This is a genomic window from Paractinoplanes hotanensis (assembly GCF_023717965.1).
GTDB lineage: Bacteria > Actinomycetota > Actinomycetes > Mycobacteriales > Micromonosporaceae > Actinoplanes > Actinoplanes polyasparticus.
In genome coordinates, this window is record NZ_JAMQOL010000042.1 from 1 (window position 1) to 56503 (window position 56503).

General features: G+C 70.5%; 56 protein-coding genes and 3 tRNA genes. 21 read left to right on the plus strand and 38 right to left on the minus strand.

The window, feature by feature from the left end:
• Positions 1-339: 339 nt before the first annotated feature.
• Positions 340-1176, minus strand: a complete 837-nt coding sequence (locus LXN57_RS29160) for a Rieske (2Fe-2S) protein (protein ID WP_251801419.1) — start codon at positions 1174-1176, stop codon at positions 340-342.
• Between the two features lie 70 nt (positions 1177-1246).
• Here LXN57_RS29160 and LXN57_RS29165 point away from each other — a divergent pair, with 70 nt between their 5' ends.
• Positions 1247-2263: a serine hydrolase domain-containing protein gene (locus LXN57_RS29165; RefSeq protein ID WP_251801420.1), complete on the plus strand. Its 1017-nt coding sequence runs from the start codon at positions 1247-1249 to the stop codon at positions 2261-2263.
• A 273-nt stretch (positions 2264-2536) separates the two neighbouring features.
• On the opposite strand, the gene LXN57_RS29170 is transcribed toward LXN57_RS29165, so the two are convergent.
• The 7 genes from LXN57_RS29170 to LXN57_RS29200 all read right to left on the minus strand — a co-directional run bounded on the left by LXN57_RS29170 (position 2537) and on the right by LXN57_RS29200 (position 7122).
• A tRNA-Phe gene (locus LXN57_RS29170) sits at positions 2537-2613 on the minus strand.
• A 14-nt stretch (positions 2614-2627) separates the two neighbouring features.
• Positions 2628-2701 (minus strand) — tRNA-Asp (locus tag LXN57_RS29175).
• A gap of 88 nt (positions 2702-2789) precedes the next feature.
• Positions 2790-2862: transfer RNA gene (locus LXN57_RS29180), tRNA-Glu, on the minus strand.
• Positions 2863-3011: 149 nt separating this feature from the next.
• Entirely contained in the window at positions 3012-3911 is a 900-nt protein-coding gene (locus tag LXN57_RS29185) for a MerR family transcriptional regulator (protein ID WP_251801421.1), read from the minus strand.
• Positions 3901-4461, minus strand: coding sequence for an isopentenyl-diphosphate Delta-isomerase (idi, locus tag LXN57_RS29190; protein ID WP_251801422.1), 561 nt, complete (start codon positions 4459-4461; stop codon positions 3901-3903). The genes LXN57_RS29185 and idi overlap by 11 nt, the downstream gene beginning before the upstream one ends.
• On the minus strand, positions 4458-5939 hold the full coding sequence (gene crtI, locus LXN57_RS29195; RefSeq protein ID WP_251801423.1) for a phytoene desaturase family protein: 1482 nt from the start codon (positions 5937-5939) through the stop codon (positions 4458-4460). Before crtI ends, idi begins: the two co-directional genes overlap by 4 nt.
• Before the next feature lie 22 nt (positions 5940-5961).
• Complete coding sequence (locus tag LXN57_RS29200) at positions 5962-7122, minus strand: polyprenyl synthetase family protein (RefSeq protein ID WP_251801424.1); 1161 nt, start codon at positions 7120-7122, stop codon at positions 5962-5964.
• 68 nt (positions 7123-7190) lie between these two features.
• Between LXN57_RS29200 and LXN57_RS29205 the strand changes: the two genes are divergently transcribed.
• On the plus strand, positions 7191-8078 hold the full coding sequence (locus tag LXN57_RS29205) for a phytoene/squalene synthase family protein (RefSeq protein WP_251801425.1): 888 nt from the start codon (positions 7191-7193) through the stop codon (positions 8076-8078).
• 1 nt (position 8079) lies between these two features.
• On the plus strand, positions 8080-9405 hold the full coding sequence (locus LXN57_RS29210; protein WP_251801426.1) for a cryptochrome/photolyase family protein: 1326 nt from the start codon (positions 8080-8082) through the stop codon (positions 9403-9405).
• 132 nt (positions 9406-9537) lie between these two features.
• On the opposite strand, the gene LXN57_RS29215 is transcribed toward LXN57_RS29210, so the two are convergent.
• Positions 9538-10725 carry an RNA polymerase sigma factor gene (locus LXN57_RS29215; RefSeq protein WP_251801427.1) on the minus strand — a complete coding sequence of 396 codons (1188 nt, stop codon included), beginning with the start codon at positions 10723-10725 and terminating at the stop codon, positions 9538-9540.
• Entirely contained in the window at positions 10713-11084 is a 372-nt protein-coding gene (locus LXN57_RS29220; RefSeq protein ID WP_251801428.1) for a YciI family protein, read from the minus strand. Before LXN57_RS29220 ends, LXN57_RS29215 begins: the two co-directional genes overlap by 13 nt.
• Before the next feature lie 91 nt (positions 11085-11175).
• Here LXN57_RS29220 and LXN57_RS29225 point away from each other — a divergent pair, with 91 nt between their 5' ends.
• Complete coding sequence (locus LXN57_RS29225) at positions 11176-11598, plus strand: YybH family protein (RefSeq protein ID WP_251801429.1); 423 nt, start codon at positions 11176-11178, stop codon at positions 11596-11598.
• A gap of 13 nt (positions 11599-11611) precedes the next feature.
• Here LXN57_RS29225 and LXN57_RS29230 read toward each other — a convergent pair whose 3' ends face one another.
• The gene (locus tag LXN57_RS29230; RefSeq protein ID WP_251801430.1) at positions 11612-12508 is read right to left on the minus strand and encodes a LysR family transcriptional regulator; all 897 of its coding nucleotides are present in this window, start codon (positions 12506-12508) and stop codon (positions 11612-11614) included.
• A gap of 70 nt (positions 12509-12578) precedes the next feature.
• Here LXN57_RS29230 and LXN57_RS29235 point away from each other — a divergent pair, with 70 nt between their 5' ends.
• Entirely contained in the window at positions 12579-13607 is a 1029-nt protein-coding gene (locus tag LXN57_RS29235) for a TDT family transporter (RefSeq protein ID WP_251801431.1), read from the plus strand.
• Here LXN57_RS29235 and LXN57_RS29240 read toward each other — a convergent pair whose 3' ends face one another.
• Positions 13608-14237, minus strand: coding sequence for an HAD family hydrolase (locus tag LXN57_RS29240; protein WP_251801432.1), 630 nt, complete (start codon positions 14235-14237; stop codon positions 13608-13610). It abuts the gene before it with no gap.
• Between the two features lie 193 nt (positions 14238-14430).
• Here LXN57_RS29240 and LXN57_RS29245 point away from each other — a divergent pair, with 193 nt between their 5' ends.
• Entirely contained in the window at positions 14431-14745 is a 315-nt protein-coding gene (locus LXN57_RS29245; RefSeq protein WP_221380808.1) for a hypothetical protein, read from the plus strand.
• Here LXN57_RS29245 and LXN57_RS29250 read toward each other — a convergent pair.
• The gene (locus LXN57_RS29250; protein WP_221380809.1) at positions 14742-15131 is read right to left on the minus strand and encodes a hypothetical protein; all 390 of its coding nucleotides are present in this window, start codon (positions 15129-15131) and stop codon (positions 14742-14744) included. The genes LXN57_RS29245 and LXN57_RS29250 overlap by 4 nt on opposite strands.
• A gap of 52 nt (positions 15132-15183) precedes the next feature.
• On the minus strand, positions 15184-15600 hold the full coding sequence (locus LXN57_RS29255; RefSeq protein ID WP_251801433.1) for a PaaI family thioesterase: 417 nt from the start codon (positions 15598-15600) through the stop codon (positions 15184-15186).
• Positions 15601-15694: 94 nt separating this feature from the next.
• Between LXN57_RS29255 and LXN57_RS29260 the strand changes: the two genes are divergently transcribed.
• Positions 15695-15943 carry a hypothetical protein gene (locus LXN57_RS29260; protein ID WP_251801434.1) on the plus strand — a complete coding sequence of 83 codons (249 nt, stop codon included), beginning with the start codon at positions 15695-15697 and terminating at the stop codon, positions 15941-15943.
• On the opposite strand, the gene LXN57_RS29265 is transcribed toward LXN57_RS29260, so the two are convergent.
• From LXN57_RS29265 to LXN57_RS29280, 4 genes are read right to left on the minus strand one after another with little or no spacing between them, the layout of a single operon-like run.
• Complete coding sequence (locus LXN57_RS29265; RefSeq protein WP_251801435.1) at positions 15940-17193, minus strand: PrsW family intramembrane metalloprotease; 1254 nt, start codon at positions 17191-17193, stop codon at positions 15940-15942. The two genes, LXN57_RS29260 and LXN57_RS29265, sit on opposite strands and share 4 nt — an antisense overlap.
• Positions 17190-17756, minus strand: coding sequence for a hypothetical protein (locus LXN57_RS29270; protein ID WP_251801436.1), 567 nt, complete (start codon positions 17754-17756; stop codon positions 17190-17192). Before LXN57_RS29270 ends, LXN57_RS29265 begins: the two co-directional genes overlap by 4 nt.
• A gap of 60 nt (positions 17757-17816) precedes the next feature.
• Positions 17817-18380 (minus strand): RNA 2'-phosphotransferase, encoded by a 564-nt coding sequence (locus LXN57_RS29275; RefSeq protein ID WP_251801437.1) that lies wholly within the window; start codon positions 18378-18380, stop codon positions 17817-17819.
• Entirely contained in the window at positions 18377-19153 is a 777-nt protein-coding gene (locus LXN57_RS29280; RefSeq protein ID WP_251801438.1) for a class I SAM-dependent methyltransferase, read from the minus strand. The genes LXN57_RS29275 and LXN57_RS29280 overlap by 4 nt, the downstream gene beginning before the upstream one ends.
• Positions 19154-19171: 18 nt before the next feature.
• Here LXN57_RS29280 and LXN57_RS29285 point away from each other — a divergent pair, with 18 nt between their 5' ends.
• A complete protein-coding gene (locus LXN57_RS29285) occupies positions 19172-19549 on the plus strand; it encodes a PPOX class F420-dependent oxidoreductase (protein WP_251801439.1) in 378 nt (125 codons plus the stop codon).
• Positions 19550-19741: 192 nt separating this feature from the next.
• On the opposite strand, the gene LXN57_RS29290 is transcribed toward LXN57_RS29285, so the two are convergent.
• Positions 19742-19951 (minus strand): BldC family transcriptional regulator, encoded by a 210-nt coding sequence (locus LXN57_RS29290; RefSeq protein ID WP_014687221.1) that lies wholly within the window; start codon positions 19949-19951, stop codon positions 19742-19744.
• Between the two features lie 271 nt (positions 19952-20222).
• Positions 20223-21062: a DUF8083 family protein gene (locus tag LXN57_RS29295; RefSeq protein WP_221380816.1), complete on the minus strand. Its 840-nt coding sequence runs from the start codon at positions 21060-21062 to the stop codon at positions 20223-20225.
• 153 nt (positions 21063-21215) lie between these two features.
• Here LXN57_RS29295 and LXN57_RS29300 point away from each other — a divergent pair, with 153 nt between their 5' ends.
• Both LXN57_RS29300 and LXN57_RS29305 read left to right on the plus strand, forming a co-directional pair.
• Entirely contained in the window at positions 21216-22295 is a 1080-nt protein-coding gene (locus LXN57_RS29300) for a Glu/Leu/Phe/Val family dehydrogenase (RefSeq protein ID WP_251801440.1), read from the plus strand.
• 239 nt (positions 22296-22534) lie between these two features.
• Complete coding sequence (locus tag LXN57_RS29305) at positions 22535-22747, plus strand: DUF3073 domain-containing protein (protein ID WP_221380818.1); 213 nt, start codon at positions 22535-22537, stop codon at positions 22745-22747.
• Between the two features lie 352 nt (positions 22748-23099).
• Here LXN57_RS29305 and amcA read toward each other — a convergent pair whose 3' ends face one another.
• From amcA to LXN57_RS29330, 5 genes are all read right to left on the minus strand, one after another.
• The gene (gene amcA / locus LXN57_RS29310) at positions 23100-23324 is read right to left on the minus strand and encodes a multiple cyclophane-containing RiPP AmcA (protein WP_251801441.1); all 225 of its coding nucleotides are present in this window, start codon (positions 23322-23324) and stop codon (positions 23100-23102) included.
• Positions 23290-24396 carry a cyclophane-forming radical SAM peptide maturase AmcB gene (gene amcB / locus LXN57_RS29315; protein ID WP_251801442.1) on the minus strand — a complete coding sequence of 369 codons (1107 nt, stop codon included), beginning with the start codon at positions 24394-24396 and terminating at the stop codon, positions 23290-23292. Before amcB ends, amcA begins: the two co-directional genes overlap by 35 nt.
• A gap of 151 nt (positions 24397-24547) precedes the next feature.
• Positions 24548-25699, minus strand: coding sequence for a phosphoribosylformylglycinamidine cyclo-ligase (gene purM, locus LXN57_RS29320; protein ID WP_251801443.1), 1152 nt, complete (start codon positions 25697-25699; stop codon positions 24548-24550).
• Between the two features lie 34 nt (positions 25700-25733).
• Positions 25734-27293, minus strand: coding sequence for an amidophosphoribosyltransferase (gene purF / locus LXN57_RS29325; protein ID WP_251801444.1), 1560 nt, complete (start codon positions 27291-27293; stop codon positions 25734-25736).
• A gap of 98 nt (positions 27294-27391) precedes the next feature.
• Positions 27392-27763: a sterol carrier family protein gene (locus LXN57_RS29330; protein WP_251801445.1), complete on the minus strand. Its 372-nt coding sequence runs from the start codon at positions 27761-27763 to the stop codon at positions 27392-27394.
• Between the two features lie 157 nt (positions 27764-27920).
• On the opposite strand from LXN57_RS29330, the gene LXN57_RS29335 reads away from it, so the two are divergent.
• Complete coding sequence (locus tag LXN57_RS29335) at positions 27921-29843, plus strand: carboxypeptidase-like regulatory domain-containing protein (RefSeq protein ID WP_251801446.1); 1923 nt, start codon at positions 27921-27923, stop codon at positions 29841-29843.
• 67 nt (positions 29844-29910) lie between these two features.
• On the opposite strand, the gene purL is transcribed toward LXN57_RS29335, so the two are convergent.
• The 6 genes from purL to LXN57_RS29365 form a co-directional block, all read right to left on the minus strand.
• Entirely contained in the window at positions 29911-32472 is a 2562-nt protein-coding gene (gene purL / locus LXN57_RS29340; protein WP_251801447.1) for a phosphoribosylformylglycinamidine synthase subunit PurL, read from the minus strand.
• Entirely contained in the window at positions 32472-33176 is a 705-nt protein-coding gene (gene purQ, locus LXN57_RS29345; protein ID WP_251801555.1) for a phosphoribosylformylglycinamidine synthase subunit PurQ, read from the minus strand. Before purQ ends, purL begins: the two co-directional genes overlap by 1 nt.
• Positions 33173-33430, minus strand: coding sequence for a phosphoribosylformylglycinamidine synthase subunit PurS (purS, locus tag LXN57_RS29350; protein ID WP_221380825.1), 258 nt, complete (start codon positions 33428-33430; stop codon positions 33173-33175). The genes purQ and purS overlap by 4 nt, the downstream gene beginning before the upstream one ends.
• A gap of 335 nt (positions 33431-33765) precedes the next feature.
• Complete coding sequence (gene purB, locus LXN57_RS29355) at positions 33766-35187, minus strand: adenylosuccinate lyase (protein ID WP_251801448.1); 1422 nt, start codon at positions 35185-35187, stop codon at positions 33766-33768.
• Positions 35184-36488 carry an MFS transporter gene (locus LXN57_RS29360; RefSeq protein WP_251801449.1) on the minus strand — a complete coding sequence of 435 codons (1305 nt, stop codon included), beginning with the start codon at positions 36486-36488 and terminating at the stop codon, positions 35184-35186. The genes purB and LXN57_RS29360 overlap by 4 nt, the downstream gene beginning before the upstream one ends.
• Positions 36485-37018 (minus strand): ArsR/SmtB family transcription factor, encoded by a 534-nt coding sequence (locus tag LXN57_RS29365; protein WP_251801450.1) that lies wholly within the window; start codon positions 37016-37018, stop codon positions 36485-36487. The genes LXN57_RS29360 and LXN57_RS29365 overlap by 4 nt, the downstream gene beginning before the upstream one ends.
• 130 nt (positions 37019-37148) lie before the next feature.
• On the opposite strand from LXN57_RS29365, the gene LXN57_RS29370 reads away from it, so the two are divergent.
• A complete protein-coding gene (locus LXN57_RS29370; protein ID WP_251801451.1) occupies positions 37149-37601 on the plus strand; it encodes an SCP2 sterol-binding domain-containing protein in 453 nt (150 codons plus the stop codon).
• Between the two features lie 154 nt (positions 37602-37755).
• Here LXN57_RS29370 and purD read toward each other — a convergent pair whose 3' ends face one another.
• Positions 37756-38997 (minus strand): phosphoribosylamine--glycine ligase, encoded by a 1242-nt coding sequence (gene purD / locus LXN57_RS29375; RefSeq protein WP_251801452.1) that lies wholly within the window; start codon positions 38995-38997, stop codon positions 37756-37758.
• 119 nt (positions 38998-39116) lie between these two features.
• Between purD and LXN57_RS29380 the strand changes: the two genes are divergently transcribed.
• From LXN57_RS29380 to LXN57_RS29390, 3 genes are all read left to right on the plus strand, one after another.
• A complete protein-coding gene (locus LXN57_RS29380; protein WP_251801453.1) occupies positions 39117-40409 on the plus strand; it encodes an adenylosuccinate synthase in 1293 nt (430 codons plus the stop codon).
• Position 40410: 1 nt separating this feature from the next.
• Positions 40411-41370, plus strand: a complete 960-nt coding sequence (locus LXN57_RS29385; RefSeq protein ID WP_251801454.1) for a diacylglycerol kinase family protein — start codon at positions 40411-40413, stop codon at positions 41368-41370.
• Positions 41371-41437: 67 nt separating this feature from the next.
• The gene (locus LXN57_RS29390; RefSeq protein WP_251801556.1) at positions 41438-43207 is read left to right on the plus strand and encodes a chromosome partitioning protein; all 1770 of its coding nucleotides are present in this window, start codon (positions 41438-41440) and stop codon (positions 43205-43207) included.
• A gap of 4 nt (positions 43208-43211) precedes the next feature.
• On the opposite strand, the gene LXN57_RS29395 is transcribed toward LXN57_RS29390, so the two are convergent.
• Together LXN57_RS29395 and LXN57_RS29400 are read right to left on the minus strand one after the other, a co-directional pair.
• On the minus strand, positions 43212-43634 hold the full coding sequence (locus tag LXN57_RS29395; protein WP_221380832.1) for a DUF3151 domain-containing protein: 423 nt from the start codon (positions 43632-43634) through the stop codon (positions 43212-43214).
• 90 nt (positions 43635-43724) lie between these two features.
• A complete protein-coding gene (locus tag LXN57_RS29400; protein ID WP_251801455.1) occupies positions 43725-44714 on the minus strand; it encodes an ADP-ribosylglycohydrolase family protein in 990 nt (329 codons plus the stop codon).
• A gap of 18 nt (positions 44715-44732) precedes the next feature.
• Here LXN57_RS29400 and LXN57_RS29405 point away from each other — a divergent pair, with 18 nt between their 5' ends.
• Positions 44733-45971, plus strand: coding sequence for an LOG family protein (locus LXN57_RS29405; protein WP_251801456.1), 1239 nt, complete (start codon positions 44733-44735; stop codon positions 45969-45971).
• Here the strand turns inward: LXN57_RS29405 and LXN57_RS29410 are convergent.
• Positions 45933-46448 carry a hypothetical protein gene (locus tag LXN57_RS29410; RefSeq protein WP_251801457.1) on the minus strand — a complete coding sequence of 172 codons (516 nt, stop codon included), beginning with the start codon at positions 46446-46448 and terminating at the stop codon, positions 45933-45935. The genes LXN57_RS29405 and LXN57_RS29410 overlap by 39 nt on opposite strands.
• A gap of 123 nt (positions 46449-46571) precedes the next feature.
• Positions 46572-47597, minus strand: a complete 1026-nt coding sequence (gene fbaA, locus LXN57_RS29415; protein ID WP_251801458.1) for a class II fructose-bisphosphate aldolase — start codon at positions 47595-47597, stop codon at positions 46572-46574.
• Positions 47598-47759: 162 nt separating this feature from the next.
• Between fbaA and LXN57_RS29420 the strand changes: the two genes are divergently transcribed.
• From LXN57_RS29420 to LXN57_RS29440, 5 genes are all read left to right on the plus strand, one after another.
• The gene (locus tag LXN57_RS29420; protein ID WP_251801459.1) at positions 47760-49364 is read left to right on the plus strand and encodes a hypothetical protein; all 1605 of its coding nucleotides are present in this window, start codon (positions 47760-47762) and stop codon (positions 49362-49364) included.
• A 5-nt stretch (positions 49365-49369) separates the two neighbouring features.
• Complete coding sequence (locus LXN57_RS29425; protein ID WP_251801460.1) at positions 49370-49543, plus strand: hypothetical protein; 174 nt, start codon at positions 49370-49372, stop codon at positions 49541-49543.
• Positions 49544-49657: 114 nt separating this feature from the next.
• Positions 49658-51034 (plus strand): 3' terminal RNA ribose 2'-O-methyltransferase Hen1, encoded by a 1377-nt coding sequence (locus LXN57_RS29430; protein WP_251801461.1) that lies wholly within the window; start codon positions 49658-49660, stop codon positions 51032-51034.
• Positions 51031-53520, plus strand: a complete 2490-nt coding sequence (locus tag LXN57_RS29435; RefSeq protein ID WP_251801462.1) for a polynucleotide kinase-phosphatase — start codon at positions 51031-51033, stop codon at positions 53518-53520. Before LXN57_RS29430 ends, LXN57_RS29435 begins: the two co-directional genes overlap by 4 nt.
• Positions 53521-53686: 166 nt before the next feature.
• The gene (locus LXN57_RS29440) at positions 53687-54496 is read left to right on the plus strand and encodes a DedA family protein (protein ID WP_251801463.1); all 810 of its coding nucleotides are present in this window, start codon (positions 53687-53689) and stop codon (positions 54494-54496) included.
• 208 nt (positions 54497-54704) lie between these two features.
• On the opposite strand, the gene LXN57_RS29445 is transcribed toward LXN57_RS29440, so the two are convergent.
• A complete protein-coding gene (locus tag LXN57_RS29445; RefSeq protein ID WP_221380842.1) occupies positions 54705-55379 on the minus strand; it encodes a class II aldolase/adducin family protein in 675 nt (224 codons plus the stop codon).
• Between the two features lie 109 nt (positions 55380-55488).
• On the minus strand, positions 55489-55866 hold the full coding sequence (locus tag LXN57_RS29450) for an ArsR/SmtB family transcription factor (RefSeq protein WP_014440216.1): 378 nt from the start codon (positions 55864-55866) through the stop codon (positions 55489-55491).
• Positions 55867-56503: the final 637 nt, after the last annotated feature.

The following is a 56503-nucleotide window of genomic DNA, read 5'->3' on the forward strand; positions in this document are numbered from 1 at the left end:
TAATTGGCACTGGCTTATCAAGCACCCTGTTGAGTTCTCAAAGAACAACCACACCCGGCCAACCGCTCCGGGGCACTCGCTCAACTTTACTAGGTCTTCCTGGCATTGTCAACCGGTTTATCCCGGTTGGTGCCGCTTCGTCCCAGTAACCCCGCGTCCTGAAGCGCGCAGCAACGCTGCGATCCGCAGTTCGAAGGATTTGGCAGGACGTCCGCTTGCGAATCTCTCCGCTGCCGCGTCCGTTTCCCTGCCGGCTCGCAAAACACTACACGCGCGTTCCCTGGGCTCCAAATCGGGTACCAGTCTGACGCGTATGGGCAGGTCAGCGCAGGGAAACCGTCAAGGTTGCGCCACTTCGACCTGGCCCGCCTCGACCCGCACGCGCAACAGGGGTTGGTGGTTTGCCGCCGGCCCGTGCACCACAACTCCGTCCCGGAGCCGGAACGTGCTGCCGTGCCAGGGGCACACCACGCAGGCGTCTTTCCCGGTTCCGACCACGTCGCCCTCGCCCAGGGGGCCGGTCTCGTGCCCGCACCGCTCGAGCATGGCGGTCACCGAGCTGCCCTCGCGCCACAGCAGCACCGGGATGTCTCCCACAGTTCGTACGGCCGGCTTGCCCTCGGGCAGCGACGCGAGCGAACCCACGGACGTCCACTCCGCCGGCACCCGATTCAGATCGGGCGCCGCCTGGTTCATCCCGCCCCCTCGGGAGTACGAGATGTGACCGCCCAGATAGGCGCCCAGCCCGGCCACCGACAAGCCGGCGTAGCTCAGCGCCCGCCCCGAGCGTCCGCGCAAGCGGGCGACCAGCGACGCCGTGTACAGCCCGACCGCCGCCACGTTCGCCGCCGCGTGGACGAGACCGACGCGCTGCTTGTCCTTGGTCATCTGCGACCAGTCGGTCCATCCGGCTGCGACCGCCGGCGCCACTCCCGCCGTGCCGACCGCGATGAGCACGGTCGAGGCCCGGCGCTGACCGGGAAGGAGATCGAGCACGCCGGCCGAGATGAACGCCCCCACCGGCACCTGTACCAGCACCGGATGGAGGGCATGGCCGATCCATACCCCGTGCAGCGTGTCCCGCAGGCGCTCGGGCGTCTTGAGGATCGCCGCCTGCACCTTGTCGATCACACCGTCGAACGAACGGGTCGTCTCCAGCCGGTTCAGTAGCTGCATGACCCGAGGGGTTCCCGCTGAGAGGTCCGTGAAACGCCGGAAGGGCCCGGAAGGGCATAGCGTGCCGGTCATGAATGGCTTGATCGCACCCGGATTCGAGGCTGTCGGCGACGCGTTCGCCATCGATCCGCGCGGAGGGTCGGCGCTGACGATCCTGCGCGGCGGCGAACCGGTCGTCGAACTGGTCGAGGGCTGGCGTGATGCCGCCCGCACCGATCCCTGGCAGCCCGACACACTGGTCAACGTCTATTCGACCGGCAAGCCCGTCATCGCCATGGCGGTGGTGCTGCTGGCCGACCGCGGCCTGGTCGATCTCGACGCGCCGATGTCCCGCTACTGGCCGTCGTTCCGCACCCCGGCGTCCGTACGCCAGGTCCTTTCCCACACAGCCGGCCTCCCCTCGTTCCCCGTGCCCCGCCCCACGTCGGCCTACAGCGACTGGGACCTGCTCTGCGGTGACCTGGCAACGGCCACACCCGAGTACGAGCCCGGCAGCGTGGCCGCCGAGCACGCGCTGACGTACGGCCACCTGCTCGGTGAACTGGTACGCCGCGTCGACGGCAGATCGCCGGCCCGGTTCATCGCCGACGAGCTCCCGTACGACTTCGGCTTCGCCCTGTCCGATGAGGACATCGCCCGCTGCGCCGAGCTGGAGTTCGACGCTCCCGACTGGCCGGAGCGCAACGCCGGTGTCCCCGGCTCCCCGAAGAGCCGCGCGATCAGCAACCCACCCGGCGCGCGCGACCTGGCTGTCATCAACAGCACGGCCTGGCGCCGAGCGTCGGTGCCCGCGGTGAACCTGCACGCCACCGCGACCGGCATCGCCCGCTTCTACGCCGACCTGCTGGCCGGCAAGCTGCCCTCCCTCGCGATTCCGCAGTACACCGGTCCCGACCTCTTCATCGGCGAGGAGACCACGTGGGGCCTGGGCGTCCAGCTCGAGCCCGACGGCACCTGGGGGCACGGCGGCCTGGGCGGCTCGGCCGGCTATGCCGACCCGTCCCGCAATCTGGCGATCGCCTACGTGAGCCGCCGCCTCACCGACTTCGCCGTGCTCGACCGGGTCGACGCAGCACTACCGCGCTGAGATTTCTCAAGCAACGGCCACCCCGACCGATTCTGAGCTGTCGCGGAATGAGGGTTCACACGGAGATGGTCGCGAGGGAGCGGTGGCGGACCGGGCTGGTGCCCGCCACACTCACGGCCGTTTCCGCTTGCCGGTGCCCGCGACGTCGCCGAAGACCCGGCGTCGCGGGCACCGTCACAGCTGGGCGCGGGAAAACGAGAATCGGGCCCGGAAAGCAAAACGCCCACCGTGCGTTTCCGCAGGTGGACGGTGCTCAGAGCCCGGCGAGAGGCCTGGTGGCCAGGGGCGGGGTCGAACCGCCGACCTTCCGATTTTCAGTCGGACGCTCGTACCAACTGAGCTACCTGGCCTTGCTGGTGCATTGCGGTCCTGACGGGACTTGAACCCGCGACCTCCGCCTTGACAGGGCGGCGAGCACTCCAACTGCTCCACAGGACCTTGCTATTCAAAAAACCTTGCTTTCCAACTGCTTGCTTTCCAACTGCTCGGTCAGTCTAGCGAACCGTGCTGGTCGCTAACCTACCAGTACCCCCAACGGGATTCGAACCCGTGCTACCGCCTTGAAAGGGCGGCGTCCTGGGCCACTAGACGATGAGGGCAACGCCATCAGTATTGCACGTCTGCAATGCTGTTCGGCTTTGACCCCAACCGGGCCCCCGCTTGAGGCTTGGAAAGCATACGTGATCCACCGCCCCGCCTCCAAACCGGTATTCCCTTTCGGGCGGCGGTGCCCTGACCAGCACAAACGTCAGCGGGTGGCGGCTACGACGGTGTTGACGGCGTCTTCCAGGCTGGTGAGCTGGACCACGCCCTCGGGCAGTTCGTCCGGCCAGCCGGGGCCGGCGGCGGCGGTCAGCATGGGTGGATGGGGCGCCGCGGCCACCTGTGCCAGCTGGTCGGGATCGGAAGAGGTGGATGTCTGCGACCAGAGCACCACCACCGTGGGGCCGGTGCGGTCGATCGCGTCGGCCAGGGCTTTCGGTGGCACGCGGGCGCCCAGCAGGCGGCTGGGGACGCCCGCTTCGGCCAGAGCGGCGGCCAGAGCCTCCAGCGGCAGCGTGTGCTGTTCCTCGTCGGCTGCGGCCAGCAGCACCCGGGGAGAGGCCGAGCCATCGGGGCGCGGCACCGAACTCAAAACCTCGGTGACCGTACGGGAAAGCATGTGTTCGACCTCGATGAAGCGGCGCGTGGCCTCGTAACGCTCGCCGATCCCGATGAGCACCGGCATGGCCACCTCTTCCCAGGCCCGGACCACGCCGTACTGGGTCACCACCATCTCGAGGATGTCGCGCATGGCCGGCCCGTCCAGGCGCATGGCGGCGCGAGCCAGCCCCCGGGCCGCGGGGGTGACGGAGCCGAGCGCGATGGCGTGCCCGCCGCCGTCGCGGGTGCGCGGCAACTCGACCTCGTCGGTGGTGAGCGGCGTCCGTTGCGCCCACGCGGCAGCTTCGGCCGGGGCGACTCCCTGGGCGGTGAGCCGCCGCATCACCTGGAGGCGGTCGAGATCCTGTTCCGTGTAGCGCCGGTGATGCCCCGGCAGGTGTTCGCTCGGGCCCAGCCCGTATCGCTGGTGCCACGTCCGCAATGTGGTGACCGCCACCCCGAGGCGACGGGCCACGGCCCCTGCGGTGAGTCCGTCACCGGCCATCGGGCTGGGCCGGCCTGGCTTCGAGCGCTAGGCGCTGGGTGACGCCGAGGAGCCAGGGCGCGTACGACCGGGGGTCGCTCTCGGCCTCGGCCAGGAGCACCGGCACCGAGACCCACCGCAGGCCGGCGACCTCGTCCGGGTCGGGCGACGGCCGTACGCCGGAAGGCAGATCCCCGACGAGCACGTGGTCGTACTCGTATTCGACACGACCGGTGGCCGGATCCTCCGCGTAGTACGCGTAGACGCCCACCTCGGTGAGCTCCACGCCGTCGACCCCGAGCTCTTCGACCAGACGCCGCGCGGCCGCGACGGGCAACGCCTCGCCCGGCAGCGGATGGCCGCAACACGTGTTCGCCCAGCGCAGCGGGAACCGCGTCTTCACCGCCGCCCGCTGCTGCAACAGCACCTGCCCGAACTCGTCGCGCAGGAAGACCGAGAACGCCCGGTGCAGCCGGCCCGGCGCCTGGTGCGATTCGGCGACCGTGGCCGTGCCGAGGGCCCGCCCCTCGGCGTCGACCAGTTCGACCAGGTGGGCCTCGCGCGCGGTCACGACGTCGCCCGGGTGACGCGGGCCGCGGCCAGTTTGCCGCTGATCAGCACCATCGGCACACCCACGCCGGGCTGGGTGCCGGAGCCGGTGAAGACCACGTTGTCGAGGCCGGGGTGCAGGTTGGCCGGCCGGAAGGGGCCGGTTTGGGCGAACGTGTGCGCGGCCGCGAACGGCGTGCCGGCGGCCATGCCCTGCTCCTCCCAGTCGGCCGGTGTGATGATCTGCTGCACCTCGATGCCGTCGCCGAAGCCGACATAGCCGCGCTTCTCCAGGGTGCGGACCAGCGACGACGCGTACCGCTCGGCGAGACCGCCGCGCCAGTCCATCGGTCCGGAGATCAGATTCGGGGTGGGGGCGAGCACGTAGTAGCTCTGTCGTCCCGAGGGCGCGGCCGACGGATCGGTGTGCGTCGGGTTGGTCACCAGGAGCGAGGGGTCGCTCATCAACAGCCCCTTGCCGATGACCTCCTGGAACGTGCCGCGCCACTTCGATCCGAAGTGGATGTTGTGGTGCGCGATCTTGCTGTACTGCCGGCTCGAACCGATGTGCAGAACCACGCAGGAGGGTGAGTACTTCAGGTTGCGCTGGCGCCGCGGGGGAAGCAGGTCGCGCTTCGCGATGGGCAGGTCCGGGTTCAGTACGACCACGTCGGCCGGGATCCGCGAGCCGTCCTCCGTGATCACCGCGGTCGCCCGGCCGTTGACCGTCTCGACCTCGGTCACCGTGGTCTCGTAGCGGAACGTCACGCCGTGCTTCTCGGCCGCGCCGGCCAGCGCCCGGGGGACGGCGTGCATGCCGCCCTTCGGAAAGAAGACGCCGGCGACGGAGTCGAGATAGGCGATCACGGCGTAGATGGCCAGCGCGTCGTGCGGCGCGAGACCCGCGTACATCGCCTGGAACGAGAAGATCCGCTGGGTCCGGGGATCGCGGAAGTACTGGTTGATCTTCGGTTGCAGCCGCCGGAACCCGCCCAGGCCGAGCAGCTTCAGCAGGTTGAGGTTGACCAGGTCGAGCGGGGTGTCGAGGTTGCGGTCGATGAAGTGGTTGCGTTCCAGCTGCCACAGCTGCCGCGCGAAATCGACGAACCGCAGGTAGCCGTCGGCCTCCCGCGGCCCGCAGACCCGGCTGATCTCGGCCGCCATCCGTACCGTGTCGGTGCGGACGTCCAGCGTGGACCCGTCGGGATAGAAGGCCCGGTAGGCCGGGTCGAGCGGCGTCAGCTCGAGCCAGTCGGACAGGTTCTCGCCGACGGCGTTGAGCGGCTCGGCGATCAGCTCGGGCATGGTCAGCACGGTCGGTCCGGTGTCGAACTCGTACCCCCGCAGGCTGAGCCGACCGGCACGCCCGCCGGGCACGGCCTCGCGCTCGACGACCGTCACCTGCCGTCCGGCCGCGGCCAGATGCAGGGCGCAAGCCAGGCCGCCCAGTCCTGCGCCGACCACGACCACGTGGTCGGTCGGTCCTGTCACGGTTCTCATCGTGTGCACCTCCGGGTCGACATCATGCCGGGCGGTGCGTGACACGAACCGCAAGCTCGATGAGCGCCGCACGCGCTTCTTCGTGGATCGGGGCCTGGGCCAGGGCGGCGACGCCGTCGGCGACCCGCTCCTGAATCATCGCCTCGAGCCGGGCGGGCGCGCCTGTCTCGGCGATGATGCCGGCGCGACGCTCGATCTGGGCCTGGGTGAAACCGCCCTCGGTGCGGGCGTCGGTAGGACCGCCGGAGCCGTCGGCGGGGTTGACGGCTCCGGCGGGGTCGAGGGTCAGCTCGGCGCGCTGGGCCGGGGTGGCCAGCTTGCGGGCGAGCATGAGGAGGGCGGTGGGCTTTCCGGTACGCAGGTCGTCGCCGGCCGGCTTGCCGGTGATCGCGGGATCGCCGTACACGCCCAGAAGGTCGTCTCGAAGCTGGAACGCCTCGCCGACCGCGAGCCCGTAGGACCCGTACGCCTGCTCGGTCTCCGACTGGGCGGCGCCGGTCAGGGCGAGCCCGAGCTGCAGCGGGCGCTGGACGGTGTAACTAGCGGTCTTGTGGCGGGCGACGAGCAGGGCGCGGTCGACCGACCAGGCGCCGGGCTGGTTCTCGCCGAGAATGTCGAGATACTGCCCGGCTATCGCTTCGACGCGCATGCGGTCGTAACAGGCGCGGACGGTGGGCGGAGCCTCGGAGCGGGCCAGCAGCTGGTCGGCCCAGACGAGGCAGAGGTCGCCGATGAGGATCGCGGCGGACGAGCCGAAGCGCTGCGGGTCGCCGATGCTGCCGTCGTTCTCGTGCTGTCCGGCGAAGATGCGGTGCGCGGTGGGCCGGCCCCGGCGGGTGTCCGACTCGTCCATCACGTCGTCGTGGATCAGCGCGAACGTGTGCATGAGCTCGAGCGCGGCGAAGGCCGGCAGCACCGGCTCGACCGGCGCGTCGGGCCCGGCGGAGCCCCGCCAGCCCCAGTACGCGAAGACCGGGCGCAGCCGCTTGCCGCCGGCGTGCACCAGGTCGCGGGCCGTGCGGGCGAAACGGCCGAGGGCCGGATCGATCGAGTCCAGCGACCCGATCTGGGCGGCCAGGAAGTCGGCCAGCGTCCCCTGGATCGCATCGATCAGCGTGTGCGGCGAGGCACCCTGGCGGGGAACACCCCTGTGCCGGTTTCCCTCGAGCGTGTCGTTAGCCACGTTCAGTACCGTACCCTTGCTTTGAAGTTGCGTCGATTTGTGCGTCGATTTTTCTCCGGAGGCTCCCCGTGGACGTCGATCTGGCCGCTGCCTACGAGCGGTGCCGCGAGCTGCACAAGCGGCACGGGCGCACCTATTACCTGGCCACGAGGCTCCTTCCGGCCTGGAAGAGACGGCATGTGCACGCCCTGTACGGCTTCACCCGGTATGCCGACGAGATCGTCGATCAAACCTCGGAACTCCCCGCCGTCGAGCGGGCCGCCCGCCTGAACGAGTGGTCCGAGGCGTTCGTCGCCGGCCTGCGCGGTGAGCCCGTCGACGACCCGCTGCTGCCCGCGGTGCTGCACACCATCGCGGTGTTCGACCTCGAGGTGGACGACTTCGCGACGTTCCTGCGCTGCATGGCGATGGATCTCACCGAGACCTCGTACGGCACGTACGACGACCTGCTCGACTACATGGAGGGCTCGGCCGCCGTCATCGGCACGATGATGCTGCCGATCCTCGGCTCGAACGATCCCGCCGCTGCCCGCGAGCCCGCCCGCCAGCTCGGGTTCGCCTTCCAGCTCACCAACTTCATCCGCGACATCGCCGAGGACCTCGAACGCGGCCGCGTCTACCTGCCCGAGTCGCATCTCGGCCGGTTCGGCGTCACCCGCGACGACCTCGCCCGCGGGCTGGCCACCCCCGAGATCAAAGAGCTGGTCCGGTACGAGATCGGGGTGGCCCGCGAGCACTATGCGGCCGCCGCGCCCGGCATCGTGATCCTCGAACCGGCGTCGCAGGCCTGCATGCGGACGGCCTTCGCCCTCTACGGCGGCATCCTCGAAGAGATCGAGGCCAACGACTACGACGTCTTCGCCCGCCGGGCCACCGTGCCGAACCGGCGCCGGGCCGCGGTCGCGGTGCGCAGCCTGCTCACCCGGGCCGGCACCCCCGTCCGGACGGCGGCCTGAGATGAAGACCGCCGTCGTGCTGTTCACCCGGGACCTGCGGGTGCACGACAATCCCGCACTCGCCGCCGCCTGTGCGAACGCCGAGCAGGTGGTGCCGCTCTTCGTGCTCGACCCGGACCTCACCCGGCTGTCGCCCAACCGCACCCGGTTCCTGCACGAGTCGCTGGCCGACCTGCGGGCCGCGCTCCGCGACCGGGGCGGCGACCTGGTCATCCGGATCGGCGACCCGGTGGCCGAGGCGATCGAGCTGGCCCGCTCCACCGGCGCCGAGGGCATCGGCATGGCGGCCGACGTCAGCCAGTACGCCCGCCGCCGCGAGGAGCGGATGCGCAAGGAGTGCGAACGGCACCGGATCGCGCTGCGGCTGTTCCCCGGTTTGACCGTGGTCGACCCGGGGGCGCTGCGGCCCGGCGGAGGCGGTGACTCGTACCGGGTGTTCTCGCCGTACCACCGCGTCTGGCGGGCGGCCCGATGGCGGGAGGAAGTGGCCGCACCCGCCACGGTCACGCTGCCGCCGGGCATCGCGCTGGGGCACCTGCCGGCGATCCCGAAAGGCGAGTCGCCCGACGCTGCCCCGGGCGGTGAGACCGAGGCCCGGCGGCGGTTCGCGACCTGGTTGCGGCACATCGGGCCGTACCCCGAGCTGCACAACGACCTACCCGGCGACGGCACCAGCCGGCTCAGCCCGTACCTCAGGTTCGGTTGTCTGTCGCCTTTGGAGCTGACGAGGGCGGCGATCAGCCACGAGGCCGAGGAGTACGCGCGGCAACTCTGCTGGCGGGACTTCTATTACCAGGTCGCGCTGACGTTCCCGCAGCTGTCGACCCGGCCGCTGCGCCCCCGGGCCGACACCGAATGGCGCGTCGACCGGGACGCCCTTCAGCACTGGCAGGACGGCACAACCGGTGTACCGGTGGTCGACGCGGGCATGCGCCAGATGCGGGCCGAGGGCTGGATGCACAACCGGGCCCGCCTGATCACCGCCGCGTTCCTGACCAAGCACCTCGGCGTCGACTGGCGCCCCGGAGTCCAGTGGTTCTTCCGCTGGCTGCTCGACGGCGACGTGCCCAACAATTCGGGCAACTGGCAGTGGGTCGCGGGCACCGGAAACGACACCCGCCCCTACCGCAAGTTCAATCCGATTCGTCAGGCTCAACGTTTCGACCCCGAAGGCGTGTACGTTCGGCGCTACGTACCCGAACTCAAGGGAATCGAGGGCGGCGCCGTGCACCAGCCCTGGCGCTTGCCGGAGAAGGTCCGGCGTGGCCTCGATTACCCAGGGCCGCTCGAGTCACACCGAGATGAGGCGGTGTGGCTGCGGCCGTGACCCCGCCCGGTACGCCCGGGCGGGTTCTCAGCGGGGCCCGCCGGCCCGTTGCGTCCGTCATAACGTCAAGGTCGGCGGGCTCCGCGCCCTCTCGCTGCACGGTCTTTCCCCCGTACGCCCGGTTGTCACGCATCAGCGCAGACGCGACGCCCGGGATTCCAGGTAACGCTGCTCGGGCAGGCTCAGTGTCCGGCGCGCGGCCAGCAGGTACTCGTCACGGGCAGCGGTGCGGTCGCCCGAGCGTTCGAGCAGGTGGGCCCTCACTGCGGTGACGCGGTGGTGGGTGGCCAATGCCGGTTCGGTGGCGGCCTTCTCCAGGGCGCGCAGGCCGACCAGTGGGCCGTCGACCTCGGCGAGCGCGACGATCCGGTTCAGCGTGACCATCGGGCCCGGGGCCACCGCTTCCAGCAGGCGGTACAGGGCCAGGATCTGCGGCCAGTCGGTCGCGCCGGGCTCGGCGTGAACGGCGGCGATCGCGGCCTGCAGCTGGAACGGGCCGATTTCGGTGTCGCGCAGCGCGGCGGTGATGATTTCCACTCCCTCGTCGATCGCGGTGCGGTTCCACAGCGTGCGGTCCTGCTCGGCCAGGGGCACCAGGGCGCCGTCGGGGCGGGTGCGGGCCGGGCGGCGGGCGTCGGTGAGCAGCATCAACGCGAGCAGGCCGGCCACCTCGCCGTCCTGCGGCAGACGGGCGTGCAACTGGCGGGTCAGGCGGATCGCCTCGGTGCTCAGTTCGACGCGGTGCAACGACGAACCCGAGCTGGCGGTGTGGCCCTCGTTGAAGATCAGGTACAGGGTCTGGCGTACGCCGGGAAGTCGCTCCTCGAAGTCGGCCGGCAGCACAAAACGGGCGCCGGTCTCACGGATCTTGCGCTTGGCCCGGCTGATGCGCTGGCCGACCGTGCTCTCCGGCACGAGCAGGGCGCGGGCGATCTCGGCCGTGCTCAGGCCGCCGACCGCACGTAGCGTCAACGCCACCTGGGACAGCGGCGTCAATGCGGGATGGCAACAGAGCACCAGCAGCGTCAGTTCGTCGTCACCGCGTACGGAAGGAACCGGATCCGCCGGCAGTGCCTCGCGCCGGCGCCGGGCCTCCTCGTTGCGCAGCAGCTCGATGCGACGACGCGAAGCGACGCGGATCAGCCACGCGCGCGGATCGTCCGGCATTCCTTCCCGGGGCCATTGCCGGGCCGCCGCCAGCAGCGCCTCCTGCACCGCGTCCTCGCTGGTGTCGAAGTCGCCGTAACGCCGCACCACCGCGCCCAGCACCTGCGGCGCGGCGGTACGCAGCACCTCCTCCAGAGGGGTCAGAACTCCCACCCGCTCATGTCCAGGATGGGGCGCACCTCGACCTCGGTGTTCGCCGCGTCGGGCACCTTGGCCGCCCACGCCACGGCCTCGTCCAGGCTGGGCACGTCGATCAGATAGAAGCCGGCCAGGTGTTCCTTGACCTCGGCGTACGGGCCGTCCGACACGATCGTCTCGCCGTCGCGCACCGAGACGAAGCGGGCCAGCGACGGGTCGGCCAGCCCCTCACCGGCGACGTGCACCCCGGCCTCCGCCATCTCTTCGTTCAGCTGCAGGTGGCCGCGGCCGAAGGCGGTCCGTTCGTCGTCGGACATCGTCTCCCAGACGGCCAGGCTGCGTGGGTTCGACTGGATGAGGATCAGATATTTCACGGTCATCTCCTTTGCCTCACTCAGCATGTCGAAGCCGCGGGCCCGGCTTCGACGTGCCCGGTGAAGTTTCTTGAACCGAGAGGAGCACGACATGCGAGAGATCCGCGAAGTGATCGAGGGACGGGCGGCCCGGCTGAGCGAGGGCGACGTGCGGGGCTTCCTGGCGTACTCGGCGCCCGAAGTTGTTCTTTACAGCCTCGCGCCGCCGCTGGGCGAGCGGGTCGACGGCAGCGACCCGACCGCGACCGAGCAGTGGCTGGCCACCTTCGAGGCGCCGCCGCGCCGCGAGATCACCCAGCTCGAGATCGCCGCCGACGGCGACGTCGCGTTCGCGACCAGCATCGACTCGATGAGCGCGACCCCCAAGGGAACGACCGACGCGTTCACCCTCTGGTATCGGGTGACGCTCGGCCTGCGCCGCGTCGACGGACGCTGGCTGGTCGTGCACGAGCACGAGTCGGTGCCGTTCCAGATGGACGGCTCGTTCGCCGCCGCCATCGACCTGAAGCCCTGATGCCGGCGCGCGGTCAGGCGCGGCGCGCGATGGCGTAGAGGTCGCGGGCCGGCCCGATGAGCTGGTCGGCGGCCCGCCACACCGCTTGCAGCCGGCGCTGGAGCGGGACGGCGGCCGGCACGGCCACGAGCGTGCCCGCCGTCAGTTCGGCGGTCACCGCGAGCGAGCTGAGCACGGCCGGACCCGAACCGGCCGCGACAGCGTGCTTGATCGCGGTGGTCGACGACAGCTCCACCATCGGGGCCGCCGCGACCAAGCCGCCGAGCGCCTGGTCGAACGCGCGGCGGGTGCCCGAGCCGGCCTCGCGGGAAACCATCGGCGCCTCGGCCAGTTCGGCCGCCGTTACCGCCCGGCACCGTCGCGCCCACGGATGCGCCGGCGCCACGACCACGGTCAGACGGTCGGTCGCCACCACCTCGGCGTGCAGTCCGGCCGGCAGGTCGGGACCCTCGACGAAGCCGAGCTCGACCTGCCCGGCCAGCACCGAGGCGGCCACGTCGGCCGAGTTCGCGGCCTGCAGCGTCACGGCCAGCCCGGGGTGAGCGGCGCGCAGCGCGACCAGCCACGCCGGCAGCAGATATTCGGCCACGGTCTGGCTCGCCGCGACCGTGAGGCGGCTCTCATGGGTGGCCCGCAGCGCGGCCAGCCCGGCCGCCAGCGCGTCGGCCGCGTCGACGGCCGAACGGGCCCAGTCGGCGACCAGGGCGCCGGTGCCGGTCAGGGTGGAACCGCGCGGGGTGCGGTGCAGCAACGTCAGCCCCACCCGCCGTTCCAGTTCACGCAGGCGGGCGCTGGCCGCCGGCTGGGAGATGCGGTGCTCGGCGGCGGCCCGGCCCACGCTGCCCAGCCGGGCGACGCTGAGCAGCAGGTCGAAGCCGGTCAGGTCGGCGGCGAACGGCGGTAGAGGCATAACTCCAGATTATGACCTCAGCCGCGATCACCACCTACCGGCGGCGATCGAACAGCCGCAGGGTGGAGGCATGTTCGGACCCAACTGGTTCGCCTCCGTCATGGGCACCGGGATCGTCGCCACCGCGGCCGCAACCCTGCCCGTCCACCTGCCCGGCCTGCACGCCTTCGCCACCGTGATGTGGCTGCTGGCCACGCTGCTGCTGGCGACCGTGATCGTGGCGTTCGCGCGCCGGGGCACCACGCACAGCGCCGACCCGGTGCTGGTGCAGTTCTGGGGCGCGCCGCCGATGGCGCTGATGACCATCGGAGCGGGCACGCTGCTGCTCGGCCCCGGCAGCATCGCCGTCACCGCCTCGTTCGTGCTGTGGAGCGCCGGCACGGTGCTCGGCCTCATCGTGGCGGTCGCCGTCCCGTACCGGATGATGACCCGACCCGGCACCGCGCCCGACGCGGCGTTCGGTGGCTGGCTCATGCCGGTCGTGCCACCGATGGTCTCCGCCGCCACCGGCGCGCTGCTCGTGCCGCACGTGCCCGACGGCCGCGACCTGCTGCTGGTTTGCTACGCCCTGGCCGGGATCAGCCTGATCGCCTCGCTCATCGTGATCACCCAGATCTGGACGCGCCTGGTCAACCACCAGGTCGGCGCGGCCCGCATGGTCCCGACACTGTGGATCGTGCTCGGTCCGCTGGGCCAGTCGGTCACCGCGTTCCACCTGCTGGGCCGCTCGGCCGAGGGGGTGCTGCCCGACCCGTACGCGTCGGGCGCCCAGATGCTGGCAGTGCTCTACGGCGTACCGGTGCTGGGTTTCACCCTGTTCTGGGCCGCGCTGGCCACCGCGATCACCGTGCGTACCGCGCGCAGCGGCCTGCCGTTCTCACTCACCTGGTGGAGCTTCACGTTCCCGGTCGGCACGGTGGTGACTGCGACCGGCGGCCTGGCCACCCGAACCGGGTCCCCCGTGCTGACCGCGCTGGCGGTGGCCCTGTTCGCCGTCCTGCTGACGGCTTGGACGATCGTCACGACCCGGACCTTGCGCGGCGTGCGACAGAAAACCCTGTGGCCCGCCGCAGCTCAGCCGGTGCCTGCGACGCGCTGATCAGGTTGGCGGGGTCAGTGCTTCGAGAGCGGCGACGCAGTCGACAGCGGTGACAGTCGGCCGGTAAGGAACGTCATCCGGCCACACCCGCCCACCCGACACCCAGGCGGTGCGCAGCCCGGCACCGAACCCGCCCCCGACGTCGTACGCGATGTTGTCGCCCACCATCCAGCCGCCCTCAGGCAGATCGGCCCCCACCGCCGCCGCCGCGATCTCGAAGATGCGCCGATCAGGCTTCCGCACCCCGGCCCCCTCCGAGATGACCCAGCCCCGCACCAGCCGATCCAACCCCGTACGGCGCAGCTTCGCCCCCTGCTGAGCCACCGTGCCGTTGGTGACCACCACCGGCACGAACCCCGCGGCCGTAGCTTCGCGCAGCGCCGCATCCACCCGAGGATCGGGCGCAAGCTGCTCGACCATGCCCGCCCGCAGCTCGACCAGCGTCTCCCCCGCATCCAGCCCGTACCGCTCGGCGATCACCCGGGCCAGTTCCTCCCGCCGCCGGTAGCCGTCCCGATCCTCCGTGACGAGCCACGCCACCTCACCCGCGCCGAACCGTCCCCGGGCCCACGCCGCATACGCCCCCGCCCGATCGATGAGCGTGTTGTCCAAATCCAGAAGCAACAGCATCGATCGATCCTCCCAGCAACCCGGAACCCCCTCGGCGAACCCCGCCCTGGGGAGATCGACTGCGAGGCGGCAGCCGAAGCGGGCACGGGACCAGGCTTGTAGGCGGCTGTGCGGTCGATAAGAGTGAACTGCGGATCGGTGAGCAGCAACGTTCGTCGATCTTGTCCGGGTCGGGCGTGATGAGGAGGACGGCGTGCTGACATTCACGAACGCGGCTGAGCAGGCGGCCTGGAGCATGGCCGAGGCGCTCAGCGAGAAGGCCTTCGCCGCGATGAAGAACGCCGAGGAGGCGCAGGAGATGTTCCGGTCCGGCCGGATGGCGATGCGCCGGCAGTTCAAGGCGCGCGGCCTGTCCGAGGTCGACGCGGCCATCCGCTGGAAGAGCACCGCCCAGGCCCAGTCCGCGCTGGCCGACCACGAGTTCTACATGTCGCTGGCGTCGATGTACAACGAGGCCGCGGCCGCCCAGTACACCAAGGCGCTGTATCTCAAGAACGGCAAAGGCTAAGCGGCGCGGTGACGCAGCGTCGCCACCGTCGAGCCGGCCAGGGCCAGCAGGCAGTCGGGCAGCTGGCCGTCGGCGATCGCGGCGCCGAACAGGGCCTCGGCGGTCGGGATGTCGCCGTTCGCGTAGGCGCTGATGAAGCGGGCCACCCACCGCTTGTCGTAGCGCGCGTCGTCGATGCCGGGGAAGTCGAGCGTCCACGCGCCGCCCGAGGGCACCTGGCCGACCATCGTCGCGGCCAGGCACCAGGCCACGTCGTAGGCGCCGACGATGCCCGAACGGTCGACGACCGAGTCGAACGTGCCGACCACCGCATCACTGTCGCCGCTCAGCGCACTCTGAAGCACGAGTGCCGCGTCGTCGATAGCGTGCTGTGGTACCTCGGTCACGAGAAAGAAGGTACGTGGAACGGTCAAGGTCTGCGCGGTGAGACCCCGGAAATCACGCTCCGCGGAGCAGGCAGGTGATACGCGCGGTGCAGACGCGTTCCCCGCTGTCGTCGGTGATGACGATTTCGTACGTCGCCATGGTGCGGCCCCGGTGCACCGGGGTGGCCACCCCGGTGACGACCCCGGACCGTGCCGACTTGTGATGCGTGGCGTTGATGTCGACGCCCACGGCGAACGGCCGGTCGACCGTCTGCCCGTGCATGACCGCCCCGACCGAGCCCAGCGTCTCGGCCAGCACGCACGAGGCGCCGCCGTGCAGAAGCCCGTACGGCTGGGTGTTGCCCTCGACCGGCATGGTGCCGACGACGCGTTCGGCCGACGCCTCGCTGAGCTGGATGCCCATTCGCGCACCGAGCGACCCGCCGGCGTCGGTGAAGAGCTCCTGCACACTGTCGGCCGCTATGTCCATTCGATGAACGTTACCGGCGGCACTCGGCTCGCGGCGCTGTGACTTGGGTCTTACTCTTCCCTGCGACCGTGTACGCCATATGCCGGGAGGCCCCATGACCGAGCCGCAGGAGACCGTCGAGACGCGTGGGAACGAGCGCGTCGACCTCATCGCCCAGGACGCCAACGGCGATGGCAAGCCCGACGTGTGGGTGTCCGACACCGACGGCGACGGCAAGCCCGACCTCTTCCAGTTCGACACCGACGGGGACGGCAAGGTCGACATCACGATGGTCGACCTCGACGAGGACGGGAACCCCGACATGATCGTCGACGGGGACGGCGGGATTCCGCCGAAGGTCTAGGCGCCACCGAGGGCGCTCAACGCGACCCACAACACGGCGATCGCCACGGCAGTCGCGGCGATCGTCCAGGCCCGGTGCCGCCACGACACCGGGCCCGCGGCGGCTTCGGGATGTCCGAGCCGCCGCAGCTCGGCCCGCTGTGCACGGACGGCTGCCTCTCCCGGCGCGACCGAGGGGGAGGCAGCCAGCCGGGCCTGGGCCCGCTGCAACCGTCGTACGGCCGACGCGGCCGCCCGCCCACCCTGTTCGGCGGCCAGCCGGCGGGCCGACGCCCGCCGCGCCCCCGAGCGGAGCGCCTCCAGCTCACCGCTCGTGATCAGTTCCGGGTCGTCCAGTTCGGCCAGGCGGCCCACGTAGTAGTCGGCCTCGCTGTCGTGCGCCCGCCGCACCAGCAGCAGGATCAGCACCAACGGCGGCAGACCCTTGACGAGCAGCACCCCGAGCAGCGCCAGAGCCCCGTTGCCGAGCCCGTCGACGACCAGCGGCGCGTTCCACAGCACATGTGAGGCCCACGCGCCCAGCACGGCCAGCACCGCCACGCCCACCCGGTGCGGGCGTCCACGTTCCCGGCCGACCACCAGGTAGCCGATCCCGGCCCCGGCCAGCGCGCCGAAGAGCGTGTGACTCCAGATGCCGCTGAGGAAGCCGCGCAGCAGGAACGTCGCGATCACCGGCTGCACCTGGTCGCCCTGTCCGGCCAGGGCCACCGCGCCGACGGCGAAGACGATGTCCTCGGCGATCTGGAAGCCGAGACCGACCATCGCCCCGTAGACGACGCCGTCGAGCACGCTGTTGACCTGCGAGCGGGCGATGAGCACGATCGCCACCACGCCGAGCGTCTTCGCGACCTCCTCGACCGTCGGCGCGGCCAGGGCGGCGCCCCAGCCCGCGGCCAGTTGCGGCGAGCCGAGCTTGGCCACGAGGTTCTGCAGGGCCACGCCGCCCGGGATCGACACCGTGGTGGCTACCAGCCCACCCCACGCGAAGGCCAGCACGAGCAGCTTCGTCGGCTCCGGCTCGAAGAAGTCGAGTTCCGAGACGAACAGCCAGAACGGCACGGCCAGAAGCGCGAAGAGCAGAACCGAGGTGGCTGTCGCTTTCGGGTACGAGGTGAAGAACTGCCCGGCGAGTTGGGCCATGCGCAGCCCGCCGGCCGCCACCACCGCGAGCACCACCCAGAAGGCAGGCACCCGCATCAGGGCCGACACCCGTGGGCTGCCCGCGGCCGGCCGCACCACCGAGTCGGTCACCGCGGCTCCTCGTTCTGGCGCAGGGTGCGCGTGCTCGCCTCGATCCGGGGCAGCGTCCGGCCCAGGTCCAGATCGTTCCCGCTGATCGTCACCTCGATGGTGTGCTCGTCGGCGACGAAGACCGAGTACCGGCCGCCGCGCCCGGGGGCGGTGTAGCCGCCCTGCAGCCCGGCCAGCCCACCGGCCGTGCTCACCGTGAGCTGCGCACTCGTGACCTGATAGCCGGTCGTGTCGACGATCCTCTTCCGCAACCGGTCGGCGGCCGCGGCGAGGTCACCCCGGAACGGGCGTACGGCGATCGCGTACCGCACCGGGCCGACACGGAACAGGACGGTGCCTTCGGAGTCGCCCGGTCTGGTGCCGGTCACGTCGAGCACCGCGCCGGGCGGCGGCACAACGGTCACCCCGGCGCCGATCGAGTACGGCTCGTCGTCGGGAACCGCGCGTTCGGCCGGCAGCGACCGGTCGGCCGCCGGCAGCCCGAAGGCAAGGCCGCCCAGGATGGCGACGACACCGACCGCACCGAGGAGATTCGTCAGCTCACGCCGGTTGATCCTCGCCATCACCCCACGCTAACGGCGGGTGTGCGCCGTTACGACGTACGGCCACTGTGGAGCCGGGTATTACGGATTTGTCGCTTCTAGCATGAGATAGCGCGGCGGCACGTCCGGTGTCAGCCAGATCCCGTTCGCGCTGAGGTGGAAGACGTGCCCGGCCGCCGCCATCGCGCCCGCCGCGACCCGCAGCACCACCACTTCGGCCGAGCGGCGGCGGCCGACGAGCAGTGCGGTCGGCACGCCGGACGAGAGGTGCACGTGGTCCCGGCTGCGCGACCGCAGGCCCGCACTCATGATCGATTCGAGGTTGGCCCGGGGCGTGCCGTGGAACAGCGCCGGCGGCGGATCGGCCGGCGGCAGGCCGAGGTCGACGGACACCCGGCGCGAGTGTCCCTGGCTGGCCCGGATCCAGTCGGCCCCGTCGCGGTGGGTCACCGCGAACCGGGACTTGTCGTTGTGCTCGACCACCGCATCCAACTCGTCCCGGGTGATACCCAGCGCGGCCAGCAGGTCGGCGACCGGCACCCAGCCGTTGGCGTCGAGGGTCAGGCCGGCCGACTCGGGCCGGTGCCGCAGCACCAGGGCGATCCGCCGGCTGGTCCGCACCTGCTCGCGGGTCAGCCCGGTCATTCCCGCAGCTCCATGACGGCAAGGTAGTACGGCCGGTCGGCTTCGTCGATCGCTGTGAGGCGCCACCGGGTGCCCGCGAGCACAGCGTCCAACTCGGCCACCGAGCAGTTCAGGTAGTCGAACCAGGCCGTGGCCAGCCGCCGGTACCGCAGTCGCAGCCGCAACTGCCCACCGAGGCGGCCCCTCTCGCGGTTCCGCTGGTGATAGCCGACGTGCACGGGATCGGTGGTGCCGTACGGGTCGGTGCCCTGCGCGATGATCCGGGCGCCCGGGTTGGCCAGCCGGGCCAGCGCGGCCAGGAAGACGAGCGCCCGCTCGGCGTTCTCGAGCAGACCGAGGTTGTTGCCGAGCAGCAGGAACGTGTCGTAACGGGCGCTCGCCGAGGCGTACGCGTCGACGGTGTTCAGCACCGTGTCGCGCAGACCCCGCTCGCGGGCGACGGCGATCGCCCCGGCCGAGGTGTCGAGCCCGGTCACCGCCATGCCCCGGCGCTGCAACTCGACGGCAATGCGGCCGGCCCCGACGCCGATGTCCAGCACGTGCCCCCGGCAGAGGCGCAGCGCGCGATGGTCCTGCTCCTCCCATTCGCCGGGCTCGTCCAGGTAGTGATCGGCCGGAGCGCCGTTGATCAGGCCGTCGTCGCGCTCGATCACCTCGATCACCGGCCGGGGCACCCGCCCGCCGGCCAGCGGCCTCGGCCCGACGCCGGTGCGCACCGCGAAGGCGTCGCGGATCATCTCGCCGAACACGTCGCCGATCGGTGGCTCTTCCATGGTCACTACCCTTGGGGCATGGCCACCCTGGAGCAACTCGGTTCCGAGAAGTACGTCCTTCTGACGACCTACCGCAAGGACGGCTCACCCGTGGCGACGCCCGTCTGGGTGCTGCCCGACGGCGCCGGCGTGGCCATCTGGACGGAGACCCGGTCGTACAAGGTGAAGCGCGTCCGCAACGACCCTCGCGTCACCGTGGCGGCCTGCGACATCCGCGGCAAGGTGCGGGGTGAGGCGGTCGAGGGCACGGCCCGCATCGTCAGCGACGCCGAGTGCGACCACTTCGCCAAGGTGCTGGGCCGCAAGTACTGGGTGACCGGCATCCTGGGCTCACTGCGCTACCGGATGCTGGGCCACCGCGACCGCATCACAGTCATCGCGGTGCAGCCTGCCTAGCGAGACGAACCGCCTCGTCTCGCCCCAAGCCGGCACGTCGTGCGAGACGAACCGTCTCGCGCAGAGCTGGCGTTTCGTGCGAGACGGACCGTCTCGTCTCGGGCGCGGAGTCGGCCCGGACACGAAGAAGGGGCGATCGTCTTCCCCGACGCTCGCCCCTTGCAACGATCTCTCGCCTCGACTGAGGTTCGTTCAGTCGCCCTGACGCTGCGTGGGAATCTGTCCTTGCAGCAGAGCGCGAACCTCCGACTCCCGGTAACGACGGTGGCCGCCCAGAGTGCGGATCGCACTCAGCTTGCCGGCCTTCGCCCACCGGGTGACGGTCTTCGGGTCGACACGGAACATCGACGCCACCTCGGCCGGAGTTAGTAGCGGCTCAGGATCATGCGTACGCGATGCCATCGGTCACTCCTCCACAGGTACCTATAGACAACGGCCGGGGTCCCGCCGGCCGGTGCGTCTCTCATGGTCCGGCTAGTCCCCGATGTCCGACATGGGCCGAACGGACGAAGGTCCCCAGATAGACGGATGAAGCATGCCCGATTTTTACGTGTTTTCTATGCCAGATAGTGCCGCGTTTAGTCCGATTATCACGCTTCGCGGAACGGCGATTACGAAGAGTGTTCACCTCGGGAGCGTTCCCACGGAGGGCAAATCACCGCATTTTCCCAGGTCAGTTGCAGCGCTCCAGAAGTTGGACGGCGCGCCAGCGCTCGACCAGCTTCTCGTACGCGGCGGAGGCGTCGTCAGCGTCGCCCCGCGACAGAGCCGACAGACCCGCCGCCACCACTCCGGGTGAATCGTCACCAGCGAGAACGTCATCCGGGAGAAGGTTGACGAGGCCGCCGTAGTCAAGCTCGACGATCGAGCGCGGGTGGAACTCCTCGAGCCAGCGCGTGCCCTCCTCGACCGCCTCGGTGATCGGGGCATCGCCCACCGACTTGCGCAGCACGGCGACCGCGCGGTGCGCACGCCGCCGGGCCTTTGAGATCTCGGTGCGGTAACGCAGGGTGCGCGGCTGGGCGGCGAGGTCGATGACCCGCTCCTCCAGATCGACGAAGACGAACCAGCGCAGCGGCACACCCCAGGTGGCGATCTGCTCGTGGACCCGCGGCACACCGTGCTCGAGCACCTTGGCCCCGCTGCGCCAGTCCTCGACCACGGCCTTGGCCTGGCCGGCCAGCACGGGCGGAACGAACGCGTCGGCCAGCACGCTGGGCACGCCGTCGCGCGCGTTCAGCGCGGCCTCGGCGACCCGCAGGCGCAGGTTCCACGGGCAGACCAGCAGCGAGTCGCCCCACTGCAACACGTACGCCTCGTCGGGCAGGTCGGGCAGCCTGGTCCAGCCGGCGCCGAGCGCCTCGAGCACGGCCGAACGCTGCCGGACCGGGCCGTCGACCGGGCCCAGGGCACGACCCTCGCGCGCGTACTTGCGCCAGAAAACCTGACGGTCGCGGTCGAAGGCGGTCAGTGGCTCGTAAACCCTCAGGTACGACGCGAACAGTGACGGCACGGCGCGATCCTTTCACGAAATCGGCTGGGTGGAACTTCCCGCGCGGACGTAAATCCGGTAGAGGTGCACCCGACTAGGCTCGGGATGTCCGGCCCACCCCAGCCGGTACGACCTGCCCCACAAGGGCCCAGACACCAGATCAGGAGAACAGCCATGGGCGTGTTCGACACCGACGGCACCGACGCCACCGGTCACGAACAGGTCGTCTTCTGCCAGGACAGGCAGACCGGCCTCAAGGCGATCATCGGGATCTACTCCACGGCCCTCGGGCCGGCTCTCGGCGGCACCCGCTTCTATCCGTACGAGAGTGAGGACGCCGCCCTCGCCGACGTGTTGAAGCTCTCCCGCGGAATGGCCTACAAGAACGCCCTGGCCGGTCTCGACCTCGGCGGCGGCAAGGCAGTCATCTGGGGCGACCCGGCCCGGGCCAAGTCCGAGGGCCTGCTGCGCGCGTACGGCCGCTTCGTCGAGTCGCTGCACGGCCGCTACTACACCGCCTGCGACGTCGGCACCTACGTCCCCGACATGGATGTCATCGCCCGCGAGACCCGGTACGTCACCGGCCGCAGCCTCGAGCACGGCGGCGCCGGCGACTCCTCGATCCTGACCGCCTGGGGCGTCTTCCAGGGCATGCGCGCGGCCGCCGAGCACACCTGGGGCCGCCCTACCCTGGCCGGGCGCACGGTCGGCATCGCCGGCCTCGGCAAGGTCGGCAAATATCTGGCCGGCCACCTGATCGAGGACGGCGCCGCGGTCATCGCGACCGATGTCAACGAGGCCGCCCTGAGCTGGGCCCGCACCACCTACCCACAGATCGAGCTCGTGGCCGACACCCGGGCGCTGATCACCTCCGAGCTCGACGTGTACGCCCCTTGCGCCTTGGGCGGCGCGCTCGACGACGACACCGTCCCGCTGCTACGGGCCAAGGTCGTCACCGGCGGCGCCAACAACCAGCTGGCCCACCCGGGCATCGAGAAGACGCTGGCCGAGCGGGGCATCCTCTACACGCCCGACTATCTGGTCAACGCGGGTGGCGTGATCCAGGTGGCCGACGAGATCGAGGGCTTCAACTTCGAGCGGGCCAAGCTGCGCGCCACCGGCATCTTCGAGACCACCCGCCGGATCCTCGAGATGGCGCGGACCGAGGGGGTGGCCCCGGCCGTCGCCGCCGACCGGCTGGCCGAACAGCGCATGGCCGAGGTCGGCCGCCTGCGCTCGATCTATCTCAGCTGAGACCTGGCCCGAACGGCCACCTCCATCCGCCGAAAAGGTGGGGGCGAGGTAGGAAAAGAGAGCGGTTTAGTGCCTGCCGCGCGTTCCGGGACGGAAAACCGCGACGCGCGGCAGTGTCACACGCAACCCGAGGTGCCGAAGACGGCATCGTCCATGTACCGTAAGACCCACGAGAGATGCCTAACGTCATCGGGGCCCGCCTTCGGGCTGCCCCGAATTCTGTGCGAGGGGGTCGAGCCATGGGGCGCGGCCGTGCTAAGGCCAAGCAGACGAAGGTGGCCCGGGAGTTGAAGTACCACTCCCCGAACACCGACCTCACCGCCTTGCAGCGCGAACTGGCGGGTGCCGGTCCATCCGACCGTCACTTCGACGACGACAACGATGAGTTCGTCGACGATGACGAGGATGACGCTGACGACGACCGGGATTCCTGGTCGCCGACAAGGCGCTGACCCGAATCGCACAGAGCACGCGGCAGACCGCGTGCTCACGTGCGTCGTGGTCAGTTGCTAATGGCGAAACAGCCTACGGTTCAAACACCGAAGCCCACGCGGGCCAACCCCCGCGTGGGCTCCGAACCAGCTAAACAACCGGCGCGCCGGCGACCACCTCGCAGTTCAGGGTGACCCGGTCCCCACCAACCTCACCTGCGTCGACCCAAGAATCGTGAGCTGCCCGCGCTTTGCCTCGCATGTGAGCAGGCAGTCGATTTTTCGTCGCCGCGGGGTTTGCGGTGCCGGAAAATCGGCTGTCTGCTCACATGCCTCCCAGAGGCAAGCGCCCGCGGAGCGAAGCGGAGCCATGTCAACGCGGCCTGTTGTTCCAGTTGTAGAACGTGGGAATGTTCTCGAAGTGGTTCCAGGCGCACACCGCCGAACCTTCCTCCGCCGTGCTCTCCGCGCGTGCCTGCCGTGCCTGTTCCGCCTCCGCGAGGAGCGTGGCCAGTCCGGCCTGGGTGTCACGCACCCGTGCGCTCACCGGATCGATCCCCGGCTCATCGGACAGCCGAGGACTCGTGGTCTCGGGCATGGTCCAGCACTCCCTCCAGTAGGCGAATCTTGCTGTTCCGGCAGTGGTCGGTCTCGGTGGTGTCGAACCGCCCCTGCTCGAAGTAGCGGTTGGCCGCATGGGCGCCGCCGCAGAAACCGAAGTACGGACACGTCGCGCGGCACGCTTCGACGCCACCCAGGAACTCGGCGATCCAGGGTGCCGACGCGGCGCCGGCCAGAATCTCGGCCAGCGGCGTCGCCAGCACGTTACCGCTCGTGAAGTCGCCGTAGCGGGGGTCGGAGAAACCCGCCAGCTCGGGCGAGAGCAGCACCACCGAGCCGTCGTGGGCCACGGTGGGGATCGGGTCGAGCCGGCGGGGCAGCAGGTCGTCGGCCGTGCCGTCGAGCACCGCGGCCACGTAACGCAGCGACCACTCGACCTCCCGCAGGTGGATTCGTGGGTCGGCGCGCCAGGCTGTGACGAGTTCGGCCCAGAACGCCGTGACGTCGGCCGCGGCGTGGCCGTTGGCGCGCGTGTTCACGCCCTCCTGCTCCTCGACGTTGATGCCGAGCACGTCGCAGCCCAGCCCGAGGAAGTAGTCGTAGAGCTCGGTGGCGGCGCCGGGCCGCGGATCACCGACGACGCACAGCGCCGAGAACGGGATGCCGCGGCGGCGCAGCGTCTCGATCCCGCGCAGGATGCGGTCGTACGCCGGCTTGCCGCCCCGGGTGACCCGCTCACCGTTGCGCTCCGGTGGCCCGTCGACGCTGACACTCACCCGTACGTCATGGGCCTGGAAGAAGTCGCACCAGGCGTCGTCGATGAGCGTGGCGTTGGTCTGCACGTGGTGTTCCACGCCGGGGGCGAACGGCTCGAGCAGGGCGGCCAGATGCTCCCGCCCGGCGGCCAGCGGTTCGCCGCCGTGCCAGACGACCGAGAAGCGGCCGTCGCGGGACCAGCCGTCGATCGAGGCGGCGACGGCCCGGGCGACCTCGACCGTCATGCGATTGTCGGCCGCCCGGAACGGGAGGTAGCAGTAGGCGCAATCGAGGTTGCAGAGCGTGGTGGGCTGCATGACGACATAGGTCGGCACGGAAGCAATGCCACGCATCCCGCTCCAGGCTTGTGCCACTGCCGCACCCCCGTCCTGCCCACGCGTGAAGAACTCACGTCAGAGGCTAGGCCCCCGGGTCCAGCCAGTAAACGAAAAAGATCCGCATGTGCCGGATATCGACACACGCGGATCTGCGCATCGCCGGGCCTCAGCCGCGGGTGTACTGCCCCATCATCTGCACCTCGCCGGTGCCCTCGATGACCTCGCCGACCTGCCAGGCCTCGACGCCGCGGCCGGTCAGATAGGCCATGGCGCGGTCGGCGTCGTCGGACGAGACGATCGCGAACATGCCGACGCCCATGTTGAATGTGGCCTCCATCTCGTTGTCCTCGATCCGGCCCTTGGCCTGGATGAGGTCGAAGATGGGCTGCGGGCGCCAGGTCGAGCGGTCGACCACCGCGTCGGCGTTGCCGGGCAGGACACGATTGAGGTTGCCGGGGATGCCGCCGCCGGTCACGTGCGAGAACGCGCGGACGTCGGTCTCCTCGATCAGGCCCAGGCAGTCCTTGGCGTAGATCTTGGTGGGGGTCAGCAGTTCCTCGCCCAGGGTGCGCTGCGAGCCGAAGTCGTCGACCACCGAGTCGAGCCGCATCCGGCCGGCGCCGAGGAGCACGTGGCGAACCAGCGAGTAGCCGTTGGAGTGCAGACCCGACGAGCGCATCGCGATCACCGCGTCGCCCACCTCGACCCGCTCGCGGCCGAGGATCTCGCTCTCTTCGACCACGCCGACACCGGTCGCCGAGACGTCGTACTCGTCGGGGCGCAGGACGCCCGGGTGCTCGGCCGTCTCGCCACCGAGCAGCGCGCAGCCGGCGTAGCGACAGCCGTCGGCGATACCGGCGCCGATCTCGGCCACCTTGTCCGGCACGACCTCGCCGCAGGCGATGTAGTCGAGCAGGAACAGCGGCTCGGCGCCGCAGGCGACCAGGTCGTCGACGACCATGGCGACCAGGTCGATGCCGATCGTGTCGTGGATGTCGAGCTGCTGGGCGATCACCAGCTTGGTGCCGACGCCGTCGGTCGACGAGGCCAGGATCGGGCTCTTGTACTTCGCCGTGTTGAGCTTGAACAGGCCGGAGAAGCCGCCCAGGTCGCCCATGACCTCGGGCCGGGTGGTCTTCTTGACCTTCGACTTGAGGAGCTCGACGGCCCGGTCGCCGGCCTCGATCGAGACGCCCGCGTCGGCGTACGTGGCCGTGCGCTTACGCACCCCGCGGCCGCCCCCGGCAGTCCACGGCCGGCGGTCGGCGCCCTCAGCGCCGTTGGACCCGGCACTGTTGCGCTCGGACACGTGCGTCACGGTTCTCCCCTTAGCGGTCTTTCGTTCGTCAAAGTCACGCGCCGCCGCCCTGGCCGGCCAGCTCACGCACGTCGTACTCGGTCTCGAGCTCGGCGACGGCCGCGGTGGCGGCCTCGTCGGTGGCCGACGGCATCGAGGCCCGCTTGCCGACGCCCTCGAGCAGGTGCTTGCCGATCAGGTTGCCCGCGGGCAGCTCGATCGGATAGTGCCCGTCGAAGCAGGCCATGCACAGTCGCGTCTTCGGCTGCTCGGTCGCCTGCACCAGCCCGTCCAGGGAAACATAACCCAGGGAGTCGGCGCCGATCGAGCGGCGGATGCCCTCGTTGTCGAGCCCGTTCGCCAGCAGCTCGGCCCGGGTGGCGAAGTCGATGCCGTAGAAGCACGGCCACTTCACCGGCGGCGACGAGATGCGCACGTGCACCTCGAGCGCCCCGGCCTCGCGCAACATGCGCACCAGGGCCCGCTGGGTGTTGCCGCGGACGATCGAGTCGTCGACCACGACCAGGCGCTTGCCCCGCACGACCTCGCGCAAGGGGTTGAGCTTGAGCCGGATGCCGAGCTGACGAATCGTCTGCGACGGCTGGATGAAGGTGCGGCCGACATAGGCGTTCTTGGTGAGGCCGGCACTGAAGGTGATGCCGGACGCCTCGGCGTAGCCGATCGCGGCCGGGGTGCCCGACTCGGGCACCGGAATGACCAGGTCGGCCTCGACCGGGTGCTCCTTGGCCAGCACGCGGCCGATCTCGACGCGGGCCGAATACATGTTGCGGCCGGCGATCGTCGTGTCGGGACGCGCGAGATAGACGTACTCGAAGAGGCAGCCCTTGGGCTCGGGCGCGGCGAACCGGGTGGACCGCAGGCCGTGCTCGTCGACCGCGATCATCTCGCCCGGCTCGACCTCACGGACGAAGCTCGCGCCGACGATGTCGAGGGCGGCCGTCTCGCTGGCGACCACCCAGCCCCGCTCCATGCGTCCGAGCACCAGGGGGCGAACGCCCTGTGCGTCGCGCGCGGCATAGAGGGTGGTCTCGTCCATGAAGACGAAGCTGAAGGCCCCCCGCAGCCCCGGCAGCACCTCGAGCGCCGCACCCTCGACCGAGAGGTCGGGACGGCTGGCCAGCAGCGTGGTGACCAGGGCGGTGTCGGAGGTGGCGCTGTCGGCCTCGAGGCCCCGCTCGGCGACCTCACGGGCCAGCTCGGCCGTGTTGACCAGGTTGCCGTTGTGGGCCAGTGCGATCGTCGTGCCGGCCGTGGTGGCCCGGATCGTCGGCTGGGCGTTCTCCCAGTTCGAGCCGCCGGTGGTGGAGTAGCGCGTGTGCCCGATCGCGAGGTGGCCGCGCAGGCTGGCCAGCGTGGGCTCGTCGAAGACCTGCGACACCAGGCCGAGGTCCTTGTAGACCACCACGCCCGAGCCGTCACTCACCGCGATGCCCGCCGCCTCCTGGCCGCGGTGCTGCAGAGCGAAGAGCCCGAAGTAGGTGAGTTTCGCGACCTCTTCCTCGGGAGCCCAGACGCCGAAGACGCCACAGGCATCCTGGGGGCCACGCTCCTGGGGGTCGAGATCGTCGGTCAACCGGCCGTCGCCTCGGGGCACCTGTAGCTCCCTCATGCTCATGTGCTCGTAACTGCCGTCCGACCGCCCAGTGTACGCGAGCCGGTGGGCGCCGACCTCGCTGCTAAACGGCCTCGCTGCTAAACGGCCTCGCGACCGGTTAACGGAAGGTATTCGGTCAGATCCGTGCGGATACCGCTGGCCCGCAGGCGTCCGTCACGCACCGCATCGGCCCAGGTCATACGCTGCGTTGCGACGAGCAGCCAGGTGATGGGATCCGCTTCGACCACATTGGGCGGTGTGCCGCGGGTGTGTCTGGGACCAGGAACACACTGAATAGCACCGAAAGGCGGAATCCGGACCTCCACCGATCGGCCAGGGGCCTTCCGGGACAGCTCCGCCAGGAGCGCTCGCACAGCGTCACGCTGCACAGATCTCTCGGGTTCGACGCCTCGGTCCAGCGCGTCCAACGCTTCTTTCACGGACTCGGATTTATTGTGCGCAGGGGACACGTCGGGACGATACGACTCGCTTCAGCGAGATTGGTACGCGGCCCTGGGTCGCGCGATGGACGTGTGACAAGGCATAGTGGCCGACGGTGTTTTAGTCGCGGGATGTAACCGGCCACCCTTGAACGGCCGGGAGGACCGTGCGACCGGAAGGCGGTGGATGGTGACAACGCACCTACGAGCCCGGGCGACCCAGGCCGGTGCGTTACTGGCGGTGGTGCTCGGCGGTATCTTCGTCGCCCCCGCGGTGGCGTTGGCCGACCCGCCGAACGTACAGATCACCGACCTGCAGACCGAGGTGCTCTCGGGCGGCCGGCTGACCATGCAGTTCCAGGTCGCCGAAGGCAACGGCAGTGAGATCCCGGTCCCCGCGAACGTCACCGTCAACGGCGGCGGCATGGACTGCCGGGGCGGCGACTGCAGCCGGCGCACCACGGTCGACGGCAACGGGCGCCAGTTCTCCGTGCAACTCACCGCACCCAACGTCAACGCCGGTGAGACGCGTCAGGTTACGGTCGAGATCACGGCGAACGTCCAGGGCGAGCAGCCGGGCCGGGCCAGCCAGCAGATCACGATCAAGGGCCCGGACCGTCCGCAGTCCGTGCGCCAGGTTTCGGGCCGCGTCAAGGACCAGGACGGCAAGTCGATCGCGGGCGCCACCGTCGGTATGCAGGACAGCGCCGGCAGCGTCTTCCAGGGCACCTCCGACGGCTCGGGTCAGTATTCCTTCCGGTCCACCGACAGCAAGCCGATCTCGCCCGGCCGCATCTCCATCGGCGCCGGCAAGAACGGCTTCGAAGAGGTCACGGTCCAGCGTGAGGCCCAGGCCAACCAGAACCTGACCATCTCGCTGACGCTGAAGTCGACCGCCCCCGCGACGCCCTCCCCGACCCCGACTCCGAGCCCGTCGGCTACCAGCGCCGCCCCCACCGAAGAGGTGAGCGAGCAGGCGACGCCCGAGGAGGAGACGGCGACCGAGCAGGCGACCGACCAGGCCGCGTCCACCGAGGACGACGGCGGGTCCATGCTCTACATCATCATCGGGGTCCTGCTCGTCGCGGCCGGCATCGGCGCGATCGTGCTGGTCGTGCTGCGCCGCCGGAACAGCGCCGACAACGACGGTGACGACGACCCGACCGGCCTGTCCGGCTCGGGCGGCGTGGTGCCGCCGAGCCGCGGCGGCTTCACGGACGCGACTCGGGTCGGCGCGCCGGTCGGTGGCGGGCGCAACGACGCCACCATGATCGCCCCGGCGCCGCGTTCGGCGGCCATGGCGGACGCCCCGACCATGATCCATCGCCCCGTGCCCGCGGTCGAGGACGAGTTCCCCGACCCCTACGGCGTCCCGCTGCCGCAGCACGGCGGCTACGCCGGTGCGGCTGCCGGCGGGTGGGACCAGGGCGGCAACCAGGGTGGCAACCAGTACGGCGCAGGCACTCAGCAGTACGGCGGGGGAACCCAGCCGTACGACGGCGGCGCTCAGCAGCCGTACGGCGAGGCGACCTCGTACGGCCGCCCGCCGGAGGACAACGGCTACGCCGCCGGCGCTCAGCAGGGTGGCGGCTACGGAGCGTACGGGGAAGCTACCGGCATGTACCGGCCCGAGGCCGATGACGACGGCGGCTACGGCAATCAGCCTTACGGCGGCACCAACCAGTACAGCGCCGGCCAGTACGGCGCGGAGCCGGTTGGTGGCTACCCTGCCGGCGGTTACGGACAGGAACCGGCCGACCAGGGCGGTTACGGATCGTGGGGGGCCGCGGGCGACGGCCTCGACAACAACGGTTACGGCCCTCAGGGCGGCGGCCAGCCGTACGGCGGCGGTCAGACCGGCCCGTACGGCAGCACCCAGCCGTACGGCGGCGACCCTGCCAGTGACCCGGCCGGCGGCGGACCTGCCGGTCAGCCGTACGGCGGCGGTTACGACCAGGGCTACCAGGCCGGCCAGCCGGGCAGCTACGACCAGGGCTACCAGCCGGGCAGCGGCTACGACGACCAGTACGGCAACCAGCCGGGCGGGCACGACCAGCGCGGCGGCCGTCCGGACGCGCCGGCCCCGCGGCGCGGCAACCACGACTACTGAGTCTCGGCAACAAGAAAGCCGGCCAGCGGATTCGCTGGCCGGCTTTCTTTGTGCCTGACTGCCGGGGTCAGGAAGCGTCGTCGTTGGGCGACGGCTCCTTGACCTCGGCCACGGCGGCGGCCGGAATGCCGTCCGCCTCGATCGGGGCCGCCGACTCCATGGCCGCGCCGGCCGCCGCGGTGACCAGCACGTCGTCACCCCGGTCGGGGCTCGCGGGCGCGGTCGGGTCGGCCGCGTGCTCCGGGTCGCCGTGCCGGTTGGCCAGCTCGGCGGCGCCGCCGAACAGTCGCGGCAACGTGCCCTCGTGGGCCTCGCGAGCCTCGTCGAGCGGCAGGCTGAACTGGTCGCGCACCTCGAGCACGGGCTCGGCCGAGGTGATGCCGATCGGGGTGCACGGGATGCCGAACTCGGCAGCCAGGCCCGCGAACGCCTTGTCGTGCCCGCGCGGCACGGCGACCAGCACACGACCGGCCGACTCGCTGAAGAGCTGCACGAAGGAGTCGGCCGCCAACGTGACCTGAGCGCCCACGTTGTAGCGCAGGCAGCTCTCGACCAGAGCCTGGGAAAGACCGCCGTCCGACAGGTCGTGGGCCGCGCTGACCAGTCCGGTCCGCGAGGCCCGGGCCATCAGCTGGGCCAGCCTGCGTTCGTGCTCGAGGTCGACCTTGGGCGGCCGGCCGCCGAGGTGGCCGTGGGTGACCCACGCCCACTCCGACCCGGAGAGCTCGGTCGTCGTCTCGCCGAGCAGGAAGAGCAGGTCACCGTCGCCGGTCGGGGTCTTGAAGCCCATCGGGATGCGCCGGGCGACATCGTCGAACAGGCCCAGCACGCCGACCACCGGGGTGGGGTGGATCGCGGCGGCGCCGGTCTGGTTGTAGAAGCTGACGTTGCCGCCGGTCACCGGGGTGCCCAGTTGCTGGCAGCCGTCGGCCAGACCGCGTACGGCCTCGGCGAACTGCCACATCACGGCCGGGTCCTCCGGCGAGCCGAAGTTCAGGCAGTCGGTGACGGCGATCGGCTCGGCGCCGGTGACGCCGACGTTGCGGTACGCCTCGGCCAGCGCGAGCCGGGCGCCCTCGTACGGGTCGAGGCGGGCGAAGCGGCCGTTGCCGTCGACCGACAGCGCGACACCGAGGCCGGTCCGCTCGTCGATGCGCAGCACGCCCGAGTCTTCCGGCTGAGCCAGCACGGTGTTGCCGAGCACGTAGCGGTCGTACTGCTCGGTGACCCAGGTCTTGTCGCACAGGTTCGGTGAGGCGATCATGCGCAGCACCGTCTCGCGCAGCTCGTCGCCGGTCGCGGGCCGGGGCAACGTCTCCGCCTTGTCGGCCTGAAGCAGTATGAGGTCGGCCGGCTCACGGATCGGGCGGGCGTAGACCGGGCCGTCGTCGGCGAGCGAGCCCGGCGGCACGTCCACCACGACGTGGTCGTTCCAGCTGATCACCAGGCGGCCCGGCGAACCGTCCTCGCCGGCCGGGGTGACCTCGCCGATCGCGGTGGCCCAGACGCCCCACTTCTCGGCCACGCCGAGCACGGCCGCGAGGTTCTCCGGCGTGACGATCAAGAGCATGCGCTCCTGCGACTCGCTGGCCAGGATCTCGGTCGGCGACATGGACGCCTCACGCAGCGGCACCCGCTCGAGCCACACCCGCATGCCGGTGCCGGCAGCGGCTGCGGTCTCGGTGAGCGCGCAGGTGAGGCCGGCGCCGCCGAGGTCCTGGATGCCCGCCACGAGGCCGGCGTCGTAGAGCTCGAGGCAGCTCTCGATCAGCAGCTTCTCCATGAACGGGTCGCCGACCTGCACCGACGGGCGGCGCTGTTCGGCGCCCTCGTCGAAGGTGGCCGACGCCAGCACGGAGACGCCGCCGATGCCGTCGCGACCGGTGCGGGCACCGAGCAGCACGACGATGTTGCCGACGCCCGCAGCCTCTTTGTGCTGCAGGCGCTCGACCGGCAGCACACCGATGCTGAGCGCGTTGACCAGCGGATTGCCCTGATAGGTGGGGTCGAAGACGATCTCGCCGCCGATGTTGGGCAGGCCCAGGCAGTTGCCGTAACCGCCGATGCCGGCGACCACGCCGGGCAGCACCCGAGCGGTGTCGGGGTGGTCGGCCGCGCCGAAGCGCAGCGGGTCCATCACCGCGATCGGGCGGGCGCCCATGGCGAGGATGTCCCGCACGATGCCGCCCACGCCGGTGGCCGCGCCCTGATAGGGCTCGACGAAGCTGGGGTGGTTGTGCGACTCGACCTTGAAGGTGACGGCGATGTCGTCGGAGATCTGGACGACGCCCGCGTTCTCGCCGATGCCGGCCAGCATGCGGGTGCCGCGCGGCGCCTTGTCACCGAACTGGCGCAGGTGCACCTTGCTCGACTTGTAGGAGCAGTGCTCGCTCCACATGATCGAGTACATGGCGAGTTCGGAGGCGGTGGGCCGGCGGCCGAGGATCTGCCGGATCCGGTCGTACTCGTCGTCCTTGAGGCCCAGCTCGGTGTGCGGCTGCAGCTCCTCGGGCGTGGTGTTGGCTCGCTGAACGGTGTCCGGCCCGCCGTCGAACTCGTTGACCAGCACGTCGGTCGCCGCAAAGCCCGTCTGCTTCGGCGGGGCGGACGTGTCCGGCTGCGTCGTCATTACTGGTGTCCCCCTGCGTTCACTCCCGCTGACCCGGCCAGGGCCCGCAGGACAGAAGTGAAGAAACCGAGGCCGTCGAGGGACGGACCGGTCAGCGCCTCCACCGCGTGTTCCGGATGCGGCATGATGCCGACGACGTTGCCGGCCTCGTTGGTGATCGCGGCGATGTCGCGCTGCGAACCGTTCGGGTTTCCGCGGATGTAGCGCGCGACCACGCGGCCCTCGGCCTCGAGCTGGTCGAGCGTACGCTCGTCGGCGACGTAGCAGCCCTCGCCGTTCTTCACCGGGATCAGGATCTCTTGTCCCGCGGTGAAGGAGTTGGTCCAGGCGGTGTTCGTCGATTCGACGCGCAGGAACTGGTCGCGGTTGCGGAAGTGCAGGTGCTGGTTGCGGGTCAGCGCGCCGGGAAGCAGGTGCGCCTCGCAGAGGATCTGGAAGCCGTTGCAGATGCCGAGCACCGGCAGCCCGCCCCGCGCCGCGTCGATGATCGAATCCATCGCGGGGGCGAACCGGGCGATGGCGCCGCACCGCAGGGCATCGCCGTAGGAGAAGCCGCCGGGCAGGACCACGGCGTCGACGCCGTGCAGATCGGAATCGCCGTGCCAGAGGCGGACGACGTCGGCGCCGGCGATACGCGCGGCGCGGGCCGCGTCCCCGTCGTCGAGCGAACCCGGGAAGGTGACCACACCGATGCGCATGGTCAGGCGACCTCCGCCGTGGCGTCCTCGTGGACGTGGATGGTGAAGTCTTCGATCACCGGGTTGGCGAGCAGCTTGTCGGCGATCTCGCGAGCCCGATCCAGGTCGGGCGCACCGGCGAACTCGATCTCGATCCGCCGGCCGATGCGGACGGACGAGACATCGGTGACGCCGAGCCTGGGCAGCGCATTCGCGACCGCCTGGCCCTGCGGATCGAGGATCTCCGGCTTGAGCATGACGTCGACCACGACGCGAGCCACGGGCACTCCTGACTGATAGGTGTAAGCACGTTGAGCCTACCTTGCGAACCACGTCACGGAATTCTCGGCCGGTGTCGCGCACGCGACGCCGGGGCCGCTGAGCAGCCAACTCCCGGGTGATCTCTGCCACCGCTCGATCAAAACTTCAAGCACCGGCGGGTCATCACACGGTGATAGGGGCCAACTGGATTGTTGGCGGCCGGAACGGCCGGCCCTACGGTCGGCTCATCGATCTCCATCAGACCGGGCGGCGGTCGCCCCACTGCCGGCCGGCTCAGGATTCCGCCGGGGCGCGGCGTGACTCTTGTCTCCGCCGTGCCCCAGCGGCACAGCTCTTACAGAATCGGCGCCGGCGCGTACTTCGCGGCGTCCGGGTGCGCCGCGACGATCGTGGCGACCCGGTCGGCCACGGCCCGCACCTGCGAGGGGGCGGCGCCCACGAAAGCGGCGCGGTCGGCGACCAGCGTGTCGATCTCGGCCCGGGTCAGGGCGAGACGGCCGTCGGCGGCGAGCCGGTCGAACAGGTCGTTGACCGTGGCGCCCTTCTCGCGCATGGCCAGCGCGACCGCGACGGCGTGCTCCTTGATCACCTCGTGGGCGACCTCACGGCCGACGCCCTTGCGCACGGCCGCGACCAGAATCTTGGTCGTCGCCAGGAACGGCAGGAACCGGTCGAGCTCGCGGGCGATCACCGCGGGGTAGGCGCCGAACTCGTCGAGCACCGTGAGAAACGTCTGGAACAGGCCGTCGGTGGCGAAGAACGCGTCCGGCAGGGCGACCCGGCGGACCACCGAACAGGAGACGTCGCCCTCGTTCCACTGGTCGCCGGCCAGTTCGCCGACCATCGACAGGTAGCCGCGGACGATCACGGCGAGCCCGTTGACCCGCTCGGACGAGCGCGTGTTCATCTTGTGCGGCATCGCCGACGAGCCGACCTGGCCTTGCTTGAAGCCCTCGGTCACCAGTTCCTGGCCGACCATCAGGCGGATCGTGGTGGCCAGCGAGGACGGGCCGGCGACGATCTGGGCCAGCGCGGAGACCACGTCGAAGTCGAGTGAGCGCGGGTAGACCTGGCCGACGCTGCTGAGCACGCGCTCGAAACCCAGGTGGCCGGCGACGCGCTGCTCGAGGGAGCCGAGCGCGTCGAAGTCGCCGTCGAGCAGGTCGAGCTGGTCGGCGGCGGTGCCGACCGGGCCCTTGATGCCCCGCAGCGGGTACCGGCCGATCAGGTCGTCGAGACGCTCGTACGCGATGAGAAGCTCTTCGGCCGCCGAGGCGAACCGCTTGCCGAGCGTGGTCGCCTGCGCGGCGACGTTGTGCGAGCGGCCGGTCATCACCAGGTCGGAGTATTCGACGGCGCGTTCGGTGAGCCGGGCCAGCGCGGCGATCACGCGGGACCGGATCAGCTCGAGCGACGCCTTGATCTGGAGCTGCTCCACGTTCTCGGTCAGGTCGCGCGACGTCATTCCCTTGTGGATCTGCTCGAAGCCGGCGAGCGCGCTGAACTCTTCGATGCGGGCCTTCACATCGTGCCGGGTCACCCGCTCGCGGGCCGCGATCGAGCCCAGGTCGACCTGGTCGAGCACCGACTCGTAGGCCTCGACGGCGCCCTCGGGCACGGCCACACCGAGGTCGCGCTGAGCCTTGAGCACGGCCAGCCAGAGCCGGCGCTCCATGCGGATCTTTTCCTCGGGCGACCACAGGGACACCAGGTCGGTCGAGGCGTAACGAGCGGCGAGGACGTTCGGGATGGTCACGGCACCGATTGTTTCACGGCAACGGGTTCGGGCTCCGGCACCTTGTGCGGCAAGGTGCGCACGTCACGGCTCAGCAGCATGAAGATCACCGCGGCGGTCATCAGCACGGCCGCGCCGACCAGCGTCGACTCGATCCCCACGGCCTGTGCGATCGGGCCCACCGCCATCTGGCCGACCGGGATCGCGACGAAAGAGCCGACCATGTCGTACGAGTACACGCGGGCGAGTTTGTCGGCCGGGATGTGCTCCTGCATCGTCGTCTCCCACGCGATGCCGAACTGCTCGACCATCAGGCCCGCCACCAGCGCGCCCGCGATCAGCAGCCACAGGTGCGGATAGACGCCGAGAATCACGACCGGCAGCGACATGAACAGGGTGCTGAACACGCCGAAGAACAGCAGCCGCCGCATCCGCAGCCGGATCGCCAGCAGCGCACCGACGATCATGCCGAGCGTCTCGGCCGCCAGAACCAGGCCCCACGCGCGGCGCCCGATCGCCTCGTCGGCGACGACCGGCCCCAGCACGAACAGCGAGCCGCTCCAGGCCGCGTTGAGCACGCAGAAGCCGGCCACCACGACCCAGAGCCACGTGCGCGAGCGGAACTCGGTCCACCCCGTACGCAGGTCGGCGAAGATGTTGGGCCGGGACGGCTCGACCGCCGCCTTGCCCGGGGTCTGCTCGTCGCCGATGACGCCGGGCGCGGGCTCGGCCTTCGCCGGTGGTGGCACCCGCAGGAAGGCGAAGAGCACGGCGCTGACCAGGAAGGTGGCCGAGTCGACAGCGATGCCCCAGCCCGGGTTGGTCGCGGCCACCACGATGCCGGCCAGCGGCGCGCCCAGCACGGCGGCCGTGTTGAGCGCGACCCGGTTGAGTCCGTTGGCCTGCTGGCGGATATCGGCCGGAACGATCTGGGGCAGGATCGACGAGGTCGCGGGCAGGGCGAGCGCGCCGACCATGCCGTTGAGCGCGGAGATCACGATGAGCAGCGGAACGGTGGCCGTGCCGGTGAGCACCAGAGCGGCGACGACCGCCTGCGTCGCGAAGGCGGCCAGGCTGGCCCCGACCATCAGCAGGTGTTTGGGCAGCCGGTCGGCGAGCACCCCGCCGAACAGCAGGAAGATGACGTTGACCAGGGTGCGGGCGCCGACCACAAGGCCCAGGTCGGTGGCCGAGCCGGTCAGGTCGAGGACGGCGAAGGCGAGCGCGATCGGCGCGAACGAGTTGCCGAGCGCGTTGATCGTGCGACCGCTGATGAGCAGCCGGAAGGCCGGAATACGAAGCGGCGCCAGGGCGGCACTCATGAGGGTGACTCCATCTCGAACATCGCGACTGTCGTGCTGGTGCGGATGGTGCCGGGGGTGTACGGAGACTGAGCCGCTTCATGCAACTCGCGCACCGCGCCGGCGATCGTGCCGTGCAGCTCCCGCCATTTAACGGGATCGATCCAGAACTCGCCGTCCCCCAGCAGAGCCGGCGCGGGTGGTCCGGCCGCCGCCGACCAACGGCCCTGCGCGACGCGCCGGAGGAGCTCGTGGGCGAGCGCGGTGTACAGCGCCTCTTTCTCGTCCGCGGACTCGGGCGCAAGGTCGCGAGCGGGATCGTATCGATAGCGCTTGGCGATGCCCCCACGGATCTTCTCCTCGCCGGCGGCCTCGACGACGCCGGCCGAGTGCAGGTTGCGCAGGTGGTAGCTCGCGTTGGCGTGGGTGAGCCCGAGCTCGCGGGCCACCTCGGCCGCGGTGAGCGGGGTGCTGGTGAGCAACGACAGGATGCGAAGGCGAACCGGGTGGGCCAGCGCCCGGAGCGCTGCCGCCTCATCTCCCAAAGGCATGTTTGGGAGTCTAGGACGCGGCATGCCGACTGTCCAATGCTTGTTTGGGAGTGGCACACTGCACGGGCAAGCGGCTTTGCCGTTAAAGTTACCGACGAGTAGGTCGACTCAGCCTGAAAGGTCTCCACCGATGACTGATTTCAACCCGGACTCGCTCGCCGATATCGGGCCGAAGGAGTTCGCACAGCTCGTCAAGGCGACGCCGGATGCCAAGCTGGCCGAGGTGATGGCCGGCGACTCGCGCGCCAAGATCCTCGACGAGGTCTTCAATCGGATGCCCGCCCTGTTCCGCCCCGAGAAGGCCGGCAACACCACTGCGGTCATCCACTGGATCATCACCGGTGGCGCGGGCGGCGCGAGCGACACCTACGAGACGGTGATCGAGAACGGCGCCTGCACGGTCACCAGCCAGCCGGTCCGTGAGCCCAAGCTGGCCATGACCATGGACCCGGTGACGTTCCTCAAGGTCGTCTCGGGCGACGGCAACCCGATGATGATGTTCATGACCGGCAAGATCAAGGCCAAGGGCGACCTGGGCCTGGCGGCCAACGTGGCCAAGCTCTTCGACATCCCGAAGGCCTGACGCCCAGAGCAGATCTCCCGGCCGGTGAGGCTCAACCGGTCGGGAGGCGGGGCCGGCCCGAGGCTGGCTGTCTGTCTGCGCGGCGTGCTGGTCGGCTCGGCCCGAGTGCTCCGGCTCTCGGTCGGATTGTTCCGCTACAGAGAGATTTGTTCCGCTACAGAGAGATGCGGCCCTCGACCGCGCCCAGCGCGATGTCCCGGCGGAACTGAGAGCCGTCGAGGCGCACGCTGTCGACCAGGGTGTAGGCCGCGTCGCGGGCCGAGGCCAGGTCGGGGCCGGTGGCGGTCACGCTGAGCACGCGGCCGCCGGCCGAGATCAGGGCGCCGTCGTCGCGGCGGGCCGTGCCGGCGTGGATGACACCGGGCACCTCGGCGCCTTCGATCACGTCGCCGGTCCGCGGCGTGCCGGGATAGTTCCGGCTGGCCACCACGACGGTGATCGCCGCGCCGTCGAGCCAGCGCAGCGGCGGGAACTGGGCCAGAGCGCCGGTGGCGGCCGCGTTCAGCAAGCCGGCCAGCGGCGTCTCGAGCAGCGCCAGCACGACCTGGGTCTCGGGGTCGCCGAAGCGGGCGTTGAACTCGATGACCTTGGGGCCGTCGGGGGTCAGGGCGAGCCCGACGTAGAGCAGCCCGGCGAACGGGGTGCCGCGGCGGCGCATCTCGGCCAGCGTCGGCTCCACGGTCTCGGCCAGCACACGCGGCACCAGGTCGGCGGGCGCCCAGGTGAGCGGGGCGTACGCGCCCATGCCGCCCGTGTTGGGCCCCTCGTCGCCGTCGGCCAGGCGCTTGAAGTCCTGGGCGGGCATCAACGGGACGGCCGCCGTGCCGTCGGTGACCACGAACAGCGAGACCTCGGGGCCGGGCAGGTATTCCTCGATCACGACCCGGCCGCACTCGGCCGCGTGCCGCTCGGCCTCGGCGCGGTCGTCGGTCACCACCACACCCTTGCCCGCGGCGAGCCCGTCGTTCTTGACCACGTACGGGACGCCGAGGTCGTCGAGCGCCCGCCTGACCTGATCCTGCGAGGTGCACGCGTACGACCGGGCGGTCGGCACGCCGGCCGCGGCCATCACCTCCTTGGCGAACTGCTTCGACCCCTCGAGCTGGGCCGCCGCCGCACTCGGGCCGAAGCAGGCGATGCCCTTCGCCCGCACGGCGTCGGCCACCCCGGCCACCAGCGGCGCCTCGGGCCCGACGACGACCAGGTCGGCGGCGAGCTCGACGGCGAGCGCCGCCACCGCGGCCGGATCGGTCGCCTTCACCTCGTGCAGCTCGGCGACCTGGGCGATGCCGGGGTTGCCGGGGGCGGCGGCGAGGAAGTCGACGGAGGGGTCGGCAGCGAGGCCGACGGCGAGGGCATGCTCGCGCCCGCCGGAACCGATCAGAAGTACGCGCACGACCGGCGATCCTACCGGCGGGCCGCTTCCCCACGTCGCACAGCAGGGCAGTCGCGTAAACTTCGGCAGTACCCGGACCTCTGCCGAGTACGAGCTGTCCGACGGAAGGCGTCAAGCAAGTGCCGGTGATCGTGTTGGTCGGCGCCCAATGGGGCGACGAGGGCAAGGGCAAAGCCACTGACCTGCTGGGCGACCGGCTCGACTACGTGGTGAAGTTCAACGGCGGAAACAACGCCGGTCACACTGTGGTGATCGAGGGCGAGAAGTACGCCCTGCACCTGCTGCCGAGCGGCATCCTTTCGCCGGGCGTCGTCCCGGTGATCGGCAACGGCGTGGTGATCGACCTCAACGTGCTGTTCCAGGAGATCGACGGTCTGGAATCGCGCGGCATCGACACGTCGCGGCTGCGCATCAGCGCGAACGCGCACGTCATTCCGTCGTACAACCGCTCGCTCGACAAGGTCAGCGAGCGTTACCTGGGCGCGCGGCGGATCGGCACCACCGGTCGTGGCATCGGCCCGACCTACGCCGACAAGATGAACCGCGTCGGCGTCCGCGTGCAAGACCTCTTCGACGAGTCGATCCTGCGGCAGAAGGTCGAGGCGGCCCTCTCCTTCAAGAACCAGATCCTCGCGAAGATCTACAACCGCCAGGCGGTCAAGCCGGACGACGTGGTCAACGAGCTTCTGTCGTACGTGGAACGCCTGCGCCCCTACGTCGGTGACACCGCCCTCGAGCTCTCCGAGGCGCTGGACGCCGGCAAGGTCGTGCTGTGCGAGGCCGGGCAGGCCACGCTGCTCGACGTCGACCACGGCACCTACCCGTTCGTGACCAGCTCGAACGCGACGGCCGGGGGCGCCTGCACCGGTTCCGGCATCCCACCCACCCGCATCGACCGGGTGGTCGCTGTGCTCAAGGCGTTCACCTCCCGCGTCGGCGAGGGCCCGTTCCCCACCGAACTGCACGACAAGTTCGGCGACCACCTGCGCGAGGTCGGTCAGGAGTACGGCACGACGACCGGCCGCCCGCGCCGCATCGGCTGGCTCGACCTGGTGATGGCCCGCTACGCCCAGCGGATCAACGGCGTCACCGACTTCGTTCTCACCAAACTGGACAATTACGACGACCTCGACGAGATCCCCGTCTGTGTCGCGTACGAGGTGAACGGCGTCCGCCACGACGAGATGCCGATCAGCCAGTCCGACTTCCACCACGCCGTCCCGATCTTCGAGACGATGCCGGGCTGGAAGCAGAGCATCATGGGCGCCCGCTCGTTCGACGACCTGCCCAAGGAGGCGCAGGACTTCGTCGTCTTCGTCGAGGAGCGCATCCGCGCCCGCATCTCGGTGGTCGGCGTCGGCCCCGCGCGCGACCAGGTCATCGAGCGGCACTCGGTCCTGAGTGGAGCCTGACGTGTACGACGTGGTCCTGCTCAGCCTGGCCGAGGGTCAGGGTTCCGGCGGGGGCGCGTGCGGCGCCGAGTGCGGTGGCTGCGCGCCCGCGACAGCCTGCACGCCGCGGGTTCCGGTGTTGCGGTGCGCCGACGCGCTCACCGCGGCCGGGGCCCGCGTCGAGACGGTCACCGCCGCTTCCGATCAAGAGATCGACGAGGTGCTGGCCCGGTTCGACGGCCCGGCCCGGCCCGACGGCCTGACCTGGCCCGACCCCGACAGCAAGGTTCGCCTGGTGGTGGCCTCGGCGACCGACGGTCAGTTGCGCGCCGTCGTGCGGCGGCTGGTCCGGCGGTACGCTCCCCCGCCCAGTAAACGCCCCGGCGACCTGCCCACGGGCCGCACCGTACCCGACCTGCCGGCGCTGGCGATCCTGCCGCTCGACGCGGGTGACACCACCGACCTCGCGGCGCAACTGGGCCTGCCCCGCACCCCCGGGCAGGTGGCCGCGGCCGTCCTGAGCGGCTCGGTGCGGCGCCTCGACCTGCTGCGCAACGACGGCGGATCGGTCACGGTGGATGGTGCCCTGGTCGGCGGCATGGACGACAACGGGCACGCGGTGCCGTGGCGGGGCCGGGTCGAGGTCGACGACGCGGTGTTGTCCGACGGCGAGGAGCCGATTCTCGCCTGCGCGATCGGCAACAGCGCCGGCTACGCCGAGTTCGCCGGCCTGCGACTGCTGGCCGAGGGCGATGCGGTGGACGGTCAGGTCGAGGTCGCGGTGGCCGTGCCGTCCATCGTCAAGCAGCGGTTCCGCGGCACGAAGATGCGCGTCGAAGTGCGCCGGGCGCGCGGCCGCGCGGTCTCGGTGCTCCCCCGCGACGGCGAGATCCAGTTCCTCGACGACGGGGTCGGCGGCGCGATGAACCGCAAGCGCTCGTGGTGGACCGAGGCCGGGGCCTGGGCGGTGTACGCGAGCTGACCTACTGTGTGACTCTGGAGTAGCAGATTTCGGACGGCATCCGGGGAGGGTCGCATCCGTGGCATCGGTGGAGGACGACGACGCTGACCGCGTTTACGTCCCGGGTTCGGCCAACAACCCCACACCGCCCGACCGGGATGTCGAACCGTTCTGGGCGGCGGAGGAGCTGGAAGCGCCGGTGCACGGCCGGCCTGTGCCGCACGAGGCCCCGCCGCCCGTCCCGCTGCCGCAACCGCCGAACGGGGCTCCCGGGGTCTACCGGCCGGGCGAGCGCATTCCGGTGCCGCCGCCCGTCGCTGTTCCGGTGCCCCCGCCGGCGAACATCCAGGTGCCGGCCCCGCGGCCCGCGCCGCCGCCCACCCAGGCCTGGCCCAATCTCGAGCCGTCGGCGCCCGCTCCCGAGTCGCCGGTGCCGGTGTCGCCGGTCTTCGGGGGCGACGAGTCCGGTGTGCACACCTCCCCCGACTCGCCTTGGTCACAGCCTCCGCAGCGGTCGGCGCCGGCCCCCGAGGCCCAGCCGCCCGCGCCCGCGCGCGCCTCGGTTCCGGTCGCGCCCGAACAGCCTCCGGCGAGCCGGCCCGAGGCGGGGGAAGCGGCCAACGGCGCGATCTATCGCCCGGCCGCCCCGCCGCCGCAAGCTCACGGTGCTGCCGCCGTACCCCCGCAAGCGCCGCCGGCCCCGCCCACCGCGCCTCGGCAAATGCCCGGTCCGTATCCGCCCAGCATCGACCCGCGCGCGATCCCGCCGCAGGCAGCCATGCCGCATCCCCAGCCACCCGCAATGCCGCCGCAGGCCGCTGTGCCCCATCCGCAGCCGCCGCAGGCAGCCGTGCCCCATCCGCAGCCGCCCGCGCCGGCCCAGCCCTCGACCGATCCGTTCCAAGATCTGCCCTGGGTCTCCGACGGCACGCCCACCGCCGAGGAGTTCGCCCGCCGCCGCATGGCCAAGCCGGCCGACCCGGTGGCCACCCAGGGGCCCCGGGCGATGCTCCGCAAGGGCACGATGGGCCTGGTCAAGCTGGCTCCGGGCAAGCGCGAGCAGGAGTACAAACAGGACGTCGAGATGGTCCGCCGCAACTTCGGCGGGCTCCGGCAGGTCACCGTGGTCAACCCCAAGGGCGGCGCCGGCAAGACCGTGGCCGTGCTGCTGCTGGCCATGACGTTCGGGCAGAAGCGCGGCGGCTACGTGCTGGCCTGGGACAACAACGAGACCCAGGGCACCCTCGGCATGCGCGCCCAGCAGGACTTCCACGCCCGTACGGTGCGCGACATGATGCGTGACCTGCATCTGTTCCGCGGCTCGCAGGGGCGCGTGGGTGACCTGTCGCAATATGTGCGGGCCCAGGGCGAGGGCATGTTCGACGTGCTCGCCTCGGACGAGTCGGCCACCGCGGGCGAGATGCTGACGGCCGACGCGTTCGGTGAGATCCGCGAGATCGTGAGCCGGTTCTACAAGCTGATCTTCGTGGACACCGGCAACAACGTGCGCGCGCAGAACTGGCAGGCGGCCATGGACGCCACCGACCAACTGGTGATCACCATGTCGGCCCGCAACGATTCGGCCGAGACCGCGGCGCGGATGCTCGACCACCTCGAGCAGAGCGGACGGCAGCGTCTCGTGCGACAGGCGGTCAGCGTGGTGTCGATGCCGCCGACCCGCAAGGACATCGACCTGCCGGCCATCCAGCGGCACTTCGCGGCCCGCACGAGGGCGGTGCTGCTGGCCCCGTACGAGAAGTTGATCGACTCCGGCGAGCCGATCCGCTACGGCCACCTCTCCAGCCACACCAAGGATGCCTGGCTGAAGATCGCGGCGGCCGTAGCGGAAGGTCTGTAGAGGCTCAGCTCAGGGCGTCGGCGGCAGCGGGGTCGCTGTCCCGCAGGAACTGGGCGCAACGGGCTGCCTCGTCGGCCTCGCCGATCTCGGCCGCGGCCTGCGAGAGCGAGTAGAGACAGCGCAGGAAGCCCTGGTTGGGCCCGTGCGACCAGGGGATCGGGCCGTGGCCCTTCCAGCCGTTGCGGCGCAGGGCGTCGAGGCCGCGGTGATAGCCGGTGCGGGCGAAGGCGTACGCGGTGACCGGGTCGCCGTCAGCCAGGGAACCGGCCGCGAGGGCGGCCCAGGCCGCGCTGTAGGTCGGGTGATCCGCGGCAACGGACTTGAGGGCCTCTGTCGTGCCCGTCGCGGTCGCTTCCGCGAAGGCCTTGTCGGCCTCGGTGTCGGCGGGGAGCAGGGTAGCCGGAGGCTCGGGGAGCAGATTCTGCATGACCTAATTCAACCGGCCCGCGGACCAGGCATTCCGCCGGGGCACCGAAAGATCACCCCGGATTCGCGGTCCGTTCCGGCCGGGCCCTTCTCAGTCCCAGGCCGCGGCGACCCGGGCGAGCCGGTCGGCGTACTCGATCTGCTCGCGCCACGGCGCCGGCCAGGCCTCGAGGCCGAGTGCGGCGCCGGCGAAAGCCCCGGCCAGGCAGGCGATCGAGTCGGAGTCGCCGGACGACGCGGCGCCCCGGCCCAGCACGGCCACCGGCTCGTCGGGCGAGATCAGGTAGCAGTACAGCGCGGTCGCCAGCGCCTCCTCGGCGATCCAGCCCTCGCCGGTGGCCAGGCACGGGTCGCCGTCGAAGTCTCCGGCCCGCAGAGCGACGCCGACCCGGTCGAGGGCAGCTGCCGTCTCGTCCCAGCCCTGGGCGATGAACTGCTCCGGACTGCCGGCCCCCGACTCCTGCCACAGATCGCCGAGCCACGCCTCGCGGTAGACCGTGCGCTGGCTGTCGGCCCGCTCTCGCAACGCGTCCAGCAGGTCACCGGGTTTGCGGCCCCCGGCCAGCCACCAACAGGCATAAGCGGTGAGTTCGCTCGCGGCGAGCCCGGTCGGGTGACCGTGGGTGAGGCCGGCCTGCAGTTGGGCCAGGCCGGCGCGCTGGTCCTCGTCGAGGCCGGGGTGCAGCCCGACAGGAGTGACGCGCATGTTGGCGCCGCAGCCCTTCGATCCGGCTACGGTCGCATGCTGCCACTTCGTGTTCTCGCTGAGGGCGGCACACGCTCTCAGGCAGGTCATGCCCGGGGCGCGATTGTTGTCGGGGCTCTTGGCCCAGGCGAGGAAGTGGGCACGCAGCAGCGGCTCCATCGCCGCCGGCGTGATCGCGGGCGCTTCCAGCATCGCTTCGCCGACTGCCAGCGCCATCTGCGTGTCGTCGGTGACCAGCGCCGGGTTGCCGGTCAGCTGCCGCGGGCCGCGGGGGCCGTAGGTGGCGACGATCGTCGCGTAGTCCTGAAACTCGGTGGGCTTGCCCAGCGCGTCCCCGTACGCCAGCCCGAAGAGCGATCCCGCGACCTTTTGCACAATGACTACCCTACGGTCATGCCCGGCGACCCTCTACAGCCCGTACTCGGTGGACCCGTCCCGTTCGACGCCACCGCGACCGAGATCGAATCCCGGGCCGAGCTCGACGTTCACCTGGCGGCCAAGTCGCTGGCCGACCTGGTGATCCTCGGCCTGCGGCTCGACCTCGACCCGCCCGATCTCGCCGACGTCGACGTGCGTGGGGCGCTGTTCGTGGGCTGCCGGCTCGAGAACGACGACGTCGAGATCGACCTGATCCGGCGCGGGGCCCACCTGATCCCGCCGTTCGACGCGCGGCCCTACCCGACGCATCCGGCCAACCTCTACACGCCGGAGGACCTGTCGTTCGGTTTCGCCACCGAGGGCTTCGCCGGCATGTACGACACGCTGGTCTACGACCACTTCGTGGCGCACGGTCACGCAGCGCCGGACATCCGCGAGGCGATCGCCCAGCGGCTTCACGACGCCGGCATCGACAACGCGCTGGGCAAGGCGCTGGCCGCGTGGGTGCAGGCGCGGGGGCGGGCCGGAGCGGTCGGCATCATGGGCGGGCACGCGGCGCCACGCGGGTCGGCCGCGTACCGGATGGCGGCCACCCTGTCGTGGCGGCTGGCCTCGGTCGGCCGGCTGGTGGTGACCGGCGGCGGGCCCGGCGTCATGGAGGCGGCCAACCTGGGCGCGTACTTCTCGACCCGTCCCGCTTCCGAGCTGGCGTCGGCGATCGAGATGCTGTCGGTGGCGCCGCATTTCGCCGACCACGACCCGTACACCGCGGTCGCGCTCGCTGTCCGCACCAAGTTCCCGGCGCCCGCGACGCCGGTGAGCGACGTGGTCGGGCGGCTGCTGCACGGCGGACTGGCCCTGCCAACCTGGCTCTACGGCCACGAGCCCGCCAACCTCTTCGCCGGTCAGATCGGAAAGTACTTCTCCAACGCTGTACGGGAGGACTCGATCCTGCGCCTGTCGCGCGGCGGCATCGTGTTCGCGCCCGGCTGGGCCGGCACTGTGCAAGAGATCTTCCAGGCCGCGACGAAGACCTTCTACCAGACCGACGGACCGTCGGGCGCCTTCGTCTTCCTCGGCGTCGACCACTGGAAGCAGCTACCGGTCGAGGAGCTGTTGCGTCCACTGCTGGCCCGGAGCCCGCACGGTGATCAGTCGAACCTCGTGGTCGTCACCGACTCGCTCGACGAGGCGATGGCTGCCCTGGCGGCCGGCTCAGGCCACATGCACACGCCGCCAATTGGTCACGGGTAGTTCGTTCTCCGGCACGTCGGTGATGCCGTTCTCGTCCATCGCGTTGAAGATGGCCAGCCGCGCGTCCTCGAAGAGGAACTCGACAGCGTGCAACACCCGGGGCCGCCACTCGGCCACGGTCACCAGCTCGATGATGTTGACGGCACGCAGAATGCTGCCGCGGGCGCTGCGCAGGGCGGCGTGCGGGTCGGGGCGCCAGTCGAAGTGCTCGTACCAGTCGATCGGGACGTTCAGATCGATCTGGTCCCAGGTGATGGCGCATTCGTCGAATTTGCGATGAGTGATTTCGACGTGTGTGGTGCCGAAGTCCAGGATCACCGGGCCGTCCGCGAACCAGCCGCGCTCGGCGACATCCCACATCAGCCAGCTCGACCGCAGCTTGCGCCCGATGAGCCGCACGAATCTCGTCCGGTGGACCGCCGCCAATGCCTCGGCATCATGGTGCCACTGGGGTTCGTATCCCTCGATGCCGAGCACGATCTTGGTCCTCCTCTCAAGGGAGGAACGATCGTATACATACCTCTGAGTAACCCGGCAACACGAGGAGACGGGCGGCACCCCTCCTGGGGAACCGCCCGTCATCGTTCGACTACTTTTCGATTACTTCGAGAGGGTGGTGCCCGCCGAGCGCAGGTGCTCACACGCCTCGACGACACGCTTCGCGAGGCCGTTCTCGGCCAGCTTGCCCCAGGCGCGCGGGTCGTACGCCTTCTTGTTGCCGACCTCGCCGTCGATCTTCAGAACGCCGTCGTAGTTCTTCATCATGTGGTCGACCACCGGGCGGGTGAACGCGTACTGCGTGTCGGTGTCGATGTTCATCTTGACCACGCCGTAGTCCAGGGCGCCGTGGATCTCGGACAGCAGCGAGCCCGAACCACCGTGGAAGACCAGGTCGAACGGCTTCTCCTTGCCGTACTTGGCGCCGACCGCCTCCTGGATCTCCTTGAGGATCTCGGGACGCAGCTTGACGTTGCCCGGCTTGTAGACGCCGTGCACGTTGCCGAAGGTCAGGGCCGTCATGTAGCGGCCCTTCTCGCCCAGGCCCAGGGCGGCCGCAGTGGCCAGGCCGTCCTCGACGGTCGAGTAGAGCTTGTCGTCGATCGCGGCCGAGACGCCGTCCTCCTCGCCGCCGACCACGCCGACCTCGATCTCGAGGATGACGTGCGCGGCAGCCGCCGCGGCCAGCAGTTCCTCGGCGATCTGCAGGTTCTCGTCGACCGGCACGGCCGAGCCGTCCCACATGTGCGACTGGAACAGCGGGGCGCGGCCGTTGGCGACGCGCTCCTTGCTGATCGCGAGCAGCGGGCGGACGTAGGAGTCCAGCTTGTTCTTCGGGCAGTGGTCGGTGTGCAGCGCGATGTTGATCGGGTAGTTCTTGGCGACCTCGGTGGCGTACTCGGCGAGCGCGACCGCACCGGTGATCATGTTCTTGACGGTGGGGCCGGACGCGTACTCGGCGCCGCCGGTCGAGATCTGGACGATGCCGTCGCTGCCGGCCTCGGCAAAGCCCTGCAGCGCCGCGTTGAGGGTCTGCGAGGACGTCACGTTGATCGCGGGGTAGGCGAACGCGCCCGCCTTGGCGCGGTCCAGCATCTCGGCGTAGACCTCGGGAGAAGCGATGGGCATCGGTGCGCTCCTAGCTCGTTGCTTTACGGGAGACAGAGGGCAGGACCGCGCTGTCCTCCAGCGGCCAAGTATTCCGTAGCGGCTTCGGCGTTGGGAAATGACCCCGTAACTGTCCAGCGGAAACCGGCTCATCGGACATAGAGGGCGACTTACGCTCCGACCATGCGATTGATCTCGCGGGCGCTTGCGGTAGCGCTGCTTCTCGTCCTGCTGCCGCTGCAGCCCGCCGCCGCGGCGCCCACGACGGCCACCCTCGAACCTCATGTCCAGCCGATCACTCTGGCTCCGGGCAGCAACACCCGTTACGCCGTCGTCGATGTTCGCAGTACGAACGCCGAGCCGGGCATTCTCGTACGCCTGGAGGTGACCGTCGATCTGGGCGGCGCCACCGAGTTCGCGGACGTCAGCGTCGAACCGGGTTTCGGTACGACCAGCGCCGGGGGCGGTGAGGTCGTCATGGAGCCCGGCGACACGTCGACGCCGTGCCGCCGCACGGACGACACGGTCACTTGCTCGTGGACCTCGACCCCCTCCTCGGAGACGGTGTTCCAGAGCCCCGCCATGTTGGCCGTCAGGCCACGGACGACGGCCAAGCCCGGCGACCGCGCCGTGCTCACCATGGCCGCCCGGATCGGGGACGGCCCCGTCACCGGCGGCACCTCGGTGATTCGGGTCGGCGAGGGCGTCGACCTGGTGTCGGACGGCGAACAGACCGTGAAGGCGACGCCGGGCCGGTCGGTGCGGACCACCCCGACGGTGCGCAACGGCGGCGCGACCGCGATCGCCGGCGTGGTGCTGGCCCTCAGCGCTCACCCGCGCCTGCTGAGGCAGTCGTCCTATCGGAACTGCCGCTACTACTTCGGCATGGTCTGCACCTTCGACACCACGCTGGAACCGGGACGGCGCTATGCCCTCTCGGCCCCGGTCACCCTGCACTCGCCGGCTGACACCGTGCCGGGCAGCGTCGCGTCCGTGGAACTCGCGTGGATCACGCCGACCGAGTGGGCGGAGACGGATCCGGGTGATTCCGGCCCGCTGGGGACCGGCGCGCCGCTCACGCTTCGACCGCTCGCCACCGCCCAGGACGCGAGTCCCCAGGTTGACGTGAGCCTCGAGGACAATTTCGCCTCCATCGAGTTCGCGGTCACCGGCACGAGGAAACCGAGCCTGAGCGCGATCGGCTCGCGGCTCAGCGCTGCCATCAACGATCGCCGGACGCTCACGGCCGGGCTGATGAACTTCGGGCCGGGGACGATGCGGCCCGACCTGTTCCGGAACAACAGCCTCAGCGTGGCCGTGCGCCTTCCGACCAACGTCGGTGTGGAGGAATATGCCGGCTCCGACTGTTATTCCGTGGGCTTCGACCTTCCCTCCGCCGCTCCCCCGACCACGGCCGCGCGAAGCGAGCAGGCGAATGAGTGGTACTGCAACCTGAACCGGGATCTCGGGCCGGGGCAGCGGATGAACTTCTCCTTCCTGGTGACGGTGGAAGACGATTGCGGGACGCCCGGCCAGGTCGAGATCCTGCCGGGCGACGACGGCATCATCGGCCGCGGCCGGAAGGTCGTCCCGCTGTCGGTGAACGTCGCCGGAGCGGCCTGTGCCGCCGTCGCGCTGCCGATCACCGGGCCGGCCGTGGGGTGGACCGCGCTGGCCGCCCTCGTGCTGATCGCCGCCGGCATCGGGCTGGTGGTACGGCGTACCCGGCGACCGGTTTGCGCGCATGCTGAGGGGGCAAGTGGGGCCGGATCGCGACAGGAGGGATGACCACGATGACTGACCCGGGTTTGGAGACGCCGGCCGAGGACGCCGCCGAGCAGTCAGCCGACGCCTTCGGCGAGGACGAGGAGCAGACACAGAACCCTCCCGAACTGAGCGTCGAAACACCGGAGTGGGATGCGCAGGAACAGAGCCAGGTGGTGCGCGGCGAGGACGAGTATCGCTGAGTTCCCCGGGCCGGCGATTCCGTTGTCCACAGGCCGCACGACCCCGATCCGGAGTCGTCCACTGGTCCGCAAATAGGTCGCCCGAGATCGCGATGAGCGCTCATCATCGAGGGCGTGCTGCTCACCGTGACGACCACCCACCGGCCCGCCACCGACCTCGGCTACCTGCTGGTCAAGCATCCTGACCGGGTGCACCGGTTCGACGTGCCCACCGGCACGGCGTACGTGCTCTATCCCGAGGCCACCGACGAAAGGTGCACGGCGGCCCTGCTGCTCGATGTGGATCCGCAGCGGCTACGCGCGCAGCACGACGCGTTCGCCCTGGGCCAGTTCGTCAACGACCGCCCCTACGCGGCGTCCAGCCTGCTGGCCAGCGCCTTGGCCAAGGTCTTCCGCAGTGCGCTGCGCGGCGCCTCCAAAGACCGCCCCGAACTGGTCGCCACCCCGCTCCCGCTGACGATCAGGGTGCCGGTGCTGCGTGGCACCACCGAGCTCGCGACCCGGCTGTTCGAGCCGCTCGGCTGGTCGGTCACGGCCACCCCGATCCCGCTCGAGCCCGTGCTGGGCGGCGACAGCCACTATGTCGACCTCGAGCTGAGCGGCGAGCTCACACTGTCCGCGGCCCTCAACCACCTCTATGTGCTGCTGCCCGTCCTCGACGACGCCAAGCACTACTGGGTGGCCCCCGACGAGATCGACAAGCTGCTGCGATCGGGTGCCGGCTGGCTCGCCGCCCACCCGGAAAGGGTGCTGATCGCCCGCCGCTATCTGGTGCACAAGCGGGCCCTGACCACCACGGCGCTGCAGATGCTCGAGGGTGAAGAGGCCGAGGAACCGCCGACCGAGGAGGACGCGGAGCTTCCCGTACACCGCAAGCAGTCGCTGGCCGATCGGCGCCGCGACGCCGTGCTCGCCGCGCTGGCCGAGGTCGGCGCGTCCCGCGTGCTCGACCTGGGCTGCGGCGGGGGCGCGCTGCTGACCGCCCTACTCAAAGACCGGCGCTACACCGAGGTCGTCGGCGCCGACGTGTCGGCCCGGGCGCTCGAGATCGCGGCCCGCAGGCTGCGCCTCGACCGGATGCCCGAGCGGCAGCGCGACCGCCTGAAGCTGCGGCAGTCCGCGCTCACCTACCGGGACGACCGGCTGCGCGGCTACGACGCCGCCGTGCTCATGGAGGTCATCGAGCACGTCGACCCGCCGCGGCTGCCGGCGCTCGAGGCGAGCGTCTTCGGCCACGCGCGTCCCGGCGCCGTCGTCGTGACGACACCCAACGCGGAATACAACGTCAACTACCCCGGCCTGACCGGTCTGCGCCATTCCGACCATCGCTTCGAATGGAGCCGGGCCGAGTTCGCGGCGTGGGCCCACAGCGTCGCCGGCACCTACGGCTACTCGGTTACCGTGCGCGGGGTCGGCGACGTCGACGAGACCACCGGCTCTCCCACCCAGCTCGCGCTCTTCACCGCTTCACCGTCGGAGGTGACCGCATGATCGACATCCCCGAGCTCGCGCTCGTCGCCCTGGTCGGCATCTCCGGCTCGGGCAAGTCGACCTTCGCGCGCACTCATTTCCGGCCCACCCAGGTGCTCTCCTCCGACTATTTCCGGGGCCTGGTCGCCGACGACGAGAACGACCAGTCGGCCTCAGCCGAGGCGTTCGACGCGCTGCACTACGTCGCGGGCAAGCGACTCACGGCCGGTCGACTCACCGTGGTCGACGCCACCAACCTCCAGCCGCACGGCCGGGCCGCGCTGGTGCGCCTCGCCCGCGACCACGACGTGCTGCCGGTGGCGATCGTCCTCGACGTGCCCGAGGCGCTGGCCTGGGAGCGCACCGAGGCCCGGGCCGATCGCGACTTCGGCCGCCAGGTTCTTTCCCGCATGCATCGTGACCTGCGCCGATCCCTGGGCTCGCTGACCCGCGAGGGCTTCCGCAAGGTGCACGTGCTGCGCGGGCCCGACGAGATCGCCGCCACCGCGATCCGCTACGAGAAGCTCTTCAACGACAAGCGCGACCTGACCGGGCCGTTCGACATCATCGGCGACGTGCACGGTTGCCGGGCCGAGCTCGAGACCCTGCTCGAGCGGCTCGGCTACACCCTGGTCCGCGACGAATCCGCCCGCCCGATCGACGCCGTGCCGCCCGAGGGTCGCACCGCGATCTTCGTCGGCGACCTCGTCGACCGCGGCCCCGACTCGCCGGGTGTGCTGCGCCTGGTCATGGGCATGGTCGCCGCCGGACACGCGCTGTGCGTGCCCGGCAACCACGAACAGAAGCTGGCGCGCAAGCTCAACGGCCGCAACGTGCAGCTCACCCATGGCCTGCCCGAGACACTCGAGCAGCTCGCCGCGGAACCCGACTCGTTCGTGGCGTCGGCCAAGGCGTTCATCGAGGGCCTGGTCAGCCACTACGTGCTCGACGAGGGCCGGCTGGTGGTCGCGCACGCCGGCCTCAAAGAGGCGTACCACGGACGCGCCTCGGGCCGGGTGCGCAGCTTCGCGCTCTACGGCGAGACAACCGGCGAGACCGACGAGTACGGCCTGCCGGTGCGCTACCCGTGGGCGCGGGACTACCGGGGCTCGGCCGCGGTGGTCTACGGCCACACCCCCACCCCGAAGCCGGAATGGATCAACAACACGATCTGCCTCGACACCGGTTGCGTCTTCGGCGGCGCCCTGACCGCGCTGCGCTGGCCGTCGCGCGAGCTGGTGTCTGTGCCGGCCGAGCGGGAGCACTACGCGCCCGTACGCCCGCTGGCGCCGGCGGAGCGGCCCGACGACGGCCTCGACATCGCCGACGTGACCGGGCGGCGGCACCTCGATTACGGGTACGGGCGAGTGACCGTCGCCGCCGAGAATGCCGCCGCCGCGCTCGAGGTGATGAGCCGGTTCGCGCTCGACCCGGCCAGGCTCGTGTGGCTGCCGCCGACCATGGCCCCGTGTTCGACGTCGGCGCTCGACGGCTACCTCGAACACCCGGCAACCGCGTTCGACGATCTCCGCCAGGCCGGCGCCGAGCGGGTCGTGTGCGAAGAGAAGCACATGGGCTCGCGCGCCATCGTGCGGGTGTCCCGCTCCGGCGCGGGCGACACGATCTGGACCCGGACGGGCCGGCCGTTCTTCGGCCCGGCGCTCGACGAGCAGTTGCTCACCCGGGCGCGCGCCGCCGCCGGCGGGCTCTTCGACGAGCTGTCGAGCGACTGGTTGCTGCTCGACGCCGAACTGCTGCCGTGGTCCGCGAAGGCGGCGGGCCTGATCCGCGAGCGCTACGCCGGGGTCGGCGCCGCCGGCCGGGCTGCGCTGCCGGCCGCTCTCGACGTCGTCGACCGGGCCGCCCTGCGTGGGCTCGACGTCTCCGGGCTGCGCAAGCAGCTGTCCCTGCGCTCGGACGAGATCGACGGCTACTCAGCGGCGTACCGCGCGTACGTGAAGCCGACGGACGGGCTCGACGGGGTCACGCTGGCCCCGTTCGCCGTGCTGGCCGGGGCCGGTGTCTCGTACGCCGACCGCGACCACGGCTGGCACCTCGCACTGGCCGACAAGCTGGTGGCCGCCGACCCGGCGCTGTTCACCCCGACCCGCCGCATGATCGTCGAGCTCGGCGACCAGGCTTCCGAGGCCGCCGCGACCCAGTGGTGGCTCGAGCTGACCGCGTCCGGCGGCGAGGGCATGGTGGTCAAGCCGTGGACGGGTCTGAAGGCCGTCGACGAGAAGGGCCGGTTGATCCAGCCGGGGGTGAAGTGCCGTGGCCGCGAATACCTGCGGATCATCTACGGCCCGGAATACACCCGCCCGGAACAGCTCACCCGGCTGCGGCGGCGCAACCTGGGCCGCAAGCGCAACATGGCGTTGCGCGAGCACGGACTGGGACTCGCGGCGCTCGACCGGCTGTCCGAGGGGGCGCCGCTCTGGCGCATCCACGAGCTCGTCTTCGCGATCCTCGCCATCGAGTCGGAGCCCGTCGACCCCCGCCTCTGAGCTGCTGCGCGGCCTGTCGTCCAGAGCCGTTCGGGTGGGTGTCGCGCGCGTTTGGACGGATGGCCCCGGACCACCCGCCGGGGCCGCCATCCCTTCTCGGATGGAAAAGCTGCGCACAGCGAACGGAAACGAAAGACATAGGTATCTGGGCGTACCCTGGCTCCTCGTGACAGTCCGCGCGCTCGGCGACGCCCTCGCCTTCAACCCCCTGGATCCGAAGGATCTGCTCCAAACCTTCGGCGTGGTCGGTGTCTGGGCGATCATGTTCGCCGAGACGGGTCTGCTGGTCGGTTTCTTCTTCCCCGGCGACTCGCTGCTGTTCCTGGCCGGCGTGGCGGCCTCCCCGGTGGCCGACTCGATCTTCGGCACCCAGCTGTCGTACGTCGGGCTGCTGATCGGCGCGCCGATCTGCGCCATCGTCGGCGCCCAGCTCGGCCACTGGCTGGGGGCGCGCTACGGCACGCGCATGTTCGACCGGCCGGACTCGAAGCTCTTCAAGAAGGAGTACGTCGAGAAGGCGGAGTACTACTTCGAGAAATTCGGCCCCGCCAAGGCCGTTGTGCTGGCCCGCTTCATCCCGATCGTGCGCACGTTCCTCAACCCGGTCGCGGGCACACTGGGCATGCCGGCCCGCAAGTTCCTGCTCTGGAACATCGTCGGAGCGGTCCTCTGGACCGACGGCATCATCATCGTCGGCCACACGCTGGCCCAGCAGATCTACGACGCCATCGGCGATCACATCGACCGCTACATCCTGCCGGTCGTGGCGTTGATCGTCCTGATCTCGATCCTGCCCATCCTGATCGAGATCGTGCGCGAGCGCCGCCACAAGAAGAAGGCCGGGCCCTCGGCCCCGCCCGAGCCGTCGGCCGCTATCGGCGTCGTGGCCGCGGCCAGCATCGCCGGCCTGGTCGAGGCCGCCCGTCACGACGACGAGGACGACTCCCGGAACCCGCGCTCGCACCGCCGCCACTGACCCGCTCTACCGGCCGGCCTTTCTGTAAGAACACAGCAGCGCCCGGCACGGGACCTCTCGGGGAGCCGTGCCGGGCGCTGATGTGTGTGTGCTTGCTGCTCGTCGGTGGGGATGGTTCGCGTGGCCGGAACGGGACGTGCCCCGGCTGCGCCGATCCGCTCTGCGCCGTTGGGGGCGGGCGCGGGGCGGGTCGACCGGTTGGTGCGTGTCAGACCGTGACGGCGGTGGAGCCGTACAGGCGGTCCAGGAACTCATCGGGGCAGTCGCGGAGGTTCTCCAGGCGGCCGGCGGACAGCGCCCGGTAGGTGAGTTCCGCTGCTTCCTCAAGGTTGCGGGCACGTTTGTGCGCCAATTCGATCGTGTCGCCCAGCACCACGCAGCCATGCTGACTCAGCACCAGGCAGTCGGTGCCGTCAGCGGCCATCGCGGCGGTCAGAGCGGCAAGCTCGGTCGTGCCGGGGAGCCGGAACGGCACCGTCGAGACACGGCGCAGGTAATACGCGTGGTCGGTGGTGACGATCCGGATGTGCTCACCCAGTGCATCGAGCAGGAGTGCGGTCTGCGGATGCAAATGGATGATGGCGTTGACGTCGGGACGGGCCCGATACAGCGCCAGGTGCAGAGCCAGTTCGCTCGTCGGCTCGATCGCGGGTGGTGGCACATTGCCCACCAGCGCGGGCGAGCCGTCAGACACTCGGACGGCCGCGAACGTGGTCCGGCTCAGCCGGCCCAGCCAAGAACCGCTGCCGGTGACCCAGATGGCGTCCTCGTCGGGGATCCGGGCGGAGAGGTTTCCGCCCGACCCGGCGACGAGGCCGGCCTGGACCACGTCGAAACCCACGTACGCGAGCTGGTCACGCAGATCGCCGTGGACGTAGTTCACCCGTTACTCCTGAAGGTCCTGGGGGGTGGACTGGGAGGAGGAGAGGTCTGCTGCCTGGCGCCACGCCCCGCGTGGTGCCGGTGACGCCAGGCGATTCCCTGCGGAGCGGTCAGCGCGCCTTCTTCGTAGCCCGCTTACGAGGCGGGGTCAGCAGGTCGGCGATCGTCGCGATGGCGGTCGGCACGAGCCGGTAGTAGGCCCACACTCCCCGCTTCTCCCGCTCGAGCAGACCGGCCTCGGTCAGGATCCGCAGGTGGTGACTCACCGTCGGCTGCGACAGACCAAGCGGAGCGGTCAGGTCGCAGACGCAGGCTTCGCCGTCCGTCGCGGACTGGATAAGGCTGAGCAGCCGAAGCCGGGCCGGATCGGCGAGTGCCTTCAGCACTCCCGCAAGCCGCTCGGCGTCGGCACGTTCAATAGGCTCGCCGGCTAGCGGCGAGATCTGAGGCATTGTCATTTCCGCCAACGCAGTTCCCACGATCTCCATCCTTCCACCAACTGCATCGATTCTCCTGCATGTGCGCAGGAACGAACCGGCTAACTTTCAGGCCGTAAGGCCGACGTCGATCACCGGGACGGTCGATCGGGAGTGGCCGGCAACCCGAGCCTCCGATGCGCCCATACCGCCGTACCGACTTCGGTCTCTGCCTCCTGCAACGCCTCAGCCGCCATCAGGACGCTGCCCATCTGTGTCGAGGTCTCGATCCCCGCCCCGGGAGTGAGACGCCCCACATTGTCAATTCGTCGATCCATTGCCCTTCGTGAAGCACGGGCTGGTCGCTGATCCGTTTCGCCTGGGCCCGCACCCGCCCCGACGACGTCATCTCGCCACCTTGCGCTCGCTCCCGGAACCGGGCGGCCCGGCATCGGAAGTTCACGACCCGATGAAAGCACGGCGCCACGCTGCGCGACGGGCAATTCAGTGATGAATTTACGCAGGTCGTGCCGTGCTTGCATGCATCGAGCGTACTTGCTGGAACGAAACCGGAACCTTTCGCCCTGGCGGTGCGCAACGTAACTATTGACGCACAGCATTGAGTCGATCTAAAAAGAAACCTTACAGATCCGGCGGTCCCTTTCGCCCCATGCCGGGAACATCGATGCAGCTCAAAGCTCCTATGCCG

Coding starts and splice junctions, on each gene's coding strand:
- LXN57_RS29365 (WP_251801450.1), bottom strand. CDS start 37,018: ATGCCTTTGGGAGATGAGGCGGCAGCGCTCCGGGCGCTGGCCCACCCG.
- LXN57_RS29300 (WP_251801440.1), top strand. CDS start 21,216: ATGGGCGTGTTCGACACCGACGGCACCGACGCCACCGGTCACGAACAG.
- LXN57_RS29270 (WP_251801436.1), bottom strand. CDS start 17,756: ATGGCGAGGATCAACCGGCGTGAGCTGACGAATCTCCTCGGTGCGGTC.
- LXN57_RS29335 (WP_251801446.1), top strand. CDS start 27,921: ATGGTGACAACGCACCTACGAGCCCGGGCGACCCAGGCCGGTGCGTTA.
- LXN57_RS29235 (WP_251801431.1), top strand. CDS start 12,579: ATGTTCGGACCCAACTGGTTCGCCTCCGTCATGGGCACCGGGATCGTC.
- LXN57_RS29290 (WP_014687221.1), bottom strand. CDS start 19,951: ATGGCATCGCGTACGCATGATCCTGAGCCGCTACTAACTCCGGCCGAG.
- LXN57_RS29240 (WP_251801432.1), bottom strand. CDS start 14,237: ATGCTGTTGCTTCTGGATTTGGACAACACGCTCATCGATCGGGCGGGG.
- LXN57_RS29405 (WP_251801456.1), top strand. CDS start 44,733: ATGCCCGGCGACCCTCTACAGCCCGTACTCGGTGGACCCGTCCCGTTC.
- fbaA (WP_251801458.1), bottom strand. CDS start 47,597: ATGCCCATCGCTTCTCCCGAGGTCTACGCCGAGATGCTGGACCGCGCC.
- LXN57_RS29165 (WP_251801420.1), top strand. CDS start 1,247: ATGAATGGCTTGATCGCACCCGGATTCGAGGCTGTCGGCGACGCGTTC.
- LXN57_RS29260 (WP_251801434.1), top strand. CDS start 15,695: ATGACCGAGCCGCAGGAGACCGTCGAGACGCGTGGGAACGAGCGCGTC.
- LXN57_RS29360 (WP_251801449.1), bottom strand. CDS start 36,488: ATGAGTGCCGCCCTGGCGCCGCTTCGTATTCCGGCCTTCCGGCTGCTC.
- LXN57_RS29230 (WP_251801430.1), bottom strand. CDS start 12,508: ATGCCTCTACCGCCGTTCGCCGCCGACCTGACCGGCTTCGACCTGCTG.
- LXN57_RS29435 (WP_251801462.1), top strand. CDS start 51,031: ATGATCGACATCCCCGAGCTCGCGCTCGTCGCCCTGGTCGGCATCTCC.
- LXN57_RS29285 (WP_251801439.1), top strand. CDS start 19,172: ATGGCCACCCTGGAGCAACTCGGTTCCGAGAAGTACGTCCTTCTGACG.
- crtI (WP_251801423.1), bottom strand. CDS start 5,939: ATGAGAACCGTGACAGGACCGACCGACCACGTGGTCGTGGTCGGCGCA.
- LXN57_RS29255 (WP_251801433.1), bottom strand. CDS start 15,600: ATGGACATAGCGGCCGACAGTGTGCAGGAGCTCTTCACCGACGCCGGC.
- LXN57_RS29210 (WP_251801426.1), top strand. CDS start 8,080: ATGAAGACCGCCGTCGTGCTGTTCACCCGGGACCTGCGGGTGCACGAC.
- LXN57_RS29280 (WP_251801438.1), bottom strand. CDS start 19,153: ATGGAAGAGCCACCGATCGGCGACGTGTTCGGCGAGATGATCCGCGAC.
- LXN57_RS29225 (WP_251801429.1), top strand. CDS start 11,176: ATGCGAGAGATCCGCGAAGTGATCGAGGGACGGGCGGCCCGGCTGAGC.
- LXN57_RS29370 (WP_251801451.1), top strand. CDS start 37,149: ATGACTGATTTCAACCCGGACTCGCTCGCCGATATCGGGCCGAAGGAG.
- LXN57_RS29395 (WP_221380832.1), bottom strand. CDS start 43,634: ATGCAGAATCTGCTCCCCGAGCCTCCGGCTACCCTGCTCCCCGCCGAC.
- LXN57_RS29185 (WP_251801421.1), bottom strand. CDS start 3,911: ATGGCCGGTGACGGACTCACCGCAGGGGCCGTGGCCCGTCGCCTCGGG.
- LXN57_RS29420 (WP_251801459.1), top strand. CDS start 47,760: ATGCGATTGATCTCGCGGGCGCTTGCGGTAGCGCTGCTTCTCGTCCTG.
- LXN57_RS29450 (WP_014440216.1), bottom strand. CDS start 55,866: ATGGAGATCGTGGGAACTGCGTTGGCGGAAATGACAATGCCTCAGATC.
- amcA (WP_251801441.1), bottom strand. CDS start 23,324: ATGCCCGAGACCACGAGTCCTCGGCTGTCCGATGAGCCGGGGATCGAT.
- amcB (WP_251801442.1), bottom strand. CDS start 24,396: ATGCGTGGCATTGCTTCCGTGCCGACCTATGTCGTCATGCAGCCCACC.
- LXN57_RS29160 (WP_251801419.1), bottom strand. CDS start 1,176: ATGCAGCTACTGAACCGGCTGGAGACGACCCGTTCGTTCGACGGTGTG.
- LXN57_RS29425 (WP_251801460.1), top strand. CDS start 49,370: ATGACTGACCCGGGTTTGGAGACGCCGGCCGAGGACGCCGCCGAGCAG.
- purL (WP_251801447.1), bottom strand. CDS start 32,472: ATGACGACGCAGCCGGACACGTCCGCCCCGCCGAAGCAGACGGGCTTT.
- LXN57_RS29305 (WP_221380818.1), top strand. CDS start 22,535: ATGGGGCGCGGCCGTGCTAAGGCCAAGCAGACGAAGGTGGCCCGGGAG.
- LXN57_RS29275 (WP_251801437.1), bottom strand. CDS start 18,380: ATGACCGGGCTGACCCGCGAGCAGGTGCGGACCAGCCGGCGGATCGCC.